Annotated in this window: 56 protein-coding genes, 1 tRNA gene and 1 other RNA gene (1 of these 58 running past the window's edge); 32 read left to right on the forward strand and 26 right to left on the reverse strand. The window is 59.0% G+C overall.

What is annotated here, in order from left to right; translation table 11 throughout:
- Positions 1-243: 243 nt before the first annotated feature.
- Positions 244-1,206 carry a sulfotransferase domain-containing protein gene (locus B7Y89_RS02870; RefSeq protein ID WP_292935578.1) on the reverse strand — a complete coding sequence of 321 codons (963 nt, stop codon included), beginning with the start codon at positions 1,204-1,206 and terminating at the stop codon, positions 244-246.
- Between the two features lie 479 nt (positions 1,207-1,685).
- Between B7Y89_RS02870 and B7Y89_RS02875 the strand changes: the two genes are divergently transcribed.
- Together B7Y89_RS02875 and glmS are read left to right on the forward strand one after the other, a co-directional pair.
- Complete coding sequence (locus B7Y89_RS02875) at positions 1,686-2,396, forward strand: methyltransferase domain-containing protein (RefSeq protein WP_292935580.1); 711 nt, start codon at positions 1,686-1,688, stop codon at positions 2,394-2,396.
- Positions 2,397-2,480: 84 nt separating this feature from the next.
- Positions 2,481-4,304, forward strand: a complete 1,824-nt coding sequence (gene glmS, locus B7Y89_RS02880) for a glutamine--fructose-6-phosphate transaminase (isomerizing) (RefSeq protein WP_292935582.1) — start codon at positions 2,481-2,483, stop codon at positions 4,302-4,304.
- A gap of 2 nt (positions 4,305-4,306) precedes the next feature.
- On the opposite strand, the gene gltX is transcribed toward glmS, so the two are convergent.
- From gltX to B7Y89_RS02895, 3 genes are all read right to left on the reverse strand, one after another.
- Entirely contained in the window at positions 4,307-5,635 is a 1,329-nt protein-coding gene (gltX, locus tag B7Y89_RS02885; RefSeq protein WP_292935584.1) for a glutamate--tRNA ligase, read from the reverse strand.
- Between the two features lie 26 nt (positions 5,636-5,661).
- Complete coding sequence (locus tag B7Y89_RS02890; RefSeq protein WP_292935586.1) at positions 5,662-6,096, reverse strand: hypothetical protein; 435 nt, start codon at positions 6,094-6,096, stop codon at positions 5,662-5,664.
- Positions 6,097-6,173: 77 nt separating this feature from the next.
- A complete protein-coding gene (locus tag B7Y89_RS02895; protein WP_292935588.1) occupies positions 6,174-7,841 on the reverse strand; it encodes an NAD+ synthase in 1,668 nt (555 codons plus the stop codon).
- A gap of 102 nt (positions 7,842-7,943) precedes the next feature.
- Between B7Y89_RS02895 and B7Y89_RS02900 the strand changes: the two genes are divergently transcribed.
- A complete protein-coding gene (locus B7Y89_RS02900; protein WP_292935589.1) occupies positions 7,944-8,879 on the forward strand; it encodes a ribose-phosphate pyrophosphokinase in 936 nt (311 codons plus the stop codon).
- A gap of 7 nt (positions 8,880-8,886) precedes the next feature.
- Here the strand turns inward: B7Y89_RS02900 and B7Y89_RS02905 are convergent, their stop codons facing one another.
- Positions 8,887-9,240 (reverse strand): hypothetical protein, encoded by a 354-nt coding sequence (locus B7Y89_RS02905; RefSeq protein WP_292935590.1) that lies wholly within the window; start codon positions 9,238-9,240, stop codon positions 8,887-8,889.
- Between the two features lie 37 nt (positions 9,241-9,277).
- The gene (locus B7Y89_RS02910) at positions 9,278-10,222 is read right to left on the reverse strand and encodes a helix-turn-helix domain-containing protein (RefSeq protein WP_292935591.1); all 945 of its coding nucleotides are present in this window, start codon (positions 10,220-10,222) and stop codon (positions 9,278-9,280) included.
- A 153-nt stretch (positions 10,223-10,375) separates the two neighbouring features.
- On the opposite strand from B7Y89_RS02910, the gene B7Y89_RS02915 reads away from it, so the two are divergent.
- Positions 10,376-11,155 carry an inositol monophosphatase family protein gene (locus B7Y89_RS02915; RefSeq protein ID WP_292935593.1) on the forward strand — a complete coding sequence of 260 codons (780 nt, stop codon included), beginning with the start codon at positions 10,376-10,378 and terminating at the stop codon, positions 11,153-11,155.
- 1 nt (position 11,156) lies between these two features.
- On the opposite strand, the gene B7Y89_RS02920 is transcribed toward B7Y89_RS02915, so the two are convergent.
- From B7Y89_RS02920 to B7Y89_RS02975, 12 genes are all read right to left on the reverse strand, one after another.
- Positions 11,157-11,558, reverse strand: a complete 402-nt coding sequence (locus B7Y89_RS02920) for a hypothetical protein (RefSeq protein ID WP_292935595.1) — start codon at positions 11,556-11,558, stop codon at positions 11,157-11,159.
- Positions 11,558-12,439 (reverse strand): LysR substrate-binding domain-containing protein, encoded by an 882-nt coding sequence (locus B7Y89_RS02925; RefSeq protein ID WP_292935597.1) that lies wholly within the window; start codon positions 12,437-12,439, stop codon positions 11,558-11,560. The genes B7Y89_RS02920 and B7Y89_RS02925 overlap by 1 nt, the downstream gene beginning before the upstream one ends.
- A 9-nt stretch (positions 12,440-12,448) precedes the next feature.
- Complete coding sequence (locus B7Y89_RS02930; RefSeq protein ID WP_292935599.1) at positions 12,449-13,390, reverse strand: hemolysin family protein; 942 nt, start codon at positions 13,388-13,390, stop codon at positions 12,449-12,451.
- Positions 13,391-13,409: 19 nt separating this feature from the next.
- Positions 13,410-13,913 carry an rRNA maturation RNase YbeY gene (gene ybeY / locus B7Y89_RS02935; protein WP_292935601.1) on the reverse strand — a complete coding sequence of 168 codons (504 nt, stop codon included), beginning with the start codon at positions 13,911-13,913 and terminating at the stop codon, positions 13,410-13,412.
- 97 nt (positions 13,914-14,010) lie between these two features.
- Positions 14,011-15,048, reverse strand: a complete 1,038-nt coding sequence (locus B7Y89_RS02940; RefSeq protein ID WP_292935603.1) for a PhoH family protein — start codon at positions 15,046-15,048, stop codon at positions 14,011-14,013.
- Between the two features lie 108 nt (positions 15,049-15,156).
- Positions 15,157-16,476: a tRNA (N6-isopentenyl adenosine(37)-C2)-methylthiotransferase MiaB gene (miaB, locus tag B7Y89_RS02945; RefSeq protein WP_292935604.1), complete on the reverse strand. Its 1,320-nt coding sequence runs from the start codon at positions 16,474-16,476 to the stop codon at positions 15,157-15,159.
- Positions 16,477-16,509: 33 nt separating this feature from the next.
- Positions 16,510-17,283 (reverse strand): lysophospholipid acyltransferase family protein, encoded by a 774-nt coding sequence (locus B7Y89_RS02950; RefSeq protein WP_366415543.1) that lies wholly within the window; start codon positions 17,281-17,283, stop codon positions 16,510-16,512.
- Positions 17,267-17,689, reverse strand: coding sequence for a Fur family transcriptional regulator (locus B7Y89_RS02955; protein ID WP_054107900.1), 423 nt, complete (start codon positions 17,687-17,689; stop codon positions 17,267-17,269). The genes B7Y89_RS02950 and B7Y89_RS02955 overlap by 17 nt, the downstream gene beginning before the upstream one ends.
- Before the next feature lie 115 nt (positions 17,690-17,804).
- Entirely contained in the window at positions 17,805-18,245 is a 441-nt protein-coding gene (locus B7Y89_RS02960; protein WP_292935608.1) for a MucR family transcriptional regulator, read from the reverse strand.
- A gap of 165 nt (positions 18,246-18,410) precedes the next feature.
- Positions 18,411-18,884, reverse strand: coding sequence for a GNAT family N-acetyltransferase (locus B7Y89_RS02965; protein ID WP_292935610.1), 474 nt, complete (start codon positions 18,882-18,884; stop codon positions 18,411-18,413).
- 20 nt (positions 18,885-18,904) lie between these two features.
- Complete coding sequence (gene tsaB, locus B7Y89_RS02970) at positions 18,905-19,522, reverse strand: tRNA (adenosine(37)-N6)-threonylcarbamoyltransferase complex dimerization subunit type 1 TsaB (protein WP_292935611.1); 618 nt, start codon at positions 19,520-19,522, stop codon at positions 18,905-18,907.
- Between the two features lie 4 nt (positions 19,523-19,526).
- On the reverse strand, positions 19,527-20,105 hold the full coding sequence (locus B7Y89_RS02975) for a NifU family protein (RefSeq protein ID WP_292935951.1): 579 nt from the start codon (positions 20,103-20,105) through the stop codon (positions 19,527-19,529).
- A gap of 135 nt (positions 20,106-20,240) precedes the next feature.
- Here B7Y89_RS02975 and B7Y89_RS02980 point away from each other — a divergent pair, with 135 nt between their 5' ends.
- The 3 genes from B7Y89_RS02980 to B7Y89_RS02990 all read left to right on the forward strand — a co-directional run bounded on the left by B7Y89_RS02980 (position 20,241) and on the right by B7Y89_RS02990 (position 25,237).
- Complete coding sequence (locus tag B7Y89_RS02980; RefSeq protein WP_292935612.1) at positions 20,241-20,789, forward strand: FKBP-type peptidyl-prolyl cis-trans isomerase; 549 nt, start codon at positions 20,241-20,243, stop codon at positions 20,787-20,789.
- Between the two features lie 79 nt (positions 20,790-20,868).
- Positions 20,869-23,745, forward strand: a complete 2,877-nt coding sequence (locus B7Y89_RS02985) for a M16 family metallopeptidase (RefSeq protein ID WP_292935614.1) — start codon at positions 20,869-20,871, stop codon at positions 23,743-23,745.
- 118 nt (positions 23,746-23,863) lie between these two features.
- Positions 23,864-25,237, forward strand: coding sequence for a class II 3-deoxy-7-phosphoheptulonate synthase (locus B7Y89_RS02990; RefSeq protein WP_292935616.1), 1,374 nt, complete (start codon positions 23,864-23,866; stop codon positions 25,235-25,237).
- Between the two features lie 57 nt (positions 25,238-25,294).
- Here B7Y89_RS02990 and B7Y89_RS02995 read toward each other — a convergent pair whose 3' ends face one another.
- The 4 genes from B7Y89_RS02995 to B7Y89_RS03010 all read right to left on the reverse strand — a co-directional run bounded on the left by B7Y89_RS02995 (position 25,295) and on the right by B7Y89_RS03010 (position 29,036).
- Positions 25,295-25,684 (reverse strand): reverse transcriptase-like protein, encoded by a 390-nt coding sequence (locus tag B7Y89_RS02995; protein WP_292935618.1) that lies wholly within the window; start codon positions 25,682-25,684, stop codon positions 25,295-25,297.
- Positions 25,685-25,687: 3 nt separating this feature from the next.
- Positions 25,688-26,776 (reverse strand): Zn-dependent alcohol dehydrogenase, encoded by a 1,089-nt coding sequence (locus B7Y89_RS03000; RefSeq protein WP_292935620.1) that lies wholly within the window; start codon positions 26,774-26,776, stop codon positions 25,688-25,690.
- A gap of 21 nt (positions 26,777-26,797) precedes the next feature.
- A complete protein-coding gene (locus B7Y89_RS03005; RefSeq protein WP_292935622.1) occupies positions 26,798-28,090 on the reverse strand; it encodes an acyl-CoA dehydrogenase family protein in 1,293 nt (430 codons plus the stop codon).
- A gap of 100 nt (positions 28,091-28,190) precedes the next feature.
- Positions 28,191-29,036 (reverse strand): SDR family oxidoreductase, encoded by an 846-nt coding sequence (locus B7Y89_RS03010; RefSeq protein WP_292935624.1) that lies wholly within the window; start codon positions 29,034-29,036, stop codon positions 28,191-28,193.
- A 182-nt stretch (positions 29,037-29,218) separates the two neighbouring features.
- Between B7Y89_RS03010 and B7Y89_RS03015 the strand changes: the two genes are divergently transcribed.
- The 9 genes from B7Y89_RS03015 to B7Y89_RS03055 all read left to right on the forward strand — a co-directional run bounded on the left by B7Y89_RS03015 (position 29,219) and on the right by B7Y89_RS03055 (position 38,880).
- Positions 29,219-30,394, forward strand: a complete 1,176-nt coding sequence (locus B7Y89_RS03015) for an acyl-CoA dehydrogenase family protein (protein WP_292935625.1) — start codon at positions 29,219-29,221, stop codon at positions 30,392-30,394.
- 3 nt (positions 30,395-30,397) lie between these two features.
- Positions 30,398-31,537 (forward strand): acyl-CoA dehydrogenase family protein, encoded by a 1,140-nt coding sequence (locus tag B7Y89_RS03020; protein WP_292935626.1) that lies wholly within the window; start codon positions 30,398-30,400, stop codon positions 31,535-31,537.
- A 9-nt stretch (positions 31,538-31,546) separates the two neighbouring features.
- A complete protein-coding gene (locus tag B7Y89_RS03025; protein ID WP_292935628.1) occupies positions 31,547-32,350 on the forward strand; it encodes an SDR family NAD(P)-dependent oxidoreductase in 804 nt (267 codons plus the stop codon).
- 69 nt (positions 32,351-32,419) lie between these two features.
- Positions 32,420-32,514, forward strand: an RNA gene (ffs, locus tag B7Y89_RS03030) — signal recognition particle sRNA small type.
- A gap of 64 nt (positions 32,515-32,578) precedes the next feature.
- Complete coding sequence (locus tag B7Y89_RS03035) at positions 32,579-34,420, forward strand: DNA polymerase III subunit gamma/tau (RefSeq protein ID WP_292935629.1); 1,842 nt, start codon at positions 32,579-32,581, stop codon at positions 34,418-34,420.
- Entirely contained in the window at positions 34,417-34,752 is a 336-nt protein-coding gene (locus tag B7Y89_RS03040; RefSeq protein ID WP_292935631.1) for a YbaB/EbfC family nucleoid-associated protein, read from the forward strand. Before B7Y89_RS03035 ends, B7Y89_RS03040 begins: the two co-directional genes overlap by 4 nt.
- 28 nt (positions 34,753-34,780) lie before the next feature.
- Positions 34,781-35,818, forward strand: a complete 1,038-nt coding sequence (locus B7Y89_RS03045; RefSeq protein WP_292935632.1) for an MlaA family lipoprotein — start codon at positions 34,781-34,783, stop codon at positions 35,816-35,818.
- 179 nt (positions 35,819-35,997) lie between these two features.
- A complete protein-coding gene (lon, locus tag B7Y89_RS03050) occupies positions 35,998-38,403 on the forward strand; it encodes an endopeptidase La (protein WP_292935634.1) in 2,406 nt (801 codons plus the stop codon).
- A gap of 204 nt (positions 38,404-38,607) precedes the next feature.
- Positions 38,608-38,880 (forward strand): HU family DNA-binding protein, encoded by a 273-nt coding sequence (locus B7Y89_RS03055; RefSeq protein WP_292935636.1) that lies wholly within the window; start codon positions 38,608-38,610, stop codon positions 38,878-38,880.
- Positions 38,881-38,974: 94 nt separating this feature from the next.
- On the opposite strand, the gene B7Y89_RS03060 is transcribed toward B7Y89_RS03055, so the two are convergent.
- Entirely contained in the window at positions 38,975-39,838 is an 864-nt protein-coding gene (locus tag B7Y89_RS03060; protein WP_292935637.1) for a hypothetical protein, read from the reverse strand.
- A 15-nt stretch (positions 39,839-39,853) separates the two neighbouring features.
- Positions 39,854-40,669, reverse strand: a complete 816-nt coding sequence (gene rlmB, locus B7Y89_RS03065; RefSeq protein ID WP_292935639.1) for a 23S rRNA (guanosine(2251)-2'-O)-methyltransferase RlmB — start codon at positions 40,667-40,669, stop codon at positions 39,854-39,856.
- A gap of 170 nt (positions 40,670-40,839) precedes the next feature.
- On the opposite strand from rlmB, the gene B7Y89_RS03070 reads away from it, so the two are divergent.
- The 4 genes from B7Y89_RS03070 to B7Y89_RS03085 all read left to right on the forward strand — a co-directional run bounded on the left by B7Y89_RS03070 (position 40,840) and on the right by B7Y89_RS03085 (position 43,554).
- Positions 40,840-40,925: transfer RNA gene (locus tag B7Y89_RS03070), tRNA-Tyr, on the forward strand.
- A 128-nt stretch (positions 40,926-41,053) separates the two neighbouring features.
- Entirely contained in the window at positions 41,054-41,905 is an 852-nt protein-coding gene (locus B7Y89_RS03075; RefSeq protein ID WP_292935641.1) for an alpha/beta hydrolase, read from the forward strand.
- Between the two features lie 60 nt (positions 41,906-41,965).
- Positions 41,966-42,715 carry a phosphatidylserine decarboxylase gene (locus tag B7Y89_RS03080; protein ID WP_292935643.1) on the forward strand — a complete coding sequence of 250 codons (750 nt, stop codon included), beginning with the start codon at positions 41,966-41,968 and terminating at the stop codon, positions 42,713-42,715.
- On the forward strand, positions 42,712-43,554 hold the full coding sequence (locus B7Y89_RS03085; RefSeq protein ID WP_292935644.1) for a phosphatidylcholine/phosphatidylserine synthase: 843 nt from the start codon (positions 42,712-42,714) through the stop codon (positions 43,552-43,554). Before B7Y89_RS03080 ends, B7Y89_RS03085 begins: the two co-directional genes overlap by 4 nt.
- Here the strand turns inward: B7Y89_RS03085 and B7Y89_RS03090 are convergent.
- On the reverse strand, positions 43,502-43,780 hold the full coding sequence (locus B7Y89_RS03090; RefSeq protein ID WP_292935646.1) for a hypothetical protein: 279 nt from the start codon (positions 43,778-43,780) through the stop codon (positions 43,502-43,504). The two genes, B7Y89_RS03085 and B7Y89_RS03090, sit on opposite strands and share 53 nt — an antisense overlap.
- 414 nt (positions 43,781-44,194) lie before the next feature.
- Between B7Y89_RS03090 and rpsB the strand changes: the two genes are divergently transcribed.
- From rpsB to rpmE, 12 genes are all read left to right on the forward strand, one after another.
- Positions 44,195-44,953 carry a 30S ribosomal protein S2 gene (gene rpsB / locus B7Y89_RS03095; RefSeq protein ID WP_292935648.1) on the forward strand — a complete coding sequence of 253 codons (759 nt, stop codon included), beginning with the start codon at positions 44,195-44,197 and terminating at the stop codon, positions 44,951-44,953.
- Positions 44,954-45,075: 122 nt separating this feature from the next.
- Complete coding sequence (tsf, locus tag B7Y89_RS03100) at positions 45,076-46,002, forward strand: translation elongation factor Ts (RefSeq protein ID WP_292935649.1); 927 nt, start codon at positions 45,076-45,078, stop codon at positions 46,000-46,002.
- 159 nt (positions 46,003-46,161) lie between these two features.
- Entirely contained in the window at positions 46,162-46,884 is a 723-nt protein-coding gene (gene pyrH / locus B7Y89_RS03105) for a UMP kinase (RefSeq protein WP_292935650.1), read from the forward strand.
- A 3-nt stretch (positions 46,885-46,887) separates the two neighbouring features.
- On the forward strand, positions 46,888-47,445 hold the full coding sequence (frr, locus tag B7Y89_RS03110; RefSeq protein ID WP_292935652.1) for a ribosome recycling factor: 558 nt from the start codon (positions 46,888-46,890) through the stop codon (positions 47,443-47,445).
- A 71-nt stretch (positions 47,446-47,516) separates the two neighbouring features.
- Positions 47,517-48,161 carry a polyprenyl diphosphate synthase gene (gene uppS, locus B7Y89_RS03115; RefSeq protein ID WP_292935953.1) on the forward strand — a complete coding sequence of 215 codons (645 nt, stop codon included), beginning with the start codon at positions 47,517-47,519 and terminating at the stop codon, positions 48,159-48,161.
- The gene (locus B7Y89_RS03120) at positions 48,151-48,894 is read left to right on the forward strand and encodes a phosphatidate cytidylyltransferase (RefSeq protein WP_292935654.1); all 744 of its coding nucleotides are present in this window, start codon (positions 48,151-48,153) and stop codon (positions 48,892-48,894) included. The genes uppS and B7Y89_RS03120 overlap by 11 nt, the downstream gene beginning before the upstream one ends.
- A 1-nt stretch (position 48,895) precedes the next feature.
- Positions 48,896-50,056 (forward strand): 1-deoxy-D-xylulose-5-phosphate reductoisomerase, encoded by a 1,161-nt coding sequence (locus B7Y89_RS03125; RefSeq protein WP_292935656.1) that lies wholly within the window; start codon positions 48,896-48,898, stop codon positions 50,054-50,056.
- A 5-nt stretch (positions 50,057-50,061) separates the two neighbouring features.
- Positions 50,062-51,177, forward strand: a complete 1,116-nt coding sequence (gene rseP / locus B7Y89_RS03130) for an RIP metalloprotease RseP (RefSeq protein WP_292935955.1) — start codon at positions 50,062-50,064, stop codon at positions 51,175-51,177.
- A 208-nt stretch (positions 51,178-51,385) separates the two neighbouring features.
- Positions 51,386-54,001 (forward strand): outer membrane protein assembly factor BamA, encoded by a 2,616-nt coding sequence (gene bamA, locus B7Y89_RS03135; RefSeq protein WP_292935658.1) that lies wholly within the window; start codon positions 51,386-51,388, stop codon positions 53,999-54,001.
- Positions 54,001-54,675: an OmpH family outer membrane protein gene (locus tag B7Y89_RS03140; protein WP_292935660.1), complete on the forward strand. Its 675-nt coding sequence runs from the start codon at positions 54,001-54,003 to the stop codon at positions 54,673-54,675. Before bamA ends, B7Y89_RS03140 begins: the two co-directional genes overlap by 1 nt.
- A 24-nt stretch (positions 54,676-54,699) precedes the next feature.
- Positions 54,700-55,173, forward strand: coding sequence for a 3-hydroxyacyl-ACP dehydratase FabZ (gene fabZ / locus B7Y89_RS03145; protein WP_292935661.1), 474 nt, complete (start codon positions 54,700-54,702; stop codon positions 55,171-55,173).
- Positions 55,174-55,434: 261 nt separating this feature from the next.
- Entirely contained in the window at positions 55,435-55,659 is a 225-nt protein-coding gene (gene rpmE, locus B7Y89_RS03150; protein ID WP_039337458.1) for a 50S ribosomal protein L31, read from the forward strand.
- 701 nt (positions 55,660-56,360) lie between these two features.
- Here rpmE and B7Y89_RS03155 read toward each other — a convergent pair.
- Positions 56,361-56,813 carry the end of a type ISP restriction/modification enzyme gene (locus B7Y89_RS03155; protein WP_292935663.1) on the reverse strand. 2,799 nt of this gene lie beyond the right edge of the window, so 453 of the gene's 3,252 nt are visible here — the last part of the coding sequence; its start codon lies off the right edge, out of view — the gene reads right to left on this strand; it ends in the stop codon at positions 56,361-56,363.

Raw genomic sequence — 56,813 nt, forward strand, 5'->3', positions numbered from 1 at the left:
CAACAACCAGAGTTCCGACAAAAGCAGCGCCTCCTCAACGCCGCTATTGAATCAAGCCATCGCCGCCAGCGCAAGCGATTTAATGGGTCCTGAGCCTAGATAAAGCCGAGAAAAACCTGAAAAAATCGCTAAAGTTGATACCCGATCATGCAGGTGCAAAATCAGAATTGCAATACATCGCTGACTTGAAGAAAAGTCAGAAGAATTGATTGGTCAATCAACTGGAGCATAGAGGGGGCTAAATTAGAGGGCCAATGCTCTGTATGTTTCCGGGTACGCAACACCAAGCCTGTCCAGATCAGCGCAGTCTCGCTCTACCAAGGGCAAACACGCGCGTTGGAATGCTTCAGGTTTCATAAGCAAGCGCGATGGAAACACGTTGGCCTTTAGAGAGGCCGGATCATAGGTCGCTGGTGGCAGATCAAGAAATGCCTCGATTTTCCGGACAGCAGCAAGTGGATCAGCCCGGCAATCTTCGATAGGCAGGACCAGAAACTCATGGGGTTCAAGGACGCTTTGGGCCATTTCGATAAAACGATAATACTGTCCGTGAAGCGCAAAATCGGCACCGGCCAGTTCATCGGCGTAAAACGATTCATTATATCCTGTAATGTCCTCGCCCGGCGAGAACAGCGACTTATGAAAGTTGTAGTGACTCCAATACCGATCGACTGGATTGCGGATTAGATAAATCAAGCGCCTATTATGGGACGAATCGCAGATGCGTTTTACGTCATTCTGGTCTCCAAGGCTTGTGAATGGGCTGAAGTCCGAAATATAATGGTCGGGTCCTGCTTGACCATAGAGGGAACGGAGCCAAGCCAAATCTATAGGTCCCGAAAGATAATTGTGAAACCATTCCAGATCGTTCCTTGCTGCTTCGGCAAGTTCAGGCGCATGCTTGACGTATGGTCCGTTATTGTCAAAGTAGTTAACTAAAGCTTGTATTCGCGCTTCGTCCGCCAGTGGGTCCCAAGGCAGGCTGGCAGGAGCAAAAAAATGAACCTCTTTGATCTTTGGAACAGCAATCATGGGATGCTGACGGAGCATTGAGAATAGCCAGGTCGTTCCTGCTTTTATCGCGCCGCAGACAAGAAGCAGCCGCTCGATCCGTTGGTCTACGCACGATTCGGCATCAAAACTTGCGTCATCTTCAATATCAGGCGTTTGCGCTTCTTGCATCTGAGGCCAGATCTCTTGTTTCATAAAACTGACTTCTAAGATATCTTCGGGGGTGTCAATCCGTGTAATTCCAAAGACATGTAGCTGCCGTGATCCGACGTTCAAATGGAGGCATCACGTTGACGCTTTGGAACGTATCGAACCAAACTTGCGCGAGGCCTTCGAAAGCCATTTCCGCTTTGTTCACTTGGCAAAACAATGCGCCTTGCTCCACGCCAGTTCCAGAGCCACGGTTAAAGGCAGGGGTGTCAGACCTTCCCGAGGTCGGGAGGAATGCCGAGATTCAAGGGGCGATTGGCTGCAATTTGTCGAAGCGCACAACCAAAGCAAACATCAACTCTTTGCGCTAAATTCCCAAAATATCGACCGCTTAACTAACTTGCGTAAGGCTGTGACCGTCTTGTCATTTTGCCACGCGCTTTATATGCGGCTTCAGATATGGGTCGTACCTTGTGTCAAAGCGCGGGTCCCATCGCTAGGGGAAGTGCGTGTACCAGCCGTCGATGTCTGATCGTGTCCGTTTCCTGATCGGACTGCCGCTTAGCCTGATTTACTTTCCGCTGATGATCCTCACGCTGGTTGGCTATATGCTGATGCCGCGCGGGTTGGTGAACGATCTGCAACAGCGCAACCGCGCCAAGGAAATCGCGGCGCGGCTGCGCGCTATGCAGGCCTATGTCGGCGCGGGCGAAAAGGTGCTGGATTTCGGCGCGGGGCGGGGGGATTTTCTCAAGAACGTCGCCAGCGTCCACGATGTCGACATCATCGGGATCGATATCATCGATTATACCGATGATGACGTTGAAGTGCTGATGTTCGATGGTGATCGCATCCCGCTGCCGGATAAAAGCGTGGATATCGGCATGGCCGCTTTCGTGCTGCACCACATCGTCGATCAGGATCGCGCGATGGCCGAATTGAAGCGCGTGTGCCGCAAGCGCATCATCATTTTCGAAGATACCTATTTCAGCCCGTGGCAGTGGGCCTTTGTGGTGTGGAACGATTTTTATTCGAACATCCTCATGGGCAGCATCCGCGCCTATAAGGCCATCGGCAAAATGGCCATCGTCTCGATGCCCATGCCGCTCACTTTCAAGACCGTGCGCCGGTGGCAGGCGTATTTCCAGGGCCATGGATTGACGCTGCTCTCCACCGAAGTCCGCCACAACGCGGTAAAGCCGATGAGCAAAGTGACGTTCGTGATCGAGGTTTAGCCTGCTCCGAAATATTGGAAAGACAATCCAAACAATTTCGTGCGATAGAGCCGGAACAGGCGACAGCAGGATCAAGTAACAGCAATGTGCGGAATTATCGGAATCGTTGGCAAGGAACAGGTCGCTGACCGGCTGGTTGATGGGCTGCGGCGCATGGAATACCGCGGCTATGACAGCGCCGGGATATGCTTGGTCGAAGGCGGGCAACTGGTCCGCCGCCGGGCCGAGGGCAAGCTGAACAACCTTGTTGTCGAACTTGCCCGCCATCCGGCGGAAGGGTTGATTGGAATCGCCCACACCCGCTGGGCCACACACGGCGCGCCCACCACCAGCAACGCGCATCCCCATGCCACCGAACACGTCGCGCTGGTCCATAACGGCATCATCGAAAACTTCAAACCCCTGCGTGAAGCGCTGATGGCGCGCGGCCGCACGTTTGAAAGCGAAACCGACACCGAAGTTGTCGCGCACATGGTGTCCGAACAAGTCGAAGCGGGCCTTTCCCCGCAAGACGCGGTTCAGGCCGTGCTGCCGCAATTGCGCGGTGCTTTCGCGCTCGCCATAGCATTCCGCACCCATGACGATATGCTAATCGGCGCGCGCCTTGGCTCGCCCTTGGTGGTCGGCTATGGCGATGGCGAGACCTATCTTGGCTCAGATGCCCTGGCACTCGCGCCGCTGACGCAGAAGATCACCTATCTTGAAGAGGGCGATTGGGTGGTGATCACCCGCGAAGGCGCACAGATTTTCGATGTGGACAACAATCTTGTCGCACGCCCTATCGTCGCCTCGGGCGCCACAGCGGCTGCCATCGAAAAGGGCAATTACCGCCACTTCATGCAGAAGGAAATCTTCGAGCAGCCGGTGGTCGTCGCGCAAACCTTGCGTAGCTATTTGCGCCGCGTGGAACAGACCGTCGCCCTGCCGCAAATTGATTTCGATCTGGCCAAGATCAACCGCGTCACCATCGTCGCTTGCGGCACCAGCTTCTATGCTGCGATGGTTGCCAAATATTGGTTCGAACAATTCGCGAGGCTTCCCGTCGATATCGATGTGGCGTCCGAATTCCGCTACCGTGATCCGGTGCTTGAGGAAGGCGGCCTCTCGCTGTTCATCTCGCAAAGCGGCGAAACGGCAGATACACTTGCCGCGCTGCGCCACTGCAAGGCTGCGGGCCAGACCATCGCGGTCGTCGTCAACGTGCCCACCAGCACGATGGCGCGCGAGGCTGACCTGCTGCTGCCCACCCACGCAGGCCCTGAAATCGGCGTTGCCTCCACCAAGGCGTTCACCTGCCAGCTTGCCGTGCTGGCGGCACTTGCCGCGCACCTTGCGGTAAAGCGCGGTCGGATGAACCGCGAAGAGGAAGCGGCGATTGTCGAACACCTGATCGAAGTGCCCTCTGCGCTGAACGCGGCGCTGGCGCATGATGACGAGATCGCCGCGATGGCGCACCTGATCGTGCCTGCGCGCGATGTGCTTTATCTGGGGCGCGGGGCGGATTATCCGCTGGCTCTGGAAGGCGCGCTAAAGCTCAAGGAAATCAGCTATATCCATGCCGAAGGCTATGCCAGTGGCGAGATGAAGCACGGCCCGATTGCCTTGATCGATGAGTCTGTTCCGGTGATCGTGCTCGCACCGTCCGGCCCACTGTTCGAAAAGACCGTTTCAAACATGCAGGAAGTGCGCGCGCGCGGCGGCAAGGTCGTGCTGATTTCCGATGCAGAGGGCATTGCCGAGGCAGGCGAGGGGTGCCTTGCCACCATCGAAATGCCACGCGTCCACCCGCTCATCGCGCCGCTGGTCTATGCTGTGCCGGTGCAACTGCTCGCCTATCACGTCGCCGTCGCCAAAGGCACCGACGTGGATCAGCCGCGCAATCTGGCCAAGTCTGTTACCGTCGAATAACTTCAGGCCGAAAGGCGGCGCACCGCTTCCTCTTGCGCAATCAGGGGAAGCAGCGCCGCCATTTCAGGGCCATGATCCTGTCCGGTAAGCGCCTGACGCAGCGGTAAAAACAGCGTCTTGCCCTTGCGTCCGGTGCTGTCCTTCAACGCCGCTGTCAGCGCCCGCCAGGGATCGGCGGCCCAATCGAGCGTAGCAGCCAGAGCGGCGGCCCGATCCAGAAATGCGCGCGTCTCATCATCAAACGCGGGCGCTGAAACCGGCCCGGTCACCACTTGCCACCAGCCGCTCGCCTCATCGATATGGGCAAGGTTGGGGCGGATCACCTCCCACGCCACTTCGCCCATGCCCTTGGGCAGCAAATGTGCCACGCGGGCGAACGGCAGGCGGTGCACGATCTGCGCGTTGACACGGTGCAGGTCCGCCTCATCAAACCGCGCAGGCGCCCGGCCAAAGCGTGACAGGTCAAAGCTTGCGGCCAGCGCATCCACATCTAGCGCCGGGTCCACCGGATCGGACGTGCCGAGCCGCGCCAGCAGCGTCACGATGGCTTCGGGCTCAATCCCCTGTTCGCGAAAATCCGCCATGCCCAGCGCGCCCAGCCGCTTGGAAAGCTTGCCCTCGCTGCCCGTCAGCAGCGCCTCATGCGCAAAGCGCGGTGGCGTCGCTCCCAGTGCCGAAAACATCTGAAGCTGCGTTGCGGTGTTCGAAACGTGGTCTTCGCCGCGCAAAACATCGGTCACGCCCATCGCAATATCATCAATCGCCGATGGCAGCATATAAAGCCACGATCCATCGGCGCGGCGGATCACCGGATCAGACATCTGGCGGGCATCGAAGTTCTGCGCCCCGCGAATGCCATCGTCCCACGTGATAGGCTGGTCATGATCCAGCATAAAGCGCCAATGCGGCTTTTCCCCCGCCGCGGCCTTCGCCGCATGGTCCGCCTCGGTCAGCTTCAGCGCCGCGCGGTCATAGATCGGCGGAAGGCCCCGCCCCAGCAGCACTTTGCGCTTCAGATCAAGCTCTTGCGATGTTTCATAGGCGCGGTAAATCCGGCCAGCATCAACCAGCCGCCGGAATTCCCGCTCATAGATTTCAAAGCGCAGCGATTGGCGCTCCTCGCCATCAACCGTCAGCCCCAGCCACGCCAGATCGGCACGGATGGAATCGACATGCTCCTCGCGGCTGCGTTCGGCATCGGTATCATCGATCCGCAGCAGGAACTTACCGCCGGTCTTTTTGGCCAGCAGCCAATTGTGCAGGGCGGTACGAACATTGCCGACATGCAGTTTGCCGGTGGGTGATGGAGCGAAGCGCGTTACCGTAGTCATGCCTCCCGCCCTATCGCCAACCGCGCTCAAGGGGAAGGGAGCAGTGCAACCGCGTGAACAGTTGCCTCATAAAGGGCAGGGTGGCGCTCTGCCCGCACAAAGCCATCGACCGCCCGCGCAAAGCCTTGGCGATTGCCAGATCGCGCATTGCGAACCAGCGCCGAAAGCGTCACCTCATCCGGCGTCATCGCATGGCAGCACGGGCGGTTGACCATGAACGGTTCTGGCCAGACCTGTTTGATCGTCTGCACCAGCCCGTGCACCGCGCAAGCCGCCTCGATGCTGCGATAGCGGCGCGCAAGATCGGGCACCGGATCGCGCCCTGCCTGATCGAACAGCGCGCAAAGCCGCATGGCCATGACCATGTGCAAACTGTTCAGCGTTAATCCACGCACGTCGCGGGGTCGGGCGAGTTTTTCGAGCGTTGCCGAAAACTGGGTGGCTGAGCCGCTTGTTGGCATAAGGATTCCTTTCTTGCGAATGAATCGCAAGTTAGGCTCGCCGTGACTTTGCGTCAATGCGAATCATTCGCAATAAGTCAGCCGGTGCGAAAGCCATGCGTAATTGGGTAACGCCGGTCGCGGCCATAATTGCGCGAACCCAGCTTCACCCCGGGAGGGGCCTGACGGCGCTTGTATTCCGCGATGTGAAGCAAGCGTTCGATCCGCACCACAGTGGCACGGTCAAACCCTTCGGCAACGATCTGATCGACCGACTTTTCGTTCTCGACCAGTCCGGTGAGGATCGCATCCAGCACATCGTAAGGTGGCAGCGAATCTGAATCCTTCTGATCCGGGCGCAATTCGGCGCTGGGCGGTTTGGTAATGATGCGTTCGGGCATCACTGGGCCATCAGGTCCAAGCCCGATCTTGGGGCGCTTGCCATTGCGCCACTGCGAAACTGCAAACACCGTGGTCTTATACGCGTCCTTCAACGGGTTATAGCCGCCGTTCATGTCGCCATAAATCGTGGCATAGCCGACGCTCATCTCGCTCTTGTTGCCGGTGGTCACCAGCATCGGGCCAAACTTGTTCGACAGCGCCATCAGCGTAACGCCGCGAATGCGCGATTGGATGTTCTCTTCGGTGGTATCGGCTTGCTTGCCCGCAAACACGGGGGCCAGCATTTCCTCAAAGCCTAGAACCGCCGGATTGATCGGCACCGTATCCAGCTTCACACCCAGCATTCGCGCGCAGCCTTCAGCGTCATCAAGGCTTTCTTGACTGGTGTAAATGCTTGGCAGCATCACGCACCACACGCGGTCTGCGCCCAAAGCATCTACCGCGATGGCCGCGCAAATGGCGGAATCGATCCCGCCCGAGAGACCAAGGACAACGCCGGGAAAGCGGTTCTTGTTCACATAATCGCGCAGCGCCAAAACCATCGCGCAGTAAATGTCTTCGGGATGTTCGGCGAGATCATGGACAACGCCTGATTCGCAGTGCCAACGGTGCACAGACCCGAATTCCGATTTCGTCCATACTGTGGTGACAATGGATTCTTCCCAGTCGGGCATCTGCACCCATAGCGCGCCTTCCGGGCCTACAACGAAGCTGGCCCCGTCAAACACGATCTCGTCCTGCCCGCCCACGCGGTTCAGGTAAACCAGCGGAATGCCGGTATCGATCGCGCGGCGCTTGGCCACGCCATCAATGCGCAGCACGTCCTTGTCGATCTCGTATGGGCTGCCGTTGACGCAGATGAAGATTTCCGCGCCCTGTTCGGCCAGATGGCGGCACACGTCGGGCTGCCAGATGTCCTCGCAAATCGGCAGGCCGATCATCGCGCCTTTGAACAGCACCGGTTCGGGCAAGGGGCCGGGCATGAAATAGCGCTTTTCATCGAACGTGCCGTAATTTGGCAATTCGTATTTGAAGCGGGTCGCGGCAATCCGCCCGCCTTCCAGCAGCGCCACGCCGTTATGAAGCGCGCCATCGCGCACGAAAACCGATCCCACCAGCATCGCCGGGCCGCCATCGGCAGTCACTTTGGCTAGTCTCTGCAATTCTGCCGCCGCGCGTTCAATCAGGGCGGGTTTCATGATCAGATCTTCAGGCGGGTAACCGATCAATTGCAATTCGGGATAGACGATCAGATCGCTATCGCGCGCCTTCTCACGCACCGCCAGCATCGCTGCGGCATTTGCGGCAAGGTCGCCCACCTGTTGGTTGAGCTGGGCGAGGGTGATTTTGATCGTGTCGGCCATTTTCAATCACTAGGCGGCAAACCCCATCGCCTGCAAGAGTTGCAAACCTGTCATCTTGGGCTAAGGGCCCCTTGGGGATCGAAATTCGAGGGAATCGCACGCATGAAGATCATGACCGGCAACTCAAACCTGCCGCTCGCTCGCGCCATTTCGGCTTATCTCGAAGTGCCGCTGACCGAGGCAAGCGTGCGACGCTTTGCGGATGAAGAAGTTTTCGTCGAAATCCACGAAAACGTGCGCGGTGAAGACGTGTTTGTGGTGCAATCGACGAGTTACCCCGCAAACGACAATCTGCTCGAACTGCTGATCTGCATAGATGCGCTGCGTCGCGCCTCGGCCAAGCGGATCACGGCGGTCGTGCCCTATTTCGGCTATGCCCGTCAGGACCGCAAGCCCGGCCCGCGCACGCCTATTTCGGCCAAACTGGTATCGAACCTGATCACCACAGCAGGCGCAGACCGCGTTCTGGCAGTTGATCTGCACGCTGGCCAGATCCAGGGCTTCTTCGATATCCCTACCGACAACCTGTTTGCCGCGCCCGTCATGGCAGCAGACATCCAGACGCGTTACGGTTCGCAGGAACTCATGGTCGTATCGCCAGACGTTGGCGGTGTGGTGCGCGCGCGTTCACTGGCCAAGCGGTTGAACAACGCGCCGCTCGCCATTGTGGATAAACGCCGCGATCGTCCCGGGCAGTCCGAAGTGATGAACATCATCGGCGATGTTAATGGCCGCATGTGCATCCTGATCGATGACATCATCGATTCGGGCGGCACCTTGTGCAACGCGGCGCAAGCCTTGCTCGATGCCGGCGCTGCTGGCGTCTCGGCCTATATCACCCACGGCGTGCTTTCGGGCGGCGCGGTCGCCCGCGTGGCAGGTTCCGCGCTGAAAGAACTGGTCATTACCGATACGATCATGCCCACCGAAGCCACCGCATCGTGTGACCGCATCCGCGTGCTCACTATCGCCCCGCTGATCGGCGAGGCTGTGCGCCGTATCGCCGATGAAAGCTCGGTTTCCAGCCTGTTCGATTGATTCAGGCTCAGGTCGGCGGGTTTTCAGCCAACCTCAGCTTTTCCAGCCACGCGCGCGCCTGCTTGGGTTCACCCACGGCATGCGCGCCTGGCTTTCCGCGCGCTGCCAAAAACTCCTCGTGCAGCGTGAACGGTTCCATGAACAGCGTCTCGCGCGCCTCGGCAATATCGTCGGCGATCTGTTGCAGGTTCTCGATCACCGGCGCGGTGGCAGCCCGCATGATCTTGTCGGCGTTATGGTCGAACAAGCCCCATTTGCCCGCTGCGGTCACGCGCAGCGCCTCGATCAGGGCTTCCAGATAATCCGCTTCCATTTCGGCGCGGCGCTTGTCGAGACGTTCGAGACGATCAGCTTTTGCCATGTCTTGGCGATACGCAGCACAACGTCGGTGTGCAACATCATTCCCAGGGCTTGATTCCGCCCGGAGCAATGCGCTGGATCGTTTCAAGGCGGCGGCTCTGCCGTGTTTCCAGACCAATCGTCATCAGCGGTTGTGGCCGCTCCACAAACTGGCGCGGGCTCATCCCGAACATCGCGGTAAATTCGCGGATCAGGTGGCTCTGGTCGTAATAGCGCAGCGCCAGCGCCTCTGCTTCATCCTGATCGGCCACCCCGCGCAAGTGGCTGGCCATATCCAGCGCGCGCGCGCGGCGCAGCACTTGCTTGGGCGTCATGCCGAAATCGCGCCGGACAATGCGTTCAAGCCGGCGCTGCTCAACGCCGATGTCATCGGCCAGTTGCGCGACTGACACGGTCGGATCGACAAAGGCTGCTGCCTCGAAACGTGCTGAAATCGGCTCGGGTTCCCGCACGGCGCGATCCGCGATCAGGCGGCGCATTTCCTGCTCCATCGCCAAGGTCCATTCCTCGGGCGTGGCATCAGGATCGAACAGGTTGATCCAGCGCGCTTCGGGCATGTATAACTGGGTAAACGTGGCCAGATTGTCCGTCAGACCTGAAATTTCCGGCCCGTTCAACGCATGGCATGCGCCGGGGCGCAGGAAGACACCGACGCTGGTAAAGCTGCCGGTCACGCTCACGGGCATGCGCCGCGAATGCGGGCCGAACAGCATGGCCGCCTGACCGGAATGTTTCAGTCCATCGCTGGTGAGTGCCTCCCACTTCCCTCGCGTCTGCACCCGGATACAGGCGAAATCGCACAATAAACCGCAATCAAGCCGGTGGTCGTCCGGCATATCGACGATGGTCACGTAAAACCGGCCAACCCAGCGTTCAAGATCAGGGGCGGGTGCGCGGCTGAACGAAATCGGCTGTCCATCGCGGGTTGCACCGTTCGCCGATACGACCGCACGATCAATCGCCGGCTTGCTGCTGCGACTCACTTTTGCGCCCCCTGAACCATCGTTAACTCTAGTTAGCCTTGCCGAATGACTCTGTCTGTGCGGTTTTGCACGGCCTATCAAAGGATATGGTGTTTTGGCGCTTCGTCATTCAGCGGCTTGACCTGTGGCCATGGAAAAGCGCAGAGCGACACGATGAAGCTCGAACACGATATTGCCCTCGCCATGCGCCTTGCTGATGCAGCGGCGGCAGCAATCAAACCCTATTTCCGTACCGTCATGGCAGAGCGAAAGGGGGATGATACCCCCGTTACGATGGCTGATCGCGCAGCGGAAGAAGCGATGCGGCGGATACTGACCGCCGAAGTTCCGCGCGATACGATTATTGGTGAAGAGTTTGGTTCAACCGCCGGTACTTCGGGCCGCAGTTGGGTGCTCGATCCGATTGACGGCACCGCCGGGTTCCTTGCCGGACGCCCGATTTTCGGCACGCTGATTGCGCTGGTGGTCGAAGGCTTCCCCGTGATGGGCGTCATGGATCAGCCGATCACGGGCGAGCGCTGGATCGGCGCCACCGGCATGGCAACCACGCTCAACGGCAAGCCCGTCCGCACGCGCCCCTGCCGCGAATTGATCGAAGCGACGCTGGCCACCACCGGCCCGCATTACTTCGATGATCACGACGGCGCGCATTTCATGGGCCTTGCTGCCAAGACCGATCACAAGCGCATGGTCATGGGCGGTGATTGCTACAATTATGCCATGCTCGCCACCGGCCAGCTGGATGTGGTGTGCGAAGCGGGGCTGAAATTGCATGACTGGGCCGCACTTGTGCCCATCGTCGAAGGCGCTGGCGGCACGATGGCAGACTGGAACGGCGATCCGTTACACGCAGGATCAGACGGGCATGTCCTTGCGCTGGGTGATCCGGCGCGGCTCGACGATGTGGTCGAGGCGCTTGCCTGCCACCATTGAGCTATCGGAGAAGCAATTCGGCCTGCGCCAATTCAATGACCGGCACTTCCCAAGGGTGAGCAGCCATCAACGCGGCAAGCGCGCCTTCAATGTCAGCCTCTGCCGCAGCATATGTGGTCAGTATGACCGTGGGCGATAGGGTAGCAGCGCCTGCGGAACCCAGCGCTGGCGCGGCATCGGGCGAGGGGGTAAAGCTCTCCCATCCAATCCCGATCTCGACAACGCCGTGATACAGGCCGAAGTCGCCCAAGGTCTTGTCTGACCGGATCACCGCCAAAATCGCAGCAGCAGTCCGGTCGCGTTCAAGCGCCGTTGCATCCCCAGCCAGCATAGCTTCAAGCGTTTCGGGCGAAACGGGGCAGTGGATTCTCACCACCGTCACGCGGCGGCGGTTGTGCGTCATCACAACCCGGCCTTCAGCATCCAATCGTGGAAGAGGCGCACCGGGCGTGATTGCAACGCGCGCGGGCGGCACACGAACCAATAGGAATAGGGGCTGTCGACATCAATGTCATAAAGCCGCGCAAGGCGTGAATCATGGCTGCGGTGATAGTGGTCATCGTGCATGATCGCGATGCCAAGCCCTTGGGCAGCGGCTTCAAGGATCAGCTGTCCTGAGTCGAAATGGTCAATCGCTGCAGGCTCAAGCTTTTCAAAATGCAGCGCTTTTTTCCACGCCTCAAAGCTCATTGGTAAATCGTTGTGAACCAGAAACGTCTGCTTGGAAAGCTTGGCTACATCCGGTCTCGGCCCAAGCTCCTCGGCCAGCGCCACCGACGTAATCGCATGAACCCGGTTGTGATCCAGCCGCACCGAATGCAGCGATGCATCCGGCCCTTCGGACAGGACAATCGCCGCGTCAATCGTATCACCCAGCTTGGTTTCCGCCGCGTGGCCTGAATCGATATCAATGTGCAATTGCGGGTGCAACTTGCGCAATTCGCCAAGGCGCGGGAACAAGCGCTGGCTGCCAAACAGCGGCAATACGCCCAGCCGCAGCCGCATGACTTTGCCCGTGTCGATCAACCGGTCCACACGATCGGCCATTTCATCGATCAGCGGGGCTACCGCATCATACAATTGCTGGCCTTCTTCGGTCAGCTTCAAGGCCTGGTGCTTGCGTTCAAACAAGGGTTTGCCGACAAACTCTTCCAGCGCACCCAGCCGGCGCGATAGCGCCGACGGGCTAAGCGCCAGTTCCGCAGCGGCCGTTTTGGCCGACCCTGCCCGCACGACGCGAATAAACGCCTCAAGCGAGCGCAGCGGGGGCAGGCGGCGGATCATTGGTTCGTCCTATTCGTCATCAACAGTTTCGGCTTTTGGCGCATGCAACCGAAGGCGGGTAAGGCGGCGCTCATCGCCCCCTGTCACTTCCAATCGCCAGCCGCTGGCGTGTTCAAGCACGCGTCCGACAGGTGGCACTTCACCAGCCAGTACCACGGCCAAGCCGCCCAGCGTATCGACGTCTTCCTCAACTTCTGCAAGCCTCGGATCGATCATTTCGCCTACGTCATCCAGTTCGGCACGAGCATCAGCATCCCACGTATCGGGATCGATCCGGCAGACCAATTCTTGCGGCGCGTCGTCATGCTCGTCTTCAATTTCGCCGATGATTTCTTCGACCAAGTCCTCGATGGTAATAATACCGTCGGTCCCGGAATATTCATCGATAACCACGGCCAGATGCGTACGGCGGCTGCGCATGTCCGCCAATACGTCAAGTGCGCCGCGCGCTTGCGGCACAAACAACGGCTGGCGCATCAGGCTGGTCCAGTCCTTCGGCGGTGCTTTGCCTGATAACAACATGCCCGCCACAATCACGAACACGTCTTTAACATGGATCATGCCGATGATTTCATCGAGCGATTCGCCAAATACCGGCATTCGGCTGTGGCCATGTTCGGCAAAAGCAGCGACGATTTCTTCGAACGTGGCAGATGCGGGCACGGCAACAATCTCGCCACGCGGAATCGCTACGTCGTCGGCGTCATGCTCGCTGAAATGCAGGAGATTGCGCAACATCTGGCGTTCAAGCGGAACAAGATCGCCCTTTCCCGCATTCGCGGAACGCGGCTCGCCTTCATGTTCGTCAATCGCCTCTTCAATCTGGGCGCGGAGCGACTGGTCGGCGTCCGGTCCGCGAAAGAAGACCTTGATGGCACGCCATAACGGGCGGCTGCTACTGTCTGCGTCTCCGGATCGGTCTTCACCGTCAGAGTCATTGCCCTCGGGCACTATTTGGAACTCCTTGCTGTCAGTCTTCGACCGCATATGGGTCGGCGATGCCCATCAACGCAAGTGACTTCCGCTCCAAATTCTCCATTTCTTCGGCCTCGGCATCGCCAAGCTCGTGATCGTAGCCCGCCAGATGCAGCAATCCGTGCACCACAAGGTGGATTGCGTGCGTCTCGACCGACACGCCCTTTTCCGCCGCTTCTTGCACGCAAACGCCATGAGCAAGGATCATATCACCCAGCATTCCGGGCGCATTCTGATTGGCCGCTGCCACCAGCACTTCATCGCGCGACAGCATAGGGAAGGACAGGACATTGGTTGGCTTGTCCTTTGCCCGCCATTGCTTGTTCAACGCTTGGACTTCCTCATCATCAGCCATGACCAGACTGACAAGCAGGTTTTCACGGGCAATTTCCGGCACAATCTTGGCCGTTGCCTCAGCCGCCCTATTGGCCAAAGCTTCCCAATCAACATCATCCCCCCAAACCGGGTCGATATCGATCTCCAGTGTAGGAGCCGTCACGATGCAGCCCCCTCTTCTTCGGAGGAGGTAAGTTGGGGGTGGTGGTGCACAGACGCTACGCGGCTAAAGTCAGCACCACAGCCTGCCCAAACACTCCTCACGCATCCTTCCCTTCATAGGCTTCAACAATAAGCCCGACGATGGGATGGCGCACCACGTCGGCAATGTTGAAGCGCACCATGGCAATGCCCTCCACGCCTTCAAGCCTTTGCGTGGCATCGTTCAATCCGCTGGCCCCAACGCCGCCGGGCAAATCGGTCTGCTTGGGATCACCGCACACCACCATTCGGCTGTTCTGGCCAAAACGGGTGAGGAACATCTTCATCTGCGCAGGGGTGGTGTTCTGCGCCTCATCCAAAATCACGAAAGCATCGGCGAGCGTACGCCCGCGCATGAATGCGATAGGCGCAATTTCAATTTCGCCGCTGGCAATCCGGCGTTCCACCTGCTCTGGCGGCATGCAATCATACAGCGCATCATACAGCGGCCGAAGATACGGATCGACCTTCTCCTTCATGTCGCCCGGCAAGAAACCAATCTTTTCACCGGCTTCCACCGCAGGACGCGACAGGATTAAACGCTGGACCGAACCCGACATCAATTGCGCCACGGCTTGCGCCACCGCAACATATGTCTTGCCGGTGCCTGCCGGGCCAAGCGCAAAGATCACGTCATTGCTGATCAGCGCCTTCATATATTCGATCTGCGTCGGACTGCGCGGAATGATCGTTTTCTTGCGCGTGCGGATCATGATTGGCGGCGGGCCACCGGGCATGCCGCTGATGATGCCTTCCAGCGTTGGTTCAACCGACATCGCAATCAGCGATTCAACGGCGCCACCGTCAAGTTCCTGCCCGCTCAGCAATCGCTGGTGCATGCCTTTCAGCACGTCGCGCGCGCGGGCCACGGAATCATCGGGCCCTTCAATCAACACACGGTTTCCGCGCGCTGAAATGTAAACTCCCAAACGATTTTCAATCAGCACAAGATTGGTATCGAACTGTCCAAACAGTGCGCCAAGCACCGTCTGCTCGTCGAACTCAACTTCGACGCGTGCCCGTCGATGTTGATCTGGCCTGGAGTGATCCGGGCGATGATGCGCCTCATCGTGGGCGCGGGAGAATTTACGGGCCATGCTCTCCTTTCAGGTAAGGGGCCTGATACAGAGAATAAGAACGGATGTGACGCGCGCAAGGCAGCTAAAGGGCAAATCGCGCCCAAGTGCGTTTATTCCACAAAAGATTTAGAGCACGCGCCCGGAAAGCGAATTTGGGCCTGCTTCGACCAGTTCAACGTCCACCAGATCACCCACCGCATAATCGCCGGTAAAATGCACCGATTGCAGCCATGGCGATTTTCCGAGCCATTGCCCCGGCTGGCGGCCCTTGCGTTCAACAAGGACCGTGCACCGGCGCCCGACGCTTTTCTGATTGAACGCCAATGAATTGCGTTGCAGCGCTGCTTGAAGGCGTTGCAGCCGTTCATCCATTTCGGCGGCCGACACATGATCGGCCATCGTTGCAGCAGGCGTGCCGGGGCGCGGCGAGTACTTGAAGCTGAAGGCTTGCGCATAGCCAACCGCATCAACGATTTGCAAAGTTTCCTCGAATTCGGAGTTTGTTTCTCCGGGGAACCCCACAATAAAGTCACCCGACAGCGCAATATCGGGACGTACAACGCGAATCCGGTCCAGCAAGGCCAGGTAACTTTCAACCGTATGGCTGCGATTCATCGCTTTTAAGACGCGGTCACTGCCCGCCTGGACGGGCAAATGCAGAAACGGCATCAACTTATCAATTTCACCATGCGCCGCAATCAGGCCATCAGTCATGTCATTGGGATGGCTGGTAGTATAGCGGATACGCTGAAGATCAGGATCGGCGGCAAGCGCGCGGATCAGCCCGTCAAGACCAACCGCGCGGCCCTTGTCATCTTCGGAAGCCCACGCATTCACGTTCTGACCAAGCAAGGTAATCTCGCGCGCGCCGCCCGCTACCAGAAGCTTTGCTTCTTCGACCAGATCATTGAACGGGCGTGATATTTCGGCACCGCGCGTATAAGGCACAACGCAATAGGTGCAGAATTTGTCACAGCCTTCTTGCACCGTCAGGAACGCAGAGGGCCCCGATTTGCGGCGCTTGGGCAGGGCGGCAAACTTGGCCTCGGCAGGCATGTCGGTTTCCGTGGCACGGCCACCGGCCGCAGCGCGCGCGACCATTTCGGGCAAGTGGTGATAGGATTGAGGGCCCACCACAACCTTTACGCTAGGGGCGCGGGCCATGATTTCCTCGCCCTCGGCCTGCGCAACACATCCGGCCACGGCAATCAGCGGTGCCGAACCGTCATCGCGGCGCAGGCGGCCGATGTCGGAGTAAACTTTTTCCGTGGCCCGTTCGCGGATGTGGCATGTGTTCAGCACGACCAGGTCGGCATCTTCACCCTTGCCCACGGCGGTCATGCCCTGCGCACCCAGCAATTCGGCCATACGCTCGCCATCATAGACGTTCATTTGGCAGCCGAAGCTTTTGACGTGGAAGGTTTTGGGGGCGGTGGTTGCAGACATGGCCGCGCCGATACGGGATTTGGGCGCGCTTGGCTACCGCTTGCGCGCAATCGCCATCATGATGCGCTCGCGCGCAGCCACAGCCATAGTCTTGCGGTTGGCGGTCTCACTTGCGTCCAATGACGGCAGAAAATGCACGGTCACACATTGGCGGCGGCGGCGAGCGAGGATTTTGAGGAAGTTATCCAGTCCCGGCTCTTCGCCCACCCACGCCATCGCGGTAACGTCCGCGCCATAATCAAGCCACACAGGCTGGATTGCAATACCTTCGGGCGGTGGATCAAGGGCGGACAGCAGGGATGATTTGAACGGCAGCAAACCGGTGCCATCGCTGGTCGTGCCTTCGGGGAAAACCGTCAACGCACCGGTGTCGGTCAATGCCGCGCGGACGTGTTCAACCTGGGTATGGACAGAGCGGCGGTCATGGCGCGCAACGAATACTGTGTCATTCATCTGGCACAGCCATTTCAGCAGGCCGTGTTCTGCAAGACCTGAATGTGCAACAAATGCACTGCCGGTCACGCCCGCAATAACAGGAATATCAAGCCAACTGACATGATTGGCCAAAAGGAACGCGCCTTTTTTATAAGGCGCACCTTCCACATTTACTTGCGCACCTGCAATGCGCGCAATTCCGCCAAGAAAAAGGCGAGGCCACGGATTGTGCAGCCGCAAAATGCGCCACACGTAATAAAGCGGCACGCATATGATCAGCCACAGCAGCATTGCGGACAAGCGCAAGGCTATACGCACCCGGCCCATCAACGAGCGGCTGGTGCGGCAGGCGGCGTCAACCGTCGCGGTCAAGCTTCACGCCATAAAGCTCCATCCGGTGATCAACCAGACGATAGCCAAGTTTCTCGGCGATCTGGCGTTGGAGCTGTTCGAGTTCAGGGTCGACAAATTCGATGACTTTGCCGGTTTCCACATCAATCAGATGATCGTGGTGGGCCTCAGGCGTCGCTTCATAGCGCGCACGACCATCACCAAAGTCATGGCGGTCAAGAATGCCGGCTTCTTCAAACAGGCGCACCGTGCGGTAAACCGTGGCGATCGAGATGCGGGAGTCAATTGATGACGCGCGTTCGTGAAGCTTTTCAACATCGGGATGGTCATCACTGTCCGACAGCACGCGCGCAATTGTGCGGCGCTGGTCCGTAATGCGCAGTCCACGTTCTGCGCAAAGGGCTTCGATGTCGATGGCCTGGTGCACTGGGGTTCCGTCAAAATGAAAGCGCCAAAAAGAAAGCGGCCCACCGATCTATAGAGCGGTGGGCCGATTCTTCAACTGTGCGCAATACGATTGCGCAGTCGATATTGTGTGCTGTTTAGGCAGCAGCAGGCTTGCGTCCGCGCTTTGGCGCAGGCTTGCGGCCAAGGCCGATCTTCTTGGCCAGTTCGCGGCGCTTTTCAGCATAAGCAGGCGCAACCATCGGATAGTCGGCAGGCAGGTTCCAGCGTGTGCGGTACTGGTCTGGCGTCATGTTGTAACGCGTAGAAAGATGGCGCTTCAGCATCTTCAGCTTTTTGCCATCTTCAAGGCAAACGATGTGATCGTTCTTGATTGACGAGCGGATCGATACGGCTGGTTCTGGCATCGGCTCTTCAGCAACGACGGGTGTATCAAGACCGGCAAGCGCGGTGTAAACATTCGTAATCAGCACGGGCAGATCACTGACGGCCACACTGTTATTGCTGACGTGGGCAGCAACGATGTCTGACGTCAGGGTGATCAATGTTTCACGCATGTCGATTTGTACTTCACTCATTGCGAACCAACCTTTTTTGCTTGCTCTTCCCGAGCCTTCGTTTTTTTGAATATAATGAATGTGATATGGATCACACTTTGTAGATGAGTCCACTCAAAATACAACCATACCTGATTATTTTTTTGTGTGCTGGCTGCATTCCCGCAAGACACGACAAGTATTGCGTCAATCCCTAAGGGTCAATTCCTGACTGATTGCATCAATCCGATTGCCTGCTGATGTGCGGTAGTAGGCGGGGCGCACACCAATTTCCCTGAAACCGTGTGCTGCATAGAGATAACCTGCCGGGTTGTCCCGCCGCATCTCAAGGAAGATACGCGCCATACCATTGGCGCGTGATTGCTTGATAAATGTACTTAACAATTGGTGAGCAAGACCTTGCCGCCGATATTGTGGCGCAATCGCAAAGAGCAGAAGTTCTTCTTCGTCAAGAATGCTCCGCGCCATGAAAAAACCGGCAGTTTCAGTTCCGGGTTGCAAATCGTTAGTGCCATCTTGGCCAATCAGCCCGTAACGGCAATTCCCAACCAACAGCGCATCAACAACTTGTCTGCGGTTCCATGCCTCACCGTATTCAGGCGGGAAGGCACATTCCATCACGGACATAATTCTGTCGATGTCATCGACCGGCGCGTGCATGTCGGGCGTTGCCGTAACCGTCAGGCCGTCGCTGGCAACCGCGCGTCGGGTGCGCGGCCATAGCTCGGTCTGGGATCGTCATGAAGAGTGGCGGCTTCGAGCAGCGCAAAGCGGCGCGCATCGGGCCGCAAATCAAGCACTATGGCATCGGGACGGCTTAGCGCGACGCTGGCAGCCTGGCTGCCGGCAACGACAGGCGCAACGCAGCGCAAAACTGCATCCTCAGGCGTCACAGACGCCACCGCAGCAATGGCGCTTCCGTCGGGCGCGAACGGCTGGACAAACCATTCGCCGTGGCCGCCGGTCATGCATACATCGACTGCCATGCCGGGATGTTCCGCCTGCGCCATTGCGGCGACCAGTGCCAGGCTTTCATAGCCCTGCAACTTTGCACCCCATGCCATGGCCAGCGCGCGGGCTGCGGCAAGGCCAACGCGGATGCCGGTAAAGCTGCCGGGGCCAATATCCACCGCGATCACATCGGCGCTGCCCTTGTCGGGCAGGTTGGCTATCATCGGCACAAGCCGTTCGGCATGGCCGCGGCCCAATATGACGCATTCACCGGCAACAAATACGCCATCGTCGATCAGCGCAACCGAGCAACTTTCTGTCGCGCTGTCGATAACCAGAGTCCGCATTACGTCAGGCGGCTCGAACTTCGCTAACTTCGGGCACGTAATGCTTCAGCAGGCTTTCAATGCCGTTCTTCAGCGTGGCGCTGGATGACGGGCAACCCGAACAGGCCCCCTGCATCTGCAAGTAAACCACGCCCTCACGGAAACCGCGATAAATGATGTCACCGCCGTCATTCGCAACTGCCGGACGGACGCGCGTCTCAATCAGGTCTTTGATTTGATCGATGATTTCCGCATCGGCCGGATCATCATTGAAATCATCATCACCGTCAGCAGGAACCGCAATCCCTGCGGCAGTGCCGGGTGTAAATAGCGGCGCCTGCGCGACGAAGTGATCCAGCAAAAGCGACAGGACTTGTGGTTTCAGGCTGGCCCATTCAACGCCGGGAGCCGCCGTCACCGAAACAAAATCGCGCCCGAAGAACACGCCCGTCACATCGCCCAGATCAAACAGCGCTTGGGCCAATGGCGATGCTTCTGCCGCTTCGGGCGAAGTAAACTCGCGTGTGCCGGTGGCCATGACAAGTTCCCCGGGCAGGAACTTGAGCGTGGAGGGGTTTGGCGTGGTTTCGGTTTCGATAAACATGGATTGCATGTAAGCCTGCTGCAAGCAGGGTCAAGTGGACTAAATGCGTCGTATTAACAAAGACTGCCCCGCTTTTCCGGAAATTTTGGCCTTCCGCACTTGGCGCGTGCGCTTTTGATCGACTATGCTCTGCCCATGACGATCTCAGCCCAAGCGCTATGCCGCACCGCCGCTTTACTTTTGACCGCTGTGGCAACGCCCGTCCTGGCCGCAACGCCGCCGAAACCGCCAGTGCCATCGACACAGGCCATTCCATTGCCGCTCAACCCGATCGTGGGCGCGGGGCAGCGTTTGTGCAGCGCCAGAACCGCCACCGGCCTTGGCACAATGGCCCTGAAGCCCGCCGAAGGTCCAAAGCCTGCAAAGGCTGATTTTGCACTGGTCAATTACATCGGTTATCTTGCCACTACTGGCGCAGTATTCGATCAGGGTATGCAAGCGGCCTTTCCGGTTGGGGATGTCATTCCCGGCTTTTCCGAAGGCCTGCAATTGATGGCAAAGGGCAGCGCATGGCGTTTCTGCGTGCCAGCCGCGCTCGGCTATGGCGCGCAGGAATCCGGCCCTATCCCCGCCAATTCCGATCTGGTATTTCAGGTTGAACTCCTGGAATTCAAAACCGCCGCTGAAGTTGAAGCGATACGCGCTGCACAAGGCGCGCAGCCCAGCGCGCCGCCAAGCCCGTGATAAGGCAAGCCCGCGATAAGGCGAAAATTCGAAGGTCTATTCACTAGTCCTTCATATCAAGGCCACCTATAGTCGGGCGATGCGATCACCTGTTTTGCGCGCCCGGCGCCTTGGCCTTCTCCTTCCCCTCCTGCTGCTGTCTGCGGCTCCATTAGAGGCCCGTGCCCCTGCTGGCGCACAAGTTCCGTGGCTTTACAAAGGGTCTGACGTTCCGCAGGACAAGGCGTGGACTTTCGGCGTCCTGCCCAATGGCATCCGTTATGCCGTGCGCCACAATGGCGTACCGCCCGAACAGGTTTCCATCCGCGTGCTGGTGGATGCAGGCTCGATGTACGAAACCGATGCCCAGCGCGGCTATGCCCATTTGCTCGAACATCTCACCTTCAGGGAATCAAAGTACCTGAAAGAAGGCGAAACCATCCCGACATGGCAGCGTCTGGGCGCAACCTTCGGCAGTGATACCAACGCCGAAACCAGCCCGACGCAAACCGTTTACAAACTCGATATCCCGCAAGCCTCGCCAGAAAAGCTGGATGAAACCTTCAAGCTTTTGTCGGGCATGATCATCGCGCCGGTCTTTACCGATCCCGGCGTGAAGACCGAAGTGCCGATTGTGCTGGCCGAAATGCGTGAACGCACCAGCCCGCAGTCGCGCGTGCTCGATCAGACGCGCGACTTGTTCTTCAAAGGGCAACTGCTCGCAGCCCGCAATCCCATCGGCACCGTCCAAACACTTGAAGCGGCCAATGCGGCAGCGGTCAAAGCCTTCCACGACAAATGGTATCGCCCCGATAACACCGTCATCGTGGTTGCTGGCGATGCCGATCCTGCCACCTTGATCGCGCGGATTGAACAGTGGTTCGGCGGCTGGAAAGTGGCGGGCAAAAAGCCGCCACAGCCCGCTTTTGGCAAACCCGTGGCTCCTGCCGGGCTTGATCCCAAAAATCCGGTGGGTGAGGCCAAAGTGCTGGTCGAACCTGACCTGCCGCGCATCGTCAATTGGGCAATCCTGCGGCCTTGGGTCAAAGTCAACGATACCATCGTTTACAACCAGGGCCTTATGGTTGATCGTTTGGCACTGGCGTTGATCAACCGCCGCCTTGAAGGCCGCGCGCGCGGTGGCGGCAGCTATCTGGTCGCCTCGGTTGATGAAATGAAGCAGGAATTGTCCCGCTCGGCCGATGCTACCATCGTCACCGTCACCCCGCTGGGCGATGATTGGAAAAGCGCCGTCACCGATGTGCGGTCGGTCATCGCCGATGCTTTGGCAACGCCGCCCTCGCAAGAGGAGATTGACCGCGAAGTGGCCGAATTTGAAGTGGCCTTCAAGGTGGGCGTTGAAACGCAATCCACCCTTGCCGGATCGAAGGCGGCAGATGATATCGTTAACGCGGTTGATATCCGCGAAACGGTGGCCAACCCCGATACGGTCTACGAAATCTTCAAGCAATCGATCCCGCGCTTCAAACCCGAAGCCGTGCTGGCCAGCACCCGCAAACTGTTTCAGGGCACCGTCATCCGCCCGATGATGATCACGCCAAAAGCCGGTGAAGCGGATGAAGCCGCCTTGCGCGCCGCGCTCACGGCCAAAGTTGATGCGGCATCGGGCAGCCGCGTTGCGGCCAATGCGCTCAAGTTTTCCGATCTGCCCCCCGTCGGCACACCCGGCACCGTCGCATCGGCGCGGCCCATCGGCCTGCTGGGAATAGAACAGATCGAATTGTCCAACGGCGTCAAGGTTCTGCTCTGGCCCAATGATGCAGAACCGGGACGTATCATCGTCAAGGCGCGCTTCGGCGGTGGTTATGGCGCAATCACGCCGCAAAACGCGGTCTATGGCCGCATCGGCGCAGTGGCGTTGATGGACAGCGGCATCGGCACATTGGGTCGTGATGATCTGGACCGCCTTGCCACAGGCCGCAAGCTCAGCCTCGATTTCGATATCGACGACACCGCCTTCCGCATGTCTGCCGATACGCGCCCTGCCGATCTTGAAGACCAGCTTTACCTGATGGCAGCCAAACTGGCCACGCCGCGCTGGGATCCGAACCCTGTTTTGCGCGCCAAAGCGGCGGCCAAGCTGCAATATGAAAGCTACAATTCCTCGCCAATGGCCGTGCTGGGCCGCGACCTGACATGGCTGTTGCGCGATGGCGATCCGCGCTATGCCACGCCCAATCCGGCAGAGCTGGAAAAGGTAACCCCCGAAGGCTTCCGTGCCACATGGGAACCGCTGGTAGCGCAAGGCCCGATAGAGATCGACATGTTCGGCGATTTCAACCGCGAACGGGCTTTGGCTGCGCTGGAAAAAACCTTCGGTGCATTGCCCGCGCGTACCGCCGCGCCAGCGTCCGATCTTGCGCCCAATATCCCCGCGCACAATGCCGAACCGCTGGTCCTGACGCATCGCGGTGATCCATCACAGGCCGCAGCCGTGGTGGCATGGCCAACCGGTGGCGGGCAGGCCGGCGTGCGCGAAAGCCGCCAGCTTGAAATCCTCGCGCAGATTTTCAACAATCGCCTGTTTGATGCGATGCGCGAAAAGACCGGGGCAAGCTATGCCCCCCAAGTTGGGTCAAGCTGGCCGCTTGACCTGCCATCGGGCGGGTACATTTCGGCAACTGTCCAGTTGCGCCCGACGGATTTTGACGCTTTCTATGCAGCGGCAGACAAAATCGCCGCAGATCTTGCCGCCAATCCGCCCACAGCCGATGAAATTGGCCGCGTAACCGAACCGCTCAAGCAATTGATCACCCGCGCCAGCACCGGCAACGGTTTCTACATGTTCCAGTTGGAAGGCGCGGCCAATGACCCGCGCAAAATCGCCGCGATCCGCACAATCCTCAGCGATTATAGCCAAACCACGCCCGACCGGATGCAGGCGCTGGCTGCGCGCTATCTCACCCCGGACAAAAGCTGGCGTTTGAAAGTTCTGCCAGAAAAGCAGGCGCCTTAAGCTGTAATAACATCGGCTGGGCGACTGATCGGCCCAGTCGATTGCCGTGAACGCAAGGCTTCCTTTGCAATTCTTGCGCGCGCGGCTTATGGCCCCGCCTCTTGAAAGGATGGTCATTGTGGCACAGAACTGGACTGCGGATTCATGGCGCGGATTTGAAGGACGGCATTTGCCGACTTATCCGAACGCTGAAAAGCTGAACGAGGTCGAGCAGACCCTGACAAGCTTTCCGCCACTGGTGTTCGCGGGTGAAGCCCGCGCGCTGAAAGCTGATCTTGCGCAAGTTGCTGCTGGCAAGGGCTTCTTGCTGCAGGGCGGTGATTGCGCTGAAAGCTTTGCCGAATTCCATCCCAACAACATCCGCGATACTTTCCGCGTTCTGCTGCAAATGGCGGTTGTGCTGACATTTGCCAGCAAGCAGCCTGTTGTAAAGGTTGGCCGTATGGCGGGCCAGTTCGCCAAGCCGCGTTCATCACCGGTTGAAACCATCGGCGGCGTGGAACTGCCAAGCTACCTTGGCGACAACATCAACGGCATTGATTTCACGCCCGAATCGCGCATCCCCGATCCCGAACGCATGCTGCGCGCCTATAGCCAGGCCGCCGCAACGCTGAACCTGCTGCGCGCTTTTGCAACCGGCGGTTATGCCAATTTGCGGCAGGTCCACCAGTGGACGCTCGATCATATCGGCAAGAGCCCCTGGGCCACCAAGTTCAGCGAAATGGCCGACAAGATCGGCGAATCGCTCGATTTCATGGAAGCCTGCGGAATCGATCCGCGCACCGTGCCCCAACTTCAGGGCACCAGCTTCTATACCAGCCATGAAGCCTTGCTGCTCCAATACGAAGAAGCAATGACGCGGCAGGATTCGCTTACCGGTGAATGGTACGATACCAGCGCGCACATGCTGTGGATTGGTGATCGCACCCGCTTTGAAGGTTCGGCGCATGTCGAATACCTGCGCGGGGTGAACAACCCCATCGGCATGAAGTGCGGTCCCTCGCTGACGCCCGACGCGCTGCTCAAGATGCTCGATACGCTCAACCCCTCGCGTGAAGCGGGCCGGATGACGCTGATCAGCCGCTTTGGTCACGACAAGGTCGAAGCAGGCCTTGCCCCGCTTGTCCGCGCGGTAAAACGCGAAGGCCATCCCGTGGTCTGGTCATGCGATCCGATGCACGGCAACGTGATCAAGGCCGACAATGGCTACAAGACGCGCCCGTTCGACCGCATCCTGACCGAGGTAAAGGGCTTTTTCGCGGTCCATCGCGCTGAAGGCACTCACGCGGGCGGCATCCACATTGAAATGACCGGCCGCGACGTGACCGAATGCACCGGCGGTGCCGTCGCCATCACGCAAGAAGGCCTCGCCGACCGCTATCACACCCACTGCGATCCCCGCCTCAACGCGGCGCAGTCCATCGAACTCGCCTTCCTCCTCGCCGAAGCCCTCAACGCCGAACGCGGCGTGGCAAAAGCCGAAGCAGCCTGAACTTCTTCCCCCCTCCCGTTTGCGGGAGGGGGCGGGGGAGGGCTTGTTCTTCTTTTCCTACCGCTCATGCCTTGCGGCCAAAGCAATCCCCGCCAGATTCTGGTTCCGCTTGACCCAGCGAATTCTGGCAGGCCGACCTACGTCACAAAGCTCTGAAAAGCGCGCGTAATGCGCCAATTCAGCACTAAACCGACACCGAACGACACCATTCGCCCTCTCGATCACGGGCAAACTGTCGCCCACCATCTCGAAGTCGGCCAAACCCAGCTTCTGCGCCACTCCCAGCCCATGCAAAAGCGCCATCCACTCTGCATCACCATTCCCGCCATGGCCCAGATCATCGCGGATGAAGACTTGCCCCCGCACAACGGCGGCAACTTCAATCGGGCCGGGGTTGGGGCGGCAGCCTCCGTCAAAGAACACCTTGGTCCGCCGGTCCTTCGTCATAAGCTATTTGTCGAACACGATAACCGAGCGCGCGGAGTGGCCCTGTTTCATCTTTTCAAAGCCTTCGTTCACTTCTGAAAGCGGGATGCGTTCCGCAATGATACTATCAAGATCAAGCAATCCGCGCATGTAGAATTCCACCAGACGCGGCAGATCAACCGGGAAGTGATTGCCCCCCATCAGCGCCCCTTGCAGCTTCTTGCCGGATAACAGGTCCAACGCAGATAGCCCGACTTTGTGGTCCAGCGGCATCATCCCCAGGATCGTAGCCGTCCCCCCGCGTCGCAGCGCTGCTACTGCCAGATCACCCGATGCCGGCCGGCCCACCGCCTCGATTGCATGATGCACACCACCCTTGGTCATTTCAACAATTTGCCCGGCAGCTTCGGGGCTTGCATCAATCGCATCAGTTGCGCCAAGTTTCATGGCCAGCGCGCGCTTTTCGGGCATCGGATCAACCGCGATGATCCGCCCCGCGCCCGCGATTTTCGCAGCGTTTACAGTGGCAAGGCCGACACCACCGCAACCCACCACAGCCACCGTTTCGCCAGGAGTTACCTTGCAAGCGTTGAATATCGCGCCGGCACCGGTCGTCACCGCACAACCGATAATCGCGGCGCGGTCCAGCGGCATATCCGGATTGATGGCCACACAGGCGTGTTCATGTACCAGCATCTGCTCGGCAAAAGCAGACAAGTTCAGCATCTGGTTGACCGCGCTGCCGTCGTTGGTGCGGGTCAGGCGCGGTGCATCGCCATCCCGGCGGCGGGTATCACCCCCAAGGCACAGCGCCATCCGGCCCGTCACGCAAAACTCGCAGTGTCCGCAGAACGCTGAAAGGCACGTCACCACCGCATCGCCCACTTTGATGGTGCGCACTTCCGATCCGATCGCCTCGACAATACCCGCAGCCTCATGCCCCGGTACGGCGGGCAAAGGGTGCGGGTATGCTCCATCAATGAAGTGCAGGTCTGAATGGCACAGCCCGCATGCAGCCGTGCGGATCAACACTTCATGCGGGCCGGGAAGGGCCACTGTCAGGTCATGGATTTCCAGCGGTTGGCCGGGTTGGACAAGAACAGCAGCTTTCATCGGTCGGTTCCTTCAAACGGGTCAGCGGGCAACACCAAGGTCGCCTGAACTAAGACCCCGGTCGGCTTGCGATACGTCGGAATGACGCGCAAATTCGATCCGTGCGATAGACCGCGCATGAACTTCGTCAGGGCCGTCAGCAAGCCGCAGCGTCCGCATATGGGCATAAGCCAGTGCAAGGCCGAAGTCCTCGGAAACGCCGCCGCCGCCATGTGCCTGAATGGCATCATCCAGAATGCGCAGCGCCATGTTCGGGGCCTGCACCTTGATCATGGCGATTTCCAGCGCTGCCGCCTTGTTGCCAACTTTGTCCATCATGTCAGCGGCTTTGAGGCACAGCAGGCGCGTCATGTCGATATCGATGCGGGCGCGTGCAATGCGCTCTTCCCAAACCGATTGCTCTGACACGCGCTTGCCAAACGCCACGCGGCTTTGCAGGCGGCGCGCCATCTTGGCCAGCGCCTCTTCGGCTACGCCAATCGTGCGCATGCAGTGGTGAATGCGGCCCGGTCCGAGGCGCCCTTGCGCAATCTCGAACCCGCGTCCTTCGCCCAGCAACATGTTCGTCACCGGCACCCGCACATCAACGAGGTCAATTTCCATGTGGCCGTGGGGCGCATCATCATACCCGAATACGGGCAAATGGCGCAGAATGTTCACACCCGGCGCGTCCAGCGGCACCAGCACCATCGATTGCTGCTGATGGCGCTTTGCTTCAAAATCGGTCTTGCCCATCACGATGGCCACTTTGCAACGCGGATCGCCCGCGCCCGAAGACCACCATTTGCGCCCGTTGATCACATATTCATCGCCCTCGCGCCGGATCGAGGTTTCGATGTTGGTCGCATCAGACGAGGCCACTTGCGGCTCGGTCATCAGGAAGGCTGACCGGATTTCGCCGTTCATCAGCGGGCGCAGCCACTGCTCTTTCTGCTCCGCGGTGCCATAGCGGTGGAATACTTCCATGTTGCCGGTATCGGGCGCAGAGCAATTGAAAACCTCGCTTGCCCACGTGATGCGGCCCATTTCCTCGGCGCATAACGCATATTCAAGGTTGGTGAGGCCGGGGCCTTCAAATTCGAACGTTTCATCCACATGATGATGGCCGCCATTGCGCGGCGGCATGAACAGGTTCCAGATGCCCTTCGCCTTGGCGCGGGCTTTCTCTTCTTCGATGGTCTGGATCACCTTCCAGCGATCGCCCGTGGCTTGTTCGGTCTTGTAGTCCTTTTCGCGCGGGCGAATGTTGTCTTCGATGAACTGGCGGACACGATCACGCCAATATTTCTGGCGGTCGGTCGGTTCGAAATCCATGTCTGTCTCCTTAGACGTGGCCCACGGTGATCAGGCGGGCAATCGTGCAATGCGGGGCGAAATTAGGCGAACAGTCAGGCGGCGTCGTTGATGCAAATCATTACGCTTTGCCAGCGTTGGCCATCTTTTGCAGCGTGTCGAACAGGCCGGGTGTTTCGGGGTCCCAACTGTGGCGCGGGCCAATGGTGATGCCGCCATCAACCAGCAACGACGTTCCGGTGATGAAGCTTGCGGCCTCACTGGCAAGGAACAACACGGCCTGTGCAATGTCGTCGGCTTGTCCGCCGCGCGCAACCGGCTGGGCCTGTGTGGACATCGCCGCGATTGCACCTTTGGCCTGAAGCTCAAGCTCTTCGGGCATGCCCAGTGCGCTGGTGAAGATGTTGGTGTTGATAAAGCCGGGCTGCACTGCATTCACGCGGATCTGATGCCTGGCAAGATCAGCAGCGGCGGTCTTGGTAAGGTGCAATACACCTGCCTTGGCCACGGCATAAGCGGTGGGGGAATAACCCGGCCCGATGGCGGCAACGCTGGATGTGTTGACGAACGATGCGCCCTTGCGTCCGATCATGTGCGGCACGGCATAGCGAATGCCGAACGCAACCGAGCGCAGCAGCAAATCCATCGTACGGTCCCAGCCTTCCGGCTCGATCTCGTCAATGGTTGCACGATCACCGCCAGCACCGGCATTGTTGAACACGCAATCGATGCCGCCCGTTTCGCCCGCCGCGAGGTCCATCAACGCCTTGATGTCTTCTGTTTTCGTCACATCGCAGCGCGCCGTAACGATGGTGCCGTTTGACGCTGCAGCCATCGCGCAAAGGCCGTCTTCATCGATGTCTGCGGCAAACACGGTTGCGCCTTCGCCCGAAAAGGCAAGCGCGGTGGCACGGCCAATGCCGGACGCTGCGCCGGTTACGACGATTGTTTTACGCTCAAATCGCAAAGGGTCTCTCCCAGACCGGATTATGGCCTCAGCTTAGGCCCGATCCGGCCGCCGTCAACGCTTGTCAGGTTTACGCTACGGCATGCTGGCTTGCCCGAAATGTCAGGAATCCTTCAAGATTCAGCACTTGCCAGAACCTTGCGACTCGCCTTAACCTTGCGATTAAAGAGAGGAGCGCAAATATGTCTGACCTTGATGGTTTCCGTCAGGAAATCCGCGATTGGCTGGAGGCCAATTGCCCCGCCGAGATGCGCGAACCTGCGCGTGATGAAGCCGACATCTGTTGGGGTGGCCGCAACTTCAAATTCAAGAACCCCGCCCAGAAGGCATGGCTCGAAGCCTGCGTTGCCAAAGGCTACACCGTGCCCGATTGGCCCGAGGCCTATGGCGGTGCAGGCATGTCTCCGGCGCAGGCGAAGATCTGGCGCGAGGAATGCGCCCGCATCGGTGCGCGGCCCCCGTTGTCCAGCTTCGGCATCTGGATGCTCGGCCCTGCCTTGCTGAAGTTCGGCACCGAGGAACAGAAGGTCCATTATCTCGGCGAAATCGCTCGCGGTGAAATCCGGTGGTGCCAGGGCTATTCCGAACCCGGTTCCGGCTCCGATCTGGTCAGTCTGCAAACTTTTGGTGAGGAAGTCATCGATCCGGTGGGAGGTGACCATTGGGTCGTCAATGGCCAGAAAATCTGGACGTCCTACGCTGACAAGGCCGACTGGATTTTCTGCCTCGTCCGCACTGACAAGGCCAATACCTATCAGGGCATCAGTTTCCTGCTGTTCGATATGACTACACCGGGCGTCACGACCAAGCCGATCAAACTTATCAGCGGCAATTCGCCTTTCTGTGAAACGTTCTTCGATGATGTGAAGGTGCCCAAGCACCAGATCGTGGGGCAACTCAATCGCGGGTGGGATGTGGCCAAGTACCTGCTCGGCCATGAGCGCGAGATGATTTCGGGCGCGGGCGGCGGTGACCGCATGAATGCCATCGGCGCGGTCGTCGCGCGCAATGGTCTGGATGATCCGATCCTGCGGGCAGAACTGGCAATGTTCGATGTCGATGCGCTGGCCTATGCCGCGATGGGCGAGAAGTTCCTTGATGAAGCCAAAGTCGGCAAGGCGCATCCCGCACAGCCCAACATGATGAAATATGTCGGCACAGAACTGAACAAGCGCCGTCACGAACTGCTGATGGCCGCAGGCGGCGCAACCGCGCTGGAATGGGACAGCGAGCGTACCAATGGCGGCACGCCTGCGCGGAGCTGGCTGCGCACCAAGGCAAACTCGATCGAAGGCGGCACCAGCGAAGTCATGCTCAACGTCGTTGCCAAACGCATCCTTGAATTGCCGGGGGCCTGATCCATGCCACTAGATCACACCGAAGATCAGGCGATGCTGGCCGATACCGTCACAGGCTTCATGGCCGATGCAGGCGGCATCAAGCAGCAGCTGCGCCATTTCCGCGATATGGATTGCAAGGACGGCTTCGGCCACGCCTTGTGGAAGCAGTTTGCCGAAATGGGCCTGACCGGCATGCTGGCGGAAGAGGCCGATGGCGGGCTGGCCATGGGCCATGTCGAGGCGGGCATCGTGCTCAAGGAAATCGGGCGGAACCTAACGCCGTCACCTTTCCTTACCACCTCGGTCATGGGCGTCACCGCCTTGTCCGGCGGATCGGATGACTTGCGCGGGCGCTGGCTTCCCGGTGTGATTGCGGGCGATAGCGTGCTGGCCATCGCCATTGATGAAAGCCCCAAGCACCGCCCCGAACGCATCGCCTGCCGCGCGGAAAAGGCGGGTAACGGCTTCCGGCTGTCCGGCTCAAAAGCGTTCGTGGTGCAGGGCGCATCGGCAGACGCGATCATCGTCGCCGCGCGCACTTCGGGCAGCGACAGTGACGACGATGGCATCACGCTGTTTGCCGTGCCCAAGGACGCTTCGGGGATTTCCCACGAAAACCTGCGGCTGGTCGATAGCGCGATGGCCAGCAATATCACCTTCGACAATGTTGAACTGGATGGCGATTGCGTGATCGGCGATGTCGATGGCGGGCGGGCTTTGCTGAACAAAGTGCTGAATGCAGGGCGTATCGGCGCGGCGGCAGAGCTGACCGGCGTGGGGCAGGGGGCGTTTGACATCACGACCGCTTACCTCAAAACCCGCAAGCAATTCGGGAAGCTGATTGGTGAATTTCAGGCGCTCCAGCACCGCGCCGCGCATCTTTATTCCGAACTCGAAATCGCCACAGCGGCTGTGATCAAGGCCCAGCAATTGCTGGACGGCGGATCGGAAAAGGCCGAACTGATGGTCTCGGTCGCCAAGGCCAAGGCTGCGCGCACATGCAATCTGGCGGTGCGCGAAGGCGTGCAGATGCACGGCGGGGTCGGCATGACTGATGAATACGATATCGGCCTGTATATGAAGCGTGACCGCTCGCTCGGCGAATTTATGGGCGATCAATATTACCATGCAGAGCGCGTCGCCCGACTGAACGGCTATTGAGGATCAGACATGGATTTCAGCAAACTGTTCAGCCTTGAAGGCCGCATTGCCGTTGTTACAGGCGGTTCGCGCGGGATCGGCGCGATGATTGCCGAAGGGTTCATCGCGGCGGGCTGTGCGCGGGTCTATATCACCGCGCGCAAGGCTGCCGTGGTCGAGGAAACCGCTGCGCGATTGGGCGAGCGCTGCATCGCGCTGCCGGGCGATATTGCCACTGTCCAAGGCATTGAACGCCTTGCCGCCGATCTTGCTGCGCGTGAAGGCAGGATTGATATCCTCGTCAACAATGCCGGGGTTGCATGGGGCGCAGAGTTTGAGGACTTTCCCGAAGCCGGTTGGGACAAGGTCATGGACCTTAATGTCAAAACGCCGTTCTTTTTGACACAGAAGCTGCATGGCCTGCTGATGGCAGCGGCAAGCAACGGCCAGCCTGCCAAAGTCATCAATATCGCCTCTGTAGATGGTTTGCGCCCCAATCCGTGGGAAACATATAGCTATCAAGCGTCCAAGGCTGCGCTTATTCACCTGACCAAACGGATGGCGGCAAGGTTGATCCGCGACAACATCGTGGTCAGTTGCATCTGCCCCGGAGCATTCCCGTCAGAAATGAACAAGGCAGCGGCGAAAAACCCCGAGGGATCGTCAAAAGGCATCCCCTCGGGCCGGGTTGGTACAATCGAGGATATGGCTGGCGGCGCAATTTACCTCGCCAGCAGGGCAGGCGATTACGTGGTGGGAACGCCATTGCCAATCGATGGCGGCATTGTGAACGGCTGGATACCCGATGGTGCGGTCGATCCATCGGGGCATTGATCGCGCACCGCGCGATGCCCATTGTCCCGAATCTCTGGACAAACCAGCCGCGCCTCGCCATATGCCGCGTCGGGAGTCGGTCGGACGCTTGCGTCCGCCAACCTGGTCAGGTCCGGAAGGAAGCAGCCACAACGGTTTGCGGCGGGTCGGCCGGCTCCTTTTTCCTTTTCCACCCATTACGCCGCCCCCCCTTCGACAATGGGCCCGCGAGTTCCTACATAGGACGCAATGGGCGATTCACCTGACATATTCGGCGATGGGCCGGACGACGAAATTCCGGGGCCAAGCGCGGACGAGCTTGAGGCTGCGGGGCAGTCGTCGATGTTTGGCGAACCTGCACCTGTAACCGCTCCGGCACCAGCGCCGTTAGAGCTTACACTGCCGTCACCTGCGCCTGCACCACCACCAACGGTCCAGCCCTATCGCGTGCTGGCGCGCAAGTATCGCTCACAAACATTTGCCGAACTGATCGGGCAGGATGCGATGGTGCAAACGCTAGCCAATGCGATCCGGCGTGATCGTCTGGCGCACGCGTTCTTGATGACCGGTGTGCGCGGGGTTGGCAAAACCTCGACCGCGCGCCTCATTGCCAAGGCGCTGAACTGCATCGGGCCTGACGGGCAGGGCGGGCCGACCATCGATCCGTGTGGGGTGTGCGAACCGTGCATCGCGATCGCCGAGGGTCGCCATATCGATGTTATCGAGATGGACGCAGCTTCGAACACTGGCGTGGATGACGTGCGCGAGATCATCGAAGCGGTGCGCTATGCCGCCGTCTCTGCGCGCTACAAGATCTACATCGTTGACGAAGTTCACATGCTGACGCGCAATGCTTTCAATGCGTTGCTCAAGACGCTTGAGGAACCGCCTGCGCATGTGAAGTTTTTGTTTGCCACCACCGAAGTCGACAAGCTGCCGGTCACGGTGCTGTCGCGCTGCCAGCGATTCGATCTCAAGCGCATTCCGGCGCCCCTTCTCGCTAGCCATTTCGCCATGATCTGCGAAAAGGAAGGCGTCGAGGCAGATGCCGAAGCGCTGTCGATGGTCGCAGCGGCGGCAGAAGGATCGGTGCGTGATGGCCTGTCGATTCTTGATCAGGCGATAAGCCACGCCGATCTGGTTGGCAGCGATGATGGCCGCACACATGTTTCGGCAGACCAGGTCAGGCAGATGCTTGGCCTTGCCGACAAGACGATGCAGCGCCGCCTGCTCGAAGCGGTGCTTTCGGGCAAGGGCAACACGGTGCTCGAAGAAGTGGCGCAGCAATACGCGCTCGGCATTGAACCCATAGCGATGATGCGCGCGCAGATGGACGTGGTTCACCGCGTGACCGTGACGCAAATTGGCGGAGTTGGCCCTGATGTGCGCTCTACCGAAGAACGCGAAGCGCTCGAAGCGTGGGCCAAAACGCTGGCGGCAGGGCAATTGCATCGTCTCTGGCAATTGCTGCTCAAGGGCTACGATGAAGTAAAGACCGCGCCCGATCCGCTGGTGGCGGCGCAAATGGCGCTGTTGCGCGTGATGCACGCGGCTGAAATGCCCGATCCCGGCGGCCTTATCCGCAAGCTTGAGGAACTGTCATCGCGCCCAGCCGTTGCCATGCAAGTTCCCGTCGATGGGGCAAGGGCAGTTGGGGCAGGGGCAGTTGGGGTGGGGGCACTGGCAACGCCTGCGCCGCCAGCCGCTGTCAATTGGGAAGCGTTGGTTGAACAAGTTGAGCATGTTTCACCGCTCGTCGGGTCTACGATGCGCCTTGCCGTGCGGATTGTTGACCTTCAGCCCGGTGTGCTGCGCTATCAATTGGCATCGGGCGTCCCCGGCGATCCGGGTGCGGAAATCCGCCGTGCACTGAATCATGTGACGGGTGATGCGTGGATTGTTGAACAGGCTGAAGGTAATGCCGCGCCTAGCCTTGAAGAAATACGGGCGGCCCAAGTGGCGGCAGATGCTGTCGCGCTGAAGCAGGACCCGCTGGTGAAAGCCGCGCTTGAGGCATTTCCCGGCGCCGTGATCGTTGATGAAGAAAGCTCGCGAGAGCACGAAAAAAGACCTTGGAGCAAACGCGCATGAAGTCGATGGAAGAGATGATCCAGGCCGCCCAAGCAGCGGCGCAGACCATCCAGAAGCAAATGGAAGACGCCCAGGCGACGCTCGATTCCATCGAGGTTGAGGGCGTTGCAGGCGGTGGGCTGGTGCGTATCCGCGCGTCTGCCAAAGGCCGCGTGATCGCCGTATCGCTTGACGATAGCCTGATCGTACCAGCCGACAAGGGCATCCTCGAAGACCTCGTCGCCGCCGCCTTTAACGATGCGCGCGGCAAAGCCGACGCGGCTGCAGCAGAAGAGATGCAGAAAGTGCAGATGGCCGCTGGCATCCCGCCGGGCTTCAAGCTGCCGTTCTGATCGGACTGATTATCAAGGGAATTCAGACTTGAGTCTAACTGTTCTGGCCGGCGCGGCGCTCATCGCAAGCGCTACGGTTCCTGCTGCGGATTCGTCTGTGCAAGACGCAACGCCGCAGGCCACTTTGGAGCCACCCGCGCCGTCCGTTCAGCCCCGAACACCCTCTGAAACACCCGTCACTTTGCCGGTACCCGGATTTGCGCCAGTCACAGACGGAACGCCACCGCCAGCAGCGCCGCTTGACGAAACCAGCCAGCCTGCGGAACAGGGCATCGTCGTTTCGGGCGAACGCAGCCCTGCGCAAGATCCGATGCAGTCTGTAAATCAAGCCTCTTATGATGCGGTGCAGGCAGTTGACGGTGCCGTAATTGCGCCGGTTGCCATGCAGTATAAAAAGGCCATTCCGCGCCCGGTCCGCACGGGTCTGCGCAATTTTTTGGTCAACCTGACCGAACCCATCGTTGCGCTTAATTTCTTGCTGCAATTGAAGCCGGGCAAGGCCGCTGAAACGCTTGGCCGTTTTGCGATCAATTCAACCATCGGCATTGTCGGGGTGATGGACGTTGCCAAGGCCAAGCCGTTCAACTTGCCCTATCGCCGCAACGGTTTTGGCTACACATTCGGCTATTACGGCATAGGCAACGGGCCATATATGTTTCTGCCGCTGGTTGGTGCCACAACGCTGCGGGATGTTATCGGCCTTGGCCTTGACCGGTTCCTCATGCCCTTTGCTGTGGGTGGGCCGTTGCGCCATCCGGCATACGTCTATGGCGGCTTTGTCGTGCGCTCGCTTGATGACAGGGTTGAAAATGATGAACTGTTCAAGCGGATTGACGAGGAATCCAATCCTTACGCTTCATATCGCGAATTCTATCTCAAGACCCGTCAGGCAGAAATTGACGCGTTGAAAGGCAAGGCCGATTTCCAGCAGGAAGGCTCAATCATCTTGCCCGAAGCCGTTGCGGAAGTGGCTGCTGAAGTGCAAGTCCCTGTAACGCCAACAATTGTGTTCATTTCGCAACCCGTCGTTCAACCGTTGCCTGCAGATTACGTGCCTCCGCGCTAAACCAGCGCGCGGGCTTACACTCACCACCGGGTTAACTGATTTTCCATCGGCTCAAGTGGCATTGTTGTGCGCATGATCCACAAAGGATGTGCTGAAAGCCATTGCGACAGCGACAGGGCACCCCCATATCCGGACTATGCCCAGGGCAGTATGCCCGGAACGACGGAAACGAAGTAAAAATGAATCTTTATCCTCTGCTTCCCTTGCGTGACATCGTGGTATTCCCCGGCATGGTCGTGCCGTTGTTCGTCGGGCGTGAAAAGTCCGTCGCAGCGCTTGAAGCGGCAATGGCTGGCAACAAGGATATCTTCCTGCTCGCCCAGCTTGATCCGGGTTGCGATGATCCTGACCGCGATGATCTGTATGAAACCGGCGTCATCGCCTCGGTCCTGCAGTTGCTAAAATTGCCTGATGGCACTGTACGTGTGCTTGTCGAAGGCAAGGACCGCGCCAAGCTGCACGATCTGCGCGAAGAAACCACCAGCAATGGCCTGATGCTGATTGCGCAAGTCGAACAGCTAGAACCCGTGGTCGCCACCAGCACCGAAATACAGGCGATGATGCGCTCGGTCGTCGATCAGTTCGCCGAATATGCCAAACTCTCAAAGAAGCTGCCGCAGGATGCTGGCGGCCAATTGGGTGATATCGAAGATGCTGGAAAGCTGGCGGATTCCGCTGCTGCCAATCTGGCGGTAAAGGTCGCGGACAAACAGGCTGTGCTGTCTGAAGCTGATCCGCTCAAGCGTCTTGAAATGGTGCTCTCCTTCATGGAGGGTGAACTTGGCGTGCTGCAAGTTGAACGCAAGATCCGTGGCCGCGTGAAGCGCCAGATGGAAAAGACCCAGCGCGAGTATTACCTCAACGAACAGTTGAAGGCGATCCAGTCCGAACTGGGCGGTGGTGACGATGGCGAAGCCAACGAAATCGCCGAACTGGCTGAAAAGATTGATAAGCTCAAGCTGTCGAAAGAAGCGCGGACCAAAGCTCAGGCCGAGCTGAAAAAGCTCAAAGGCATGCAGCCGATGAGCGCCGAAGCCACTGTCATCCGCAATTACCTTGATGTTCTGCTTGGCCTGCCATGGGGCAAGAAGAGCAAGCTGAAGCGCGATCTGCCAGCCGCGCAGGCCGTGCTTGATGCCGATCACTATGCGCTCGACAAAGTCAAAGACCGCATCATCGAATATCTGGCGGTGCAGGCGCGTACCAACAAACTCAAAGGCCCGATCCTGTGCCTCGTCGGCCCTCCGGGCGTCGGCAAGACGTCGCTTGGCAAATCCATTGCTAAGGCAACGGGCCGCGAATTCATTCGCCAATCGCTGGGCGGTGTGCGCGACGAAGCGGAAATCCGTGGTCACCGCCGGACCTATATCGGCTCACTGCCGGGCAAGATTGTCACCAACTTGCGCAAAGCGGGGGCATCCAACCCGCTGTTCCTGCTCGATGAAATTGACAAGCTTGGTCAGGATTTCCGTGGCGATCCTGCCTCGGCGCTTCTCGAGGTGCTTGACCCTGAACAGAACTCGAAGTTCCAGGATCATTACCTTGAACTCGACATTGATCTGTCAGACGTGATGTTTGTCTGCACGGCCAACAGCCTCAATCTGCCGCAGCCGTTGCTGGATCGCATGGAAATCATCCGGCTTGAAGGATATACCGAGGACGAGAAGGTCCAGATTGCCGAGCGTCATCTGATTGCCAAGCAGATCGAAGCCCACGGCCTTAAAAAGGGTGAGTTCGAGCTGACGCATCAAGCACTGCGGGATCTCATCCGCTATTACACGCGCGAAGCTGGCGTTCGCACGCTGGAGCGTGAAATCGCGCGTCTGGCCCGCAAATCGCTGCGCCAGATCCTTGAGGGCAAAACCAAGAGCGTCACTGTAACGCCTGAAAACCTTGATGAATTCGCTGGCGTTCGCAAATACCGCCATGGCGTTTCTGACGAGGAAAATCAGGTTGGCGCAGTCACCGGCCTTGCTTGGACCGAGGTCGGTGGTGAATTGCTGACCATCGAATGTGTGACCGTACCCGGCAAGGGCGCGGTGCGCACCACGGGCAAGCTTGGCGAAGTGATGAGCGAAGGCGTGCAAATGGCGTTCAGCTTCGTCAAAGCGCGTAGCCCTGCATATGGCATCAAGCCATCGATCTTCCAGCGCAAGGACCTGCACATCCATTTGCCCGAAGGCGCGGTGCCCAAAGACGGGCCAAGCGCCGGCATCGGCATGGTCACCGCCATGATTTCAACGCTTACCGGTATTCCGGTGCGCGCAGACATTGCGATGACGGGTGAAGTCACTTTGCGCGGGCGGGTGCTGGCAATCGGCGGCTTGAAGGAAAAGCTGCTGGCGGCCTTGCGCGGCGGCATCAAAACGGTGTTGATCCCCGAAGAAAACCGTAAAGATCTTGCCGAGATTCCGGCAAACATCAAAGAAGGCTTGGAGATCATTCCGGTCAGCCACGTGGACGAAGTTCTGGCGCATGCCCTTACTTCCAAACACCAGCCGATTGAATGGACCGAAGCCGACGATCTGGCGACCCAGCCAGGCCAGCTTGCCGCAGGCCAGGTGCCCTCGCACACGGCACACTGATCGAAGCTACGCTTTACTGCCCGCGCATAGCCACATTGTGCGCGGGCAGTCCGGCTTCGCAAAAGTGGCTGTTTTTGGGCTGGATTGAGCCTGCCTTTCGTTATTAACCTTTGACAGAAACGCGTTTCTCAGGTTTCTTCGCCGCCACCCGAAAGGCGATTCAAACCCAACCTTTCACAAGAAAAATCGTAGGGGGTTCCGCGAATGAACAAAAATGATCTGATCGGCGCTGTTGCCGATGTAAGCGGTCTATCGAAGAGCGATGCAACCAAGGCAGTCGAAGCTGTTTTTGAATCGATCACAAACGCGCTGACCAAGGGCGATGAAGTCCGTCTGGTCGGCTTTGGCACGTTTGCCGTTGCGAAGCGCAAGGCATCAATAGGTCGCAACCCGCGTACGGGTGAGCCGATGTCGATCAAAGCATCGTCCCAGCCCAAGTTCAAGGCTGGCAAAGGCCTGAAAGACGCCGTCAACTAACCTGGTGTCTGCCCGGCGAATGCCGGGGATAGCAACACGAAAATACCGCACCAGCCCATCGGGCCGATGCGGTTTTTTCATGCCTTTCGTCGGATCAGGGTGCCGTGCGCACCAGCGCCGTTGGTGGAGTGGCGGTACGCGCATTCACTTTCCAAACCAAGGTCTTGCCCGTTGCAGTAGGGGCTGGGCCTTCGTCAGTATTGTTGGCAAGGATTTCCCCGTCCGTCACCAGCGTCAGCGCACCATCCAGTGTCGGTATACCGTTTGCTCCTGCCTTCTTCCCGGCACTGTCGCCCGCAGCCGCCGCCATCGCCATAAACGGTGATGCTGTAGCACCCGAAGTGAACGCTGGCGCTTCCACCCGCACTGTGCCGTCCGTACGGCGGATCAGCGTGACGAACGGCGTTGCAATCGGAAACTTTTCGATCATCGGGAACGTGAAATCATGATCTAGCTTTCCGGCGATTGCGTATTCCACCTCGAAGCGACCGTCGCCTTTATCGATCACAGACTTCCAACCGTGCTGGCGGCGCAACCGCTCGGCAAATTCCTGCGCAGCGCGCGGGTCTGATGGATCGATGCCGCCGAGCATCGATTTCATCATGGCCTCTTCGGACTTTTGCTTGTCAGTTGCAGCGGCTTTGGCTGACGCTTGCTCTTCGGCCCAAGTGGCTTGCTGGTCGGCGATTTCGTTCTTCGAACATTCGCGCTCATCACCCGATGGGTCTGCATAGCAGGGAGTCGGCGCAAATACCGCGTCGCTTGGCTCCTTGCCGCGCTTGTCCGCCGCCATTTTCGATAGCGCAACCAAGTAGATCTCGCCTTTGTAAGCAAAGCTGAAAGTGCCATCTTTGCGCAAAGCCAAATCTGACGTGAACTTGCCGGGCAACAGCATGCACCCCGCCAACAGAAGCGCCGCTGCCAAAACCGCCGATATTGCTCCCAAGCGACGCATCATGCCTCTCCAGCCAACTCAATTTTCGCGTGTGTAAACCGCATATAAGGCAATCGCTGTAGCGTTCGACACGTTAAGACTCTCTATCGCAGAGGCCATCGGCAGGCGCGCGATGGCATCGCAATGCTGCGCAACATTGTGGCGAAGTCCTTCGCCTTCGGCACCCATCACGATTAACACGGGGCCCTTAGGCAGGGCAGACGGGAAGACCGCTTTGCCTTCCCCGTCCAGTCCGATCCGCCAATAGCCTACTTCAGCCATCCGTTCGAGCGCGCGGGCCAGATTGACCACACGCACCCATGGCACCGTTTCCAGCGCGCCTGAGGCCGACTTTGCCAGTGTGCCCGATTCGACGGGCGAATTGCGATCTTGCGTTACCAGCGCGGCCACATCGAAAGCGGCACACGAACGCAGAATTGCGCCGACATTGTGCGGATCGGTCACCGAATCGAGCACCACGATCGTGCGACCTTCGGATTCATCCAGCATGTCATCAAGCGCCACATCATCCAGCGGCAGGCATTCCAGCACCAATCCCTGATGCGGCGCATCCTTCGGCACCAAACGTCCCAAATCGGCGGCCTGCGCATATTCTACGGGCAGGGTGCTTGGCAGTTCGGCGTCATTGTCTTCCAGCAATTGCTGGATTGCTTCACGCGTGCCCCACAGCTTTTTGGCATCGCGATTGGGATTGGTCAGCGCCGCCTCAATCGCGTGGCGCCCCCACAGGCGCACAACGCCGCCATTGGCGCGGCCTGATCCGCGACCATGCTTGTTCCGGGCTTCGCGTCCACGCAGGGACTTGCCCTTTTGTTCATCGTTGTTGCGGGGCATCGGCTACCTTTTCTTCGCTAACGTGTAAAATCGTGCCGCGCATGCCACTGTGGCCATTGACAGGCAAGCGATGCTTCGCCAAAGGACCGCCTCTCGGCCGGACGGCCTCCTTGTGGGGCCTGCAATTTGAGAACCCTTTTTAAGGTTTCTTGCACCGGCAGCACTGGTGTGGACAGGTGGCCGAGTGGTTAATGGCAGCAGACTGTAAATCTGCCCGCGAGAGCGTACGGTGGTTCGAATCCACCCCTGTCCACCACCGCTGCAGACAAGGCTTTGTTCCTTAAAGCAGCGGCTATTAAGCTGCTTCAGTGCCGGGGCGATAAGCCTGCGGTTTGGCCAACCAAGCTTGTTGCATCAGCCGCGTCCTTGCTTAATGCGGTTGCGATGAACACCATTCGCATTCCTGTGTCAGGTGGCCTGCACATTGTCGCTGACGAGTTTGGTGAGCGTGGCGCGTCTGCTATAATACTTGGTCACGGCGGTGGGCAGACACGGCACAGTTGGGACCGCGCTGGTGTGGAACTGGCGCGCGCCGGATATCATGTCATCAATTACGATCTGCTCGGCCATGGTGAGAGCGATTGGGAGCCGGATGGCGATTATTCGTTTGCGCGTCGCTCTGCCGATCTCGAAGCGATTTGCAGCTATGCTGCGCGGCCCGTTGCATTCGTCGGCGCTTCGCTTGGCGGATTAAGCGCTATGGTTGCCGCCTGTCGCGGGCTTGTGCCCGATGCGCTGGTGCTCGTCGATATCGTTGCAAAAGTTTCCGAAGCCGGGGTCGGGCGTATATTAAGTTTTATGTCAGCCAGTCCGGATGGGTTTGCGTCAGTTGAAGAAGCCGCTGATGCGATTGCAGCTTATTATCCAGATCGCCCCCGCCCGACACGTCTTGATGGCTTGGCCAAGAACTTGCGCGACACTGGTGATGGCCGGTTCCGCTGGCATTGGGACCCGCGCTTTCTGACCGTCGATCACCACGCCGAACGGCTGACAGATTTGCTGGAAGATGCCGCATGGACGCAATCCGTCCCGACATTGCTGGTGCGCGGGATGAAGTCGGATATCGTCACGGACGAAGGCGTTGCCGATCTCCAGGCGCGAATCACGCACCTTGATATCGCCGATATCGGCGGGGCCGGGCATATGGTGGCAGGGGACAGCAACGATCTCTTTAACGATGCGGTGCTTGGTTTCCTGAACCGCGTTATGCCGTCAAAACCGCCAATGGCCGATTGAAGTCAGCACTTCGGCGCAAGTTTGCTTGTGGCATCGGGTGCCAGGCCCTAGATGGGGCGAATGTCCGGAGAAATACTTGATAACCGTGGTCGCGGCACCGCCGGGTGGTCATGGCCATCCATCCATCCCGAAGGCCGCAAGTTCGGCCTCATTGCAGGCGCACTCAGCCTTGGCGCAGCGCTTATGGCGTGGGAAACGCTGGCTTGGCCCTTGGCGTTCCTGACGCTGGGCGTGCTGGCGTTTTTCCGCGACCCTGTGCGGGTTACCCCGCGCGATGATCGCTTCATCGTCGCTCCCGCTGACGGTCTGATCACGCTGATCCAGAAAGTCTCACCCCCGCGTGAACTGTGTGCCGATGATGGCACCGGCGTTCGCGGGATGACAGATGCTCCGGTTACGCGTGTGTCGATCTTCATGTCCGTGTTCGATGTTCACATCAATCGCACGCCCATTGCGGGCACGATTCGCCGGGTAGTTTATATCCCCGGAAAGTTCCTCAACGCCGATCTTGATAAGGCCAGCGAAGAGAACGAACGCCAGCATTTCTTGGTGGAGCGCGGCGACGGTGTGCAAATCGGCTTTACCCAGATCGCTGGCCTTATCGCCCGCCGCATCGTCCCCTTCGTCAAAGGCGGAGACATTGTTGCAGTCGGCCAGCGCGTCGGTCTTATCCGCTTTGGCAGCCGGGTCGACGTGTATCTGCCTGCTGGCACTGAACCCAAAGTTCTGATGGGCCAACGCATTGTAGCAGGCGAGACTATCCTTGCCGATCTCGGCGATGCTCCCATGATTGAGGGTGTCGCACAGTGAGCACATCGGGCGATCATGAAGTTCCGCGTCGTGGCCGTCTTCCCGGTGGCCTGACTTTGCGGGCGATGACGCCCAACGCGATTACAACTGCTGCGCTGTGTTCAGGCCTTACCGGCATCCGCTTTGCCGTTACCGCAGCGTCAGGCACTGATCCGGTGCTCGTTGCCGAAGATTGGCGCAAGGCTGTAGCCGCGGTCATTGTGGCGGGCCTGCTTGATGGCATTGATGGCCGCATCGCGCGCCTGCTCAAAGCGCAATCGCGGTTCGGGGCGGAACTTGATAGCCTGGCTGACAATGTCTCGTTTGGTGTAGCGCCTGCGCTGATCTTGTTCTTGTGGTCATTGCAAGAAGCGCCGCGCATCGGCTGGTTTGCTGCGCTTGCCGTGGCCATCGCCTGTGCATTGCGGCTTGCCCGGTTCAACGCACAAATCGACGTGGAACATCAACCACACAAATCCGCCGGCTTCCTTACCGGCATTCCAGCACCTGTGGCAGCGGGCCTTGCGTTCCTGCCGATGTATTTGTGGATTGCCACCGACGATCCGGTGTTTCGCCTGCCCATCGTGGTTGGACCGTGGCTGGTAGTGATCGCGTTTCTGATGATTTCGAACATCGCCACGCTTAGCTGGACGTCTTTGCGTCCGCGCCGCAGCGTGCGGCTTGAACTGATCGCCTTGGTCGGCCTTGTCACCGTCGCGCTTCTTACCGAACCATGGTTGACGCTGGTCAGCATCTGCGTGGTCTATGTCCTGTTCTTACCCATCGGCTTTGTGCGTTATGCCAAAGTTAAGCGGCAACGCGCAGCGATTGGCCGGACCGAGCCGCTTCCGCCCGCTTAAGCGCACGGCGCGCTGTACGACGGACCAGTTGGTCTGCGGCAGCACGAGGGGCAGGGCGCTCGACACTCGTTACATAGACCAGAAATTCGCGGTCCTGCTGCAATGACCGATAGTCGGCCATCAGCGCCGCGATCTGGCTGCGTCGTCCTTTCATCGTCACAAAGACAGCGGCAATCGCAAAGGTTGCGGCAGCAGCGAAGACGAATGTTGAAAGTAGAGCGAGCATGACGCGATTTCCTTAGCTTTTCTTTCCGTTCGACCCGTTTCCGATAACTTTATGGAAAGGTCTGTGGAAAACCTGTGGATTGCGATATTGTTCCTGAATAGCCGCTGACTGATTCGGCGTCGGAACAAATGTTCTCTTTTTGTTCCTTTCCGTCAAGCGGGAAAACGGTTGATGCACAAATTTTGTGCGCGCCCGGCTGGCCCTATGGCTCCAAAGCCAATCTGTCTTGGCAATTTCAGGGTAGATTTTTCCACACCGCCAGTCTAAGCGCGCCGACGTCGGAGGGTTTTTGCGAACGTCGGGTTCGTGAACGATGCCGACAATCCACACGGGAAGCATCTTCACCGGTGCTGCAAGCGGGATCTCCGCAGCAGTTCCAGCTTCCCGGAGGCACAACCGGAAAGGAATTCTCTTATGGCGGCACCCGTCGTCACGATGCACCAGCTTATCGAAGCCGGCGCGCACTTCGGTCACCAGACCCACCGCTGGAACCCGCGCATGAAGCCGTACATCTTCGGTGCGCGCAACGGCATCCACATCCTTGATCTGTCGCAGTCGGTGCCTTTGATGGCCCGCGCGCTCGAATTCATCGCTGCAACCGTGCAAAACGGTGGCAAGGTTCTGTTCGTTGGCACCAAGCGCCAGGCGCAAGAGCCGATCGCACAGGCTGCACGCGCTTCGGGCCAGCACTTCGTCAACCATCGTTGGTTGGGCGGCATGCTCACCAACTGGAAGACGATCTCGGGTTCGATCAAGCGTTTCAAGGCGCTGGAAGAACAGCTTTCGGGAGACACCACGGGCCTCACCAAGAAGGAAGTCCTTCAGCTTACGCGCGAACGTGACAAGTTTGAATTGTCGCTCGGCGGCATCCGCGACATGGGCGGCATTCCTGACGTGATGTTCGTGATCGACGCGAACAAGGAAGAACTCGCCATCAAGGAAGCAAACGTTCTGGGTATCCCGGTCGTTGCCATCCTCGATTCGAACGTTTCGCCAGAAGGCATTGCATTCCCGATCCCGGCAAACGATGACGCCAGCCGCGCCATCCGTCTGTACTGCGAAGCTGTGGCTGCTGCTGCAACGCGCGGTGGCCGTGATGCCGCAATTGCCTCGGGCGCTGACATCGGCGCCATGGCTGAACCGCTTGCTGAAGAAGCCAGCGTCGAGGCCTGATCCGGAATTCGCATGACGGTGGCGCAATTTGCCACCGTCATGCAATTGTCCCGAATGTGATTTAAGGGCCGCGGCACTTGCTGCGGCCTTCCCATTTTTCAAAAAAATAGAGGATCAACGCGATGGCTTATACCGCCGCTGACGTGAAGAACCTGCGCGAGCGTACTGGCGCCGGCATGATGGATTGCAAAAAGGCTCTCGAAGAAGCCGCTGGCGATTTCGAAGCCGCGGTGGACGCGCTGCGCTCGAAGGGCCTTGCCGCTGCTGCCAAGAAGTCGAGCCGTACTGCGGCCGAAGGACTGGTTGGCGTTGCCGTTTCGGGCACCAAGGGCGTGGCTGTTGAAGTCAACTCCGAAACCGATTTCGTCGCCAAGAACGACCAGTTCCAGGACTTCGTGCGGAAGGCAACCGACGTTGCCCTGAACACGGGCGCTACGGAAGTCGAAGTGCTCAAGGCTGCTGCTTATCCTGATGGCGGCACCGTTTCGGACAAGTTGACCAATAACGTCGCCACCATCGGTGAAAACCAGCAGTTGCGCCGCATCAAGCACGTCGCTGTCAGCAATGGCGTTGTCGTGCCTTACATGCACAACGCAGCCGCCCCGAACCTCGGCAAGATCGGCGTGCTCGTCGCGCTTGAATCCGAAGCTCCTGCGGCAACGCTCGAAGCTTTGGGCAAGCAGATCGCGATGCACATCGCCGCTGCATTCCCGCAGGCGCTGACCGCTGAAGGCCTTGACGCTGAACTGATCGCGCGTGAACGCAAGATCGCTGCTGAAAAGGCTGCGGAAAGCGGCAAGCCTGCGGAAGTCCAGGCGAAGATGGTTGACGGCGCCGTTGCCAAGTATGCCAAGGAAAACGCTCTTCTTTCGCAGATCTTCGTGATGGACAACAAGTCTACCATTCAACAGGTCGTCGATGCAGCCGGCAAGGAAGCTGGCACCAAGATCGCGCTGGTGGACTATGTCCGCTTCCAGCTTGGTGAAGGCATCGAAAAGGAAGAAACCGACTTTGCTGCCGAAGTGGCTGCTGCTGCCGGTATCAAGTAAGTCTGACGCCTAACCGTCCCCGCATCGGCGGGCCACCAAACGCGGTGGCCTGCCAGTGCGGGGATAGTTGTGTCTGAAACCGTGCACATGCTCTTGGCACGGACCCCGACAGGGGTATAAGAGCCGCCGTCCCACATCGTCATAGAGTTTGATCCTCCCATGAGTCTGCCCCCGTTAAAGCGCATCCTGCTAAAGCTTTCGGGCGAGGTGCTGATGGGAGAGCAGCAGTTCGGGATCGATACCGACTACGTCGCGCGCCTTGCCCAAGAGGTGAAGGATGCGCGCGATAGCGGTTTGCAGATCTGCCTTGTGATCGGTGGCGGCAATATCTTTCGTGGTATGGCTGGTGCTGCTAAAGGCATGGACCGCGCCCAGGCCGATTATATGGGCATGCTGGCCACGGTGATGAACGCGCTGGCCATGCAGAACGCGCTTGAGCAATTGGGTGTCGGCACCCGCGTCCAGTCTGCCGTGCAGATGGATCAGGTGTGCGAACCGGTCATCCGCCGCCGCGCAGAACGCCACCTTGAAAAGGGGCGGATCGTGATCTTTGCAGCCGGCGTTGGCGCCCCCTATTTTACGACCGATTCCGGCGCTGCCCTGCGGGCGGCTGAAATGAAATGTGATGCCTTGTTCAAAGGCACCAGCGTTGATGGCGTTTATGATGCTGATCCCAAGAAGGACGCATCGGCAAAGCGTTACGATGCAGTGGATTACGACACTGTGCTCGCACACAATCTTCAAGTCATGGATGCCAGCGCGGTTGCGCTGTGCCGTGATAACAGCATTCCGATCGTCGTCTTTTCCATCCGTGAGCGGGGCAATCTGGCCCGTGTGCTGGCGGGTGGGGGCACGCAGACGGTCGTCCAGAAAGGAGCCTGAACCATGGCTAAATATGACAAGGCTGATCTTGAGCGCCGCATGAAGGGCGCTGTTGAATCATTGAAGCATGATCTCGTCGGGCTTCGCACGGGCCGCGCCAATACGGCGTTGCTCGAACCGATCATGGTCGACGTTTACGGTCAGCACATGCCGATCACGCAAGTCGCGACCATCTCGGCCCCAGAACCGCGCATGTTGACTGTGCAGGTGTGGGACAAGTCATCCATCGGCCCTGTGGAAAAGGCGATCCGTTCAGCCGGTCTTGGCCTGAACCCGATCAATGATGGCAACACGTTGCGCCTGCCGATTCCCGATTTGACCGAGGAGCGCCGCAAGGAACTGGCCAAGCTTGCCAGCAAATATGCTGAAAACGCCCGCATCGCGATCCGCAACGTGCGCCGCGATGGCATGGATGCGCTGAAGACCGATGAAAACAAGAAAGAAATCTCGGAAGACGAACGCAAGCGCGCCGAGACGGACCTGCAAAAGCTGACCGACGAAGTGATCAAGCAGGCCGATGAGGCTGCCGCGGCCAAGGAAAAGGAAATCCTCGGCAAGTGACGCCGGTCGCGGCCTCGATCGCTGACGGTAACGGTGGCAGCGTGGGCAAGGCGCGCCACGTTGCCATCATCATGGATGGCAATGGCCGCTGGGCCAAAAAGCGGATGATGCCCCGCGCCTTCGGGCATAAGCGCGGCGTAGATACGGTGCGCGAAATAGCCCGTGCCGCGCGCGATATGGGGCTTGAGGCACTTACGCTCTATGCCTTTTCGTCAGAGAACTGGAAGCGTCCCGCCGACGAAATCTCTGACCTGATGGGCATGTTGCGGACCTTCATCCGCAGCGATCTTGAAGAGTTTGTCGCCAACAACGTGCGCCTGAGGATCATCGGCGATTATCAGGCACTTGCGCCCGATATCGTAGAGATGATCGAAGATGCCATGGCGCGCACTGCCGCCAACAATGGTACCACGCTGGCCATTGCGCTCAATTACGGATCGCAGCAGGAAATCGCTCGCGCCGCTGCCCGCGCGGCTGAAAAAGGCGCGATCACCCCTGAGGCGATCGAGGCGGAACTCGATACCGCCTGCCTGCCGCCGCTCGATCTGCTCATCCGCACGTCCGGTGAAATACGCCTGTCGAATTTCCTGCTGTGGCAGGCCGCCTATGCTGAAATGTGGTTCACTGATGTGCTGTGGCCTGATTTCAAGCCCGCCCATCTGGCCGAGGCACTGGCGCAATTCACATCGCGTGAGAGGCGGTTCGGTGGACGCTGAGCCTGCCTTCGCGCCGCCTCTGGTTGAACCCAAAAGGTCGGACTTGCTGGTGCGCGTCGCGTCGGCGGTGGTCATGCTGGCCATTGCCGGAACCGCGTTCTGGTTTGGCGGACTGGCGCTTGATCTGTTTGTTGCGGCAGTCGCGTTCGGGGTTTTCGTCGAATACGTGATGCTGGCAAGCAAAATCGCCACAACGCCTGCCGCGCTGATGCCGATGGTTCTCACAGGCGCGGTCTATATCGGCTGGGCAGGGCTGGCCTTGGCAGTCATGCCCGAACCTTTGATGCTAGCCGTGCTGGGCGTCGTGATCTTTACCGATACCGGCGCGTACTTTACCGGGCGGTCACTGGGCGGTCCCAAGATTGCCCCTAAGATCAGTCCATCAAAGACATGGTCCGGTCTTGCTGGCGGCATGGCGGCCGCGGGAATTTGGGCCGCAGTCGTCGTATTGTCTGCCGGTTACCTGCTCTCTGCCATCGGCCCGACCGGCCCCAGCCTTGCCTCTGCGCTTGAAGTCGCCAATGTTGGCGTGGCCGCCCTCGTCGGAGCAACCCTCGCGATCTTTGCCCAAGCCGGTGACTTCTACGAATCATGGCTCAAACGGCGGGCAGGGGTAAAGGATTCCTCACGCCTCATCCCCGGCCACGGCGGCTTGTTTGATCGCGTCGATGGCCTCTTGCCGGTCGCGATTATCGCCGGAACCGCATGGGCCGCATCGCAGGTGGGTGCCTGATATGAAGAGCCGCTCGATCACCGTCCTTGGCGCTACCGGATCGATTGGCGCTTCCACCCTCGATCTGATCCGGCGGCACCGTGATGAATGGCGCGTCGTGGCGCTGACTGCCCATAGCAGCGCTGCCGAACTCGCCGCCCTGGCACGCGAATTCCAGGCCGAAATCGCTGTCGTTTCCGATGAAGCCGCGCTGCCCGCCTTGCGTGAGGCTCTGGATGGAACCACCATCGAAGCCGCCGCCGGTCTTGCCGCCTTGATCGAAGCGGCCGCGCGCGGCGCAGATGTCACCGTCGCCGCCATCGTCGGTTGCGCAGGCCTTGCCCCCACCATGGCCGCGATTGAGCAAGGCGGCGTAATTGCGCTGGCGAACAAGGAAGCGCTCGTTTCGGCAGGCGATGTGATGACCGCTGCCGTCGCCCGCCATGGCGCAACCCTGCTGCCGGTCGATTCCGAACACAACGCAATCTTCCAGTGCCTTCAGGGCAACGATATCGCGCATGTCCACGCCATCACGCTCACCGCAAGTGGCGGCCCGTTCCGCGATTGGTCGCTGGAACAGCTCGAAAAAGCCACCCCTGCCGAGGCGGTCAAACACCCCAACTGGTCAATGGGCGCAAAGATCAGCGTTGATTCCGCCACGATGATGAACAAGGGCCTCGAATTTATCGAAGCCTATCACTTGTTCCCAGTCGGCGTCGAACGCTTGCGCATCATCGTTCACCCGCAGTCCATCGTCCATTCGATGGTCGAATATCGCGATGGCTCTACCCTCGCGCAACTTGGGCCCTCGGACATGCGCGTGCCGATCGCCTCGGCGCTGGCGTGGCCCGCGCGCATGGACACGCCGTGCTCGCCGCTCGATCTTGCCGCCATCGGCCAGCTTACCTTCCGCGCGCCCGATGAAACGCGCTTTCCCGCCACGCGCCTTGCCCGTGCCGCCGTGATCGAAGGCGGCGCAGCCCCTGCCGTGATGAATGCCGCCAACGAAATTGCCGTGGCCGCATTCCTGAACAGTCAGATTGGGTTCACCCGCATCGTGCAATCGGTTGAAAATGTGCTGTCCCTTAAACTTGCGCCTACGCCAACCTGCCTTGAAGATGTCATCGCGGTTGATGCCGAAGCGCGGGCAAGGGCGCGTGAAATGATGGAGCCTGTGCGCTGATGCCAATGCTGGAAAGCCCCGGAATCCTGACTACGCTGCTGGCGTTTGTGCTGGTATTGGGGCCGCTCGTATTCATTCACGAATTCGGCCACTACATCGTCGGGCGCTGGTTCGGGGTGAAGGCCAATGTCTTCTCCATCGGCTTTGGCAAGGAACTGTTCGGCTGGACAGACAAACGCGGCACCCGCTGGAAGCTCAGCGCGCTGCCCTTGGGCGGTTATGTCCAGTTTGCCGGTGATATGAACCCGGCAAGCCAGCCTACCGCTGAATGGCTCGCGTTACCTGCCGAAGAACGCAATCGTACGTTCCCGTCAAAGCCCTTGTGGCAGCGTTCGCTCATCGTTTTGGCTGGCCCGATCACCAACCTGCTTTTTGCGGTGCTGATCCTTGCGGGGTTCACGCTGGCTTATGGCAAAGTCGAAGTGCCGCCCGTCATCGGCCAGGTCATGGCAGGTTCTGTGGCGGAACGCGCTGGCCTGAAAGAGGATGACCGCGTTGTGTCCATCCGAGGCAAGGCCATGGGATCGTTCCTCGATGTCCGGCTTGAAATTGGCCAGTTTCCCGGCGATCCGCTTGATATGGTGATCCTGCGCGAAGGCCGTCAGGTGGAAATCGCCACCACCGCTGCGGTGAAGGTGGAAAGTGATCGCTTCGGCAACACGCAGAAGATCGGCTTCCTCGGCATTGGTCCCAAAAGCTATGAAGTCGTAAAGGTTGGCCCCGGCACCGCGCTGGTCGAGGGCGTAAAACAAACCGGTGGCATCATCGGCATGATGGTTACCGGCATCGGCCAGATCATCACCGGAAAACGCGAAGTTAAAGAGCTTGGCGGCCCGATAAAGATCGCCAAATACTCGGGCGAACAACTCGTTTCGGGCTGGCAAGCGTTCATTGGTTTCGTGGCGCTCATCTCGATTAACTTGGGGTTCATTAACCTCCTGCCAATTCCGGTTCTCGACGGCGGCCACCTCGCTTTCTACGCGGCAGAAGCCATTCGAAGAAAGCCGGTTGGCCAGCGCGGGCAGGAGTGGGCATTCCGCACCGGCATCGCGTTTGTCATGGCATTGATGGTGTTCGTCACGTTCAACGATGTAGCTTCCCTGAAGGTGTTTGGGGGTTAAATCGAATTGGAGGATAACGGCCATTGCTGCATGCCCTGCTAGGCATGAGTAATGGCGGGATAGTTCTACAGATTATCTTTCAACAGAAATGCACGGCAATGTTTGCTTGATTGGCCTTGTGGCATGGGGCAAGGGGCAACATTGCTTGCTGCGACCGGGGCTCTATTTGGGCGTTTTGTCGCCACAACACACGGGATGACGCTTGGTGATGATTGCACGTAACGCAGGTCAGGCCGCACTTCGGCACGCAAAAGCGTCGCCGCTCTGCGCAGCCCTGCTGGCCACAAGCGCGCTTGTTGTGGCGCCACATGCCGCTTCGGCGCAAGCAGTGCGCCCTGCCGCTCCAGCCCCTGCGGCACCTCCGGCACCGGCACCTGTTCCGGTTGGCGATACGATCCGCACCGTAACCATTGATGGTTCGCAGCGTCTCGAATCCGATACGATCCTGTCGTATATCCGCCTGCGCCCCGGCCAGACCTATACCCAGGCACTGGGCGATCAGGCCCTGAAAGACCTCTACGCGACTGAACTGTTCGCCGATGTATCGCTGCGCAACAATGGCGGCGATGTGGTCATTCAGGTTAAAGAGAACCCGGTGATCAACCGCATCATCCTTGAAGGCAACAAGCGCCTCAAGGAAGACAAGATCCTGCCCGAAATCAAACTCGCCGCGCGCCAGATCTTCACGCGGTCAAAAGTCCGCGCCGACGTTGCCCGCATCATCGAACTGTACAAGCGTCAGGGCCGCTTTGCAGCTTCGGTTGAGCCCAAGATGGTGATGCTGGAACAGAACCGCGTCGATATCGTGTTCGAAATCAGCGAAGGGCCAAAGTCCAAGGTTCGCCAGATCAACATCATCGGCAACGAAAAATTCGGCGATGGCAAGCTGCGCGGCGAAATGGTGACCAAGCAGGCGCGCTTCTTCCGCCTGTTCTCGTCCGGCACCAGCTACGATCCTGATCGTCTGGCGTTCGACCAGCAGAAAATGCGCCAGTTCTACCTGACCGAAGGCTACGCCGATTTCCGCGTTGTCTCGGCCGTGGCAGAACTCACGCCGGACAAGCGCGATTTCATCATCACTTACGTCGTCGAAGAAGGTGACCGGTACAAGTTTGGCGACGTCAAGATTGACAGCCAGCTGCGCGATTTTGATGGTGACAAGCTTGCAGCCCGCCTGCCGATGAAGGCGGGTGATTGGTACAACGCCAAGATGGTCGAAGATCAGGTCGATGGCCTGACCGAAACCGCAGGCGCGTTCGGCTATGCCTTTGCCGATGTCCGCCCTGATTTTGCGCGCAACAAGGATGACCTGACAATGTCGGTCACCTTTCGCATTGCCGAGGCACCGCGCGTCTATGTCGAACGCGTTGACGTCAACGGCAATACGCTGACGCAAGACAAGGTCGTGCGCCGCGAGTTTCGCATTTCCGAAGGTGATGCGTTCAACACCTTCCAGATCAAGCGCTCGTCCAACCGCATCAAGTCGCTGGGGTATTTCCAGGAAAAGTTCGAGATTGAGCAGAAGCCCGGCAGCGCGCCGGATCGCATCATTCTGGAAGCCAACATCGAAGAACGCCCCACCGGCGAACTGCAATTGTCAGCAGGCTTCTCCAGCCTTGAAAGCTTCATCTTCCAGGGCTCGATCCGCCAGAACAACTTCCGTGGGCGCGGGCAGACTGTCGGCCTCTCGGTTGATTATTCGCGTTTCTCGCGCTCGGTGCAGGTCAGCTTCACCGAACCATACGTGTTCGACAAGAACATCTCGATGGGCGTGGACGTTTACCGCCGCGATTTGAACAGCTTCAACCAATTCAATTCAAACCGCAACACCACGTACAAGCAGGCGACCACCGGTTTCTCGGCGCGCGTGGGTGTGCCGTTGACCGAATTCATGTCGCTGATCGGGCGTTACACGTTCAACATTGATGACGTGACGCTTGATCAAAACACGTTCTATATCAACGGTCAGTGCAGCATCTTGCTGGCAGGCCGCTATTTGTGTGATGCCATTGGCAAGCGGACCAGCTCCATTCTTGGCGCATCGCTGGTCTATGACTCGCTGGATAACCGCATGCGTCCGACACGCGGCAGCCAGTTCGTGCTGGGCGCCGATTTTGCGGGCCTTGGCGGCTCGGTGCGTTACGCCCGCGTCACCGCAAATGCCTCGCGCTTCTGGTCGGTCGGCAGCGGCTTCATCTTCTCGGTGCGCGGTGAAGGCGGCGCGATCAAACCGCTGCGCAACCGCTCGAATGACCCGACGGTTGATGACGTTCTGCTGACGGACCGCTTCTTCCTGGGCGAACCGCAAATCCGTGGTTTCGACATTCGCGGTGTTGGCCCGCGCGTTTTGCGCAAACAGATCGTCAACGGCGTTGAAACGCAGGATCGCAACCAGTGGGTCGATGACGCGCTCGGTGGTAAATATTATTACCTGACCCGCGCCGAACTCGAAATTCCATTGGGCTCTGGCGCGCGCGAACTGGGCCTTCGTCCGTCGATCTATGTCGATGCAGGCGCAGTGTGGGGCATCACCAATCCCTTGCCCGCTGGTCTGGTCAATCCGCAAAGCATCTACACCGATGTCCTCACCGGCAGACCAACTGCCAGCCCGACGGCTGCTGACGGCACGTCCAACGGCACGCCCAATCAAACCTTCAACGAAGTATTCGTCGGCGACACACCATCGCCGCGTGTTTCCGTCGGTATCGGCGTGAACTGGAACTCGCCATTCGGCCCGTTCCGCCTCGATTTTGCCAGAGTCCTGAAAAAGGTTGATGGCGACGATCCTAAGACTTTCACATTCAACGTGGGAACCCAGTTCTGATGAAAATTCGTTTTGCCGCCGCGCTTCTCGCAGGCATCGCCCTTGCTTCTGTTGCACCTGTCGCCGCTTCGGCACAGGCCATCGTTTCGGGCATCGCCATTGCCAACCCGCCAGCCGTTGTCGCCGCATCCGAAGCGTACAAGATCTCGCAGCAGCAGCGCCCTGTTACGTACAAGCCGCAGATCGATCAGGCCAATGTCCGCAAGGGCCAGATCGAAGCGCAACTGCGCCCGCTGATCACCAAGCTGGAAGCCGATTCCAAGGCTGCCAATCCGAACCGCGCCGCGCTGCAGCAGCAGTACGAACAGATTCAGGGCATCCAGCAGGCTGGCGAAGCTGAAATCCAGAAGATCCTTGAACCGCTGAACCTGTCACAGCAATATGTGCTTGAACAGATTGGCGACAAGCTGGACGGCGCAACCCAGGCGGCGATGGACAAGAAGAAGGTCTCGGTCGTGCTTGATTCACAAGCCGTGATCAAGGCAGGCCAGACCTACAACCTCAATCAGGACATTCTGGTTGAACTGAACAAGCTGATCCCTTCAGCCTCGCTCGTCCCGCCAGCAGGCTGGCTGCCACGCGCCCAGCGTGAACAGCAGGCTCAGGCCGCTGCACAACAGGCCGCCGCTGCCGGTGCTGCACAGCCCGCCAAGAAGGCGCCTGAAGGCCGCTAAAGACAGATTGCGAAGGCCGGGGCCATGACCGAAGAAACAACTGCACCCAACGGTGTCCTCGTCGATTATGACGTGCGCAAGGTGATGGCGGCGCTGCCGCATCGCTATCCCTTGCTGCTGGTGGATCGCGTGGCGTCATTGACGCTGAACGAACGCATCCACGCGGTAAAGGCCGTGTCGATGAACGAGCAGTTCTTTCAGGGCCATTTTCCCGGCCGTCCGATCATGCCCGGCGTCCTCCAGATCGAGGCGCTGGCACAGGCTGCGGGCGTCCTTGCGGTCGAATCGCTCGGCCTCGCGGGCTCTGGCAAGCTGGTCTATTTCATGGCGATTGAAGAGGCCAAGTTCCGCAACCCTGTGGAACCCGGCGTCCTTCTCGATCTTCACGTCGAATTCACGCAAAAGCGTTCGCGCGTGTGCAAATTCGCCGGAAAAGCGATGATCGGCGACAAGGTCACCTGCGAAGTCAGCTTCACCGCGATGATCGCCGACGCCTGAAGCTATCCTGCGGTTGTCTAATCCGGCACCGCAAGCAAACCACCGTCACCCTGAACTTGTTTCAGGGTCCATTTCTCCCCACGAACGACCGTGCGCGTTGATAGATGGATGCTGAAACAAGTTCAGCATGACGGACTTGGGGATGTGCATTGCCGAACCGGATAGATGCGAAGCTGGACAACGGCGCGCCATTACGCTAGGCGCGCGCCCTTAGAGATTCTTGTGGCCGGTCGGAACCGGCTGCGTACCGGAGTTAGACTCATGAAGACTGGCATTCACCCCGACTACCACATGATCAAGGTGCAGATGACTGACGGCACCGTTTTCGAAACCCGCTCCACCTGGGGCAAAGAAGGCGATACGCTCGCTCTCGAAATCGATCCCACGTCGCACCCGGCATGGACCGGTGGTACGCGCCAGCTTGATCAAGGCGGCCGCGTTGCCCAGTTCAACAAGCGCTTCGGTGGCCTGTCGCTCAAGCGTTAATCGCTTCGCGCATCACAAACAAAAAGGGCGGCCCCAAGGGTCGCCCTTTTTCGTTTCCGCTGCCTGCCAAGGAACTCCAGCTATCCCGCTCGGCAACGTAAACCCTTAACCCCGTCACCCCGGACTTGATCCGGGGTCCATCTCTCCCAAAGCACCGCTGGTTTGAATGGAGAATAGACCCTGAAACAAGTTGGCGAGTATCCCGTCCGCATACGTTACCCCTTTTGCGTCACCCTGAACTTGTTTCAGGGTCCATCCATCCAGTCACACGGCGGTTTGTGGGGAGGAATGGATGCTGAAACAAGTTCAGCATGACGGAATATGGGGTTTACCTTGCTCTATGGGAATGACCGTCAACCCAACCCGCCGACAAGTCAGCGCGTGATGGCTGGGTGCTCAAGTTTATCGGGCCAGTGTTCTACCATCGCGGCGGCAAAATCGGCGGCGAAGTTTGATGGAAAGCTGTCGCGTACTTTCATCGAGATCGCCGGCCGTTCATCGCATGCACCCTCGGCACCACAGAACAGGTGCTGGGCAAGAGGCAGGCTACGTTGGGGCAGGGGCATGACCATAGGGACGGTCTATACCACCAGACACCGGTAAACAATTGTATGGTTTCGACATTGTTAACGCCCTTCTTCTCCCCTCCCGCTCACGGGAGGCCGAGCGCAGAGCGGGGCTAATTCAAAGGCGCTTTGGCGTCAGGTTGCAGGCATGTCGATTTTACCCATGATCCGGCCGGTTTCGGACAGGATCTTGATGATTGACTGATAGTGGCGGATGTCTTGCCAATCGAGTTTGCGACCCTTGCGGTCTTTCAGCCATTTTTGCGCGGGCTGGTATCCGCCGATGTGGTGCTCCCATGCCTGTGCGGGCACGCCTTCGAAATACTGCTCGTCGTTGATCCACACTTTGCCGGTTTGCAGGCCGGGTTCAAAGCGCGGTTTGTTCACCACGCTGTTGCCGTCTCCCTGAAAGGGGAAGGGCGTTTCACCAACGGCGTCCGCCTCCATCAGATGCAGGCGGCGCAAGGCTTCGCCCTGTTCGCTTAACGCGGTGAAGGTTTCGGGATTTGCGGGATATGGAATGCGCGGAAAATCGATCTTGAGGAATTGCGCATATGTCTCGCGATAGGCGGGGCAATGCAGCACGGC

The organism is Novosphingobium sp. 32-60-15, assembly GCF_002280675.1.
Taxonomy (GTDB): Bacteria; Pseudomonadota; Alphaproteobacteria; order Sphingomonadales; family Sphingomonadaceae; genus Novosphingobium.

Bases quoted from the DNA above. Each gene is read 5' to 3' on its own strand.
- B7Y89_RS02875 (WP_292935580.1), top strand. From the start codon at position 1,686: ATGTCTGATCGTGTCCGTTTCCTGATCGGACTGCCGCTTAGCCTGATT.
- B7Y89_RS03075 (WP_292935641.1), top strand. From the start codon at position 41,054: ATGAACACCATTCGCATTCCTGTGTCAGGTGGCCTGCACATTGTCGCT.
- B7Y89_RS03015 (WP_292935625.1), top strand. From the start codon at position 29,219: ATGTCTGACCTTGATGGTTTCCGTCAGGAAATCCGCGATTGGCTGGAG.
- B7Y89_RS02960 (WP_292935608.1), bottom strand. From the start codon at position 18,245: ATGAGTGAAGTACAAATCGACATGCGTGAAACATTGATCACCCTGACG.
- B7Y89_RS03055 (WP_292935636.1), top strand. From the start codon at position 38,608: ATGAACAAAAATGATCTGATCGGCGCTGTTGCCGATGTAAGCGGTCTA.
- B7Y89_RS02940 (WP_292935603.1), bottom strand. From the start codon at position 15,048: ATGGCCCGTAAATTCTCCCGCGCCCACGATGAGGCGCATCATCGCCCG.
- B7Y89_RS02965 (WP_292935610.1), bottom strand. From the start codon at position 18,884: ATGCACGCGCCGGTCGATGACATCGACAGAATTATGTCCGTGATGGAA.
- B7Y89_RS02915 (WP_292935593.1), top strand. From the start codon at position 10,376: ATGAAGCTCGAACACGATATTGCCCTCGCCATGCGCCTTGCTGATGCA.
- B7Y89_RS03005 (WP_292935622.1), bottom strand. From the start codon at position 28,090: ATGGATTTCGAACCGACCGACCGCCAGAAATATTGGCGTGATCGTGTC.
- miaB (WP_292935604.1), bottom strand. From the start codon at position 16,476: ATGTCTGCAACCACCGCCCCCAAAACCTTCCACGTCAAAAGCTTCGGC.
- pyrH (WP_292935650.1), top strand. From the start codon at position 46,162: ATGAGTCTGCCCCCGTTAAAGCGCATCCTGCTAAAGCTTTCGGGCGAG.
- B7Y89_RS02925 (WP_292935597.1), bottom strand. From the start codon at position 12,439: ATGATCCGCCGCCTGCCCCCGCTGCGCTCGCTTGAGGCGTTTATTCGC.
- B7Y89_RS02900 (WP_292935589.1), top strand. From the start codon at position 7,944: ATGAAGATCATGACCGGCAACTCAAACCTGCCGCTCGCTCGCGCCATT.
- rlmB (WP_292935639.1), bottom strand. From the start codon at position 40,669: ATGCCCCGCAACAACGATGAACAAAAGGGCAAGTCCCTGCGTGGACGC.
- B7Y89_RS03140 (WP_292935660.1), top strand. From the start codon at position 54,001: ATGAAAATTCGTTTTGCCGCCGCGCTTCTCGCAGGCATCGCCCTTGCT.
- B7Y89_RS03025 (WP_292935628.1), top strand. From the start codon at position 31,547: ATGGATTTCAGCAAACTGTTCAGCCTTGAAGGCCGCATTGCCGTTGTT.
- B7Y89_RS03090 (WP_292935646.1), bottom strand. From the start codon at position 43,780: ATGCTCGCTCTACTTTCAACATTCGTCTTCGCTGCTGCCGCAACCTTT.
- B7Y89_RS03060 (WP_292935637.1), bottom strand. From the start codon at position 39,838: ATGATGCGTCGCTTGGGAGCAATATCGGCGGTTTTGGCAGCGGCGCTT.
- B7Y89_RS03035 (WP_292935629.1), top strand. From the start codon at position 32,579: ATGGGCGATTCACCTGACATATTCGGCGATGGGCCGGACGACGAAATT.
- glmS (WP_292935582.1), top strand. From the start codon at position 2,481: ATGTGCGGAATTATCGGAATCGTTGGCAAGGAACAGGTCGCTGACCGG.
- B7Y89_RS03125 (WP_292935656.1), top strand. From the start codon at position 48,896: ATGAAGAGCCGCTCGATCACCGTCCTTGGCGCTACCGGATCGATTGGC.
- B7Y89_RS02920 (WP_292935595.1), bottom strand. From the start codon at position 11,558: ATGACGCACAACCGCCGCCGCGTGACGGTGGTGAGAATCCACTGCCCC.
- tsf (WP_292935649.1), top strand. From the start codon at position 45,076: ATGGCTTATACCGCCGCTGACGTGAAGAACCTGCGCGAGCGTACTGGC.
- frr (WP_292935652.1), top strand. From the start codon at position 46,888: ATGGCTAAATATGACAAGGCTGATCTTGAGCGCCGCATGAAGGGCGCT.
- B7Y89_RS02995 (WP_292935618.1), bottom strand. From the start codon at position 25,684: ATGACGAAGGACCGGCGGACCAAGGTGTTCTTTGACGGAGGCTGCCGC.
- rpmE (WP_039337458.1), top strand. From the start codon at position 55,435: ATGAAGACTGGCATTCACCCCGACTACCACATGATCAAGGTGCAGATG.
- fabZ (WP_292935661.1), top strand. From the start codon at position 54,700: ATGACCGAAGAAACAACTGCACCCAACGGTGTCCTCGTCGATTATGAC.
- uppS (WP_292935953.1), top strand. From the start codon at position 47,517: ATGGATGGCAATGGCCGCTGGGCCAAAAAGCGGATGATGCCCCGCGCC.
- B7Y89_RS03020 (WP_292935626.1), top strand. From the start codon at position 30,398: ATGCCACTAGATCACACCGAAGATCAGGCGATGCTGGCCGATACCGTC.
- B7Y89_RS02895 (WP_292935588.1), bottom strand. From the start codon at position 7,841: ATGGCCGACACGATCAAAATCACCCTCGCCCAGCTCAACCAACAGGTG.
- bamA (WP_292935658.1), top strand. From the start codon at position 51,386: ATGATTGCACGTAACGCAGGTCAGGCCGCACTTCGGCACGCAAAAGCG.
- rpsB (WP_292935648.1), top strand. From the start codon at position 44,195: ATGGCGGCACCCGTCGTCACGATGCACCAGCTTATCGAAGCCGGCGCG.
- B7Y89_RS02905 (WP_292935590.1), bottom strand. From the start codon at position 9,240: ATGGCAAAAGCTGATCGTCTCGAACGTCTCGACAAGCGCCGCGCCGAA.
- B7Y89_RS02890 (WP_292935586.1), bottom strand. From the start codon at position 6,096: ATGCCAACAAGCGGCTCAGCCACCCAGTTTTCGGCAACGCTCGAAAAA.
- rseP (WP_292935955.1), top strand. From the start codon at position 50,062: ATGCTGGAAAGCCCCGGAATCCTGACTACGCTGCTGGCGTTTGTGCTG.
- tsaB (WP_292935611.1), bottom strand. From the start codon at position 19,522: ATGCGGACTCTGGTTATCGACAGCGCGACAGAAAGTTGCTCGGTTGCG.
- B7Y89_RS02980 (WP_292935612.1), top strand. From the start codon at position 20,241: ATGACGATCTCAGCCCAAGCGCTATGCCGCACCGCCGCTTTACTTTTG.
- B7Y89_RS03000 (WP_292935620.1), bottom strand. From the start codon at position 26,776: ATGAAAGCTGCTGTTCTTGTCCAACCCGGCCAACCGCTGGAAATCCAT.
- lon (WP_292935634.1), top strand. From the start codon at position 35,998: ATGAATCTTTATCCTCTGCTTCCCTTGCGTGACATCGTGGTATTCCCC.
- B7Y89_RS03080 (WP_292935643.1), top strand. From the start codon at position 41,966: ATGTCCGGAGAAATACTTGATAACCGTGGTCGCGGCACCGCCGGGTGG.
- gltX (WP_292935584.1), bottom strand. From the start codon at position 5,635: ATGACTACGGTAACGCGCTTCGCTCCATCACCCACCGGCAAACTGCAT.
- B7Y89_RS03040 (WP_292935631.1), top strand. From the start codon at position 34,417: ATGAAGTCGATGGAAGAGATGATCCAGGCCGCCCAAGCAGCGGCGCAG.
- B7Y89_RS02870 (WP_292935578.1), bottom strand. From the start codon at position 1,206: ATGAAACAAGAGATCTGGCCTCAGATGCAAGAAGCGCAAACGCCTGAT.
- B7Y89_RS02985 (WP_292935614.1), top strand. From the start codon at position 20,869: ATGCGATCACCTGTTTTGCGCGCCCGGCGCCTTGGCCTTCTCCTTCCC.
- B7Y89_RS02975 (WP_292935951.1), bottom strand. From the start codon at position 20,105: ATGTTTATCGAAACCGAAACCACGCCAAACCCCTCCACGCTCAAGTTC.